The sequence below is a fragment of the Geomicrobium sp. JCM 19038 genome, assembly GCF_000698125.1.
Classification (GTDB): Bacteria; Bacillota; Bacilli; order Bacillales; family Marinococcaceae; genus Geomicrobium_A.
Map to the genome: position 1 here is coordinate 55,082 of NZ_BAXA01000006.1, position 56,972 is coordinate 112,053.

The window sequence follows — 56,972 nt, forward strand, 5'->3', positions numbered from 1 at the left end:
TATCCTTAACAATTATCAAATATCACAACTTTCAATCTTATGTTACGCTGACTACTAGCTTCAGAAACGATGCTTAATGTAAGAGAAAGGAGCGATACTTATGACGAATAAACGGGGTGGCGCATTTCAAACCCCAGCAGGAGTGTCGGCACTAACAGCAGGTTTGTGTTTCTAGTGCTAGGGTTTCCTTTCTTTTATTTAGTTGATCTCCCGTCACCGTACCATACAATTGTAACCGTCATAATTACTACACTTGGTGTTTTCACAGGGGTATTTGTATCTAACAAAGTATACCCCCGTAATAAATAGAAAAGCCCATAATAACTGGGCTTTTCTATTTATTACAATCAACCTGACTTCATATTCTCACGCTAAAACTCTTTAATTACCATTCGCTTTAAGGCGTTCACGATGCTCTTCAGCTAACTTGCGTCGTAATACTTTACCGACGTTTGTTTTCGGCAATTCTTTACGGAACTCAATCATTTTGGGAACTTTGTAGGCGGCAAGCCGTTCTTTACACCAAGCTCTTAACCCTTCTACTGTGAGTGCTGTTCCTTTTGTCAAGACGACAGATGCTGCTAACGTTTCACCGCGGTAACGGTCAGGTATACCGTACACACTAACTTCGAGAATGGACTCATGCGTGTACAGAACATCTTCGACTTCATTTGGATAAATGTTATAGCCACTACCAATGACCATTTCTTTCTTTCGTCCGACAATGTAGTAATAACCATCTTCATCGACGGTTGCAATATCACCGGTTGCGAGCCATCCATCTTGCAATTGCATCGCGGTTGACTCTACGTCTCGAAAGTAGCCTTTCATCACTTGAGGACCTTTGATAAGGAGTTCCCCTGCTTCATTTATTCCAAGATCCTCACCATGATCGACATGAATAATGCGACACTCAGTATCTGGTAGTGGAATGCCGATGCTACCGATTTTTCTTAGACCGATAAAAGGATTACGATGTGTCGTTGGAGACGACTCTGATAATCCATAGCCTTCTGAAATAACACCACCATCACTTAATCTCTCCATTTGACGAATGATTTCTACTGGCATAGGCGCACTGCCACTCGTCATCACTTTAAAACTCTTTAAATGGACGGGATGCTCTTTTGCATAGTCTAAAATACTAATATAGATCGTCGGAACCGCTGGAAAGTACGTCGCTCATACGTTTCAATTAAACGTAAGCCTTGTTCCACATTCCATTTTCTCATCGTTACGATCGTTGCACCCGCGTACAAACCTTGATTCATCACGCTCGACATACCGAGTACGTGATAAAACGGCGATACACCTAAAAACACTTCTTCGCCCCTTTCATACGTGCCATGTGCAAAGGCAAACGTCTGAACAACATTGGCCATTAAGTTGCGATGCGTTAACATCGCTCCCTTTGGAATGCCCGTTGTCCCACCAGTAAATTGAATGACAGCAACATCTTCACTTGCATTAACTGTCACTTCTGGTAAGCTGACACGTTCAAGATTTTCATTTGTACCTGTGCTTAGTTCTTCGTCAACGAATAAACACTGTAGCTTCAACGGTTCAACCTTCTCTTTATGAATCGACTCCCCAATCCATAAACAAGGCTCAGCAATCGAATACATATGACTTAACTCTTCGCGCTGATAACCTGGGTTCACTTGTACGACAATGGCACCGAGTCGAAGAATTGCATAATAAGAAAGGACATATTCGACGCAATTTGGGAGCATGAGCATCACGCGATCGCCTTGTTTCACGCCTCTAGCTGCAAGGAGCGTCGACAAATGTAGCGTCTGTTTGTAGAGCGTATCATAGGAGAATTCTCTGCCGTCATCAATAACCGCAATGCATCCCGATACGTTACGGCACTCTCTTCTAAAAACTGAAACAAAGAACCTTCTGGTATTTGATCGATGACGCTATTCTGTTTCGTTACGGATGGATTCATTTAGTTCGTAACCTTTGCTTGTTGTTTAAGTAACTGCTTTGCAATGATTACTCGTTGAATTTCATTCGTCCCTTCATAAATCTTCGTAATTCTTGCATCGCGATAGTAACGCTCTGCTGGGTACTCTGCCATGTAACCCATACCACCATGGATTTGAACTGCCTTATCAGCAACACGGTTATACACATCTGTTGCGAACAATTTCGCCATTGAGCATTCTTGAATCGCTTTTTCTCCTTGGTCAAGAAGCCAAGCACCACGATAAGTTAAAGAACGAGCAGCTTCTGTTTCCGTTTTCATATCAGCAAGCATAAATTGCACAGCTTGTTGGTCAGCAATCGGCTTTCCGAACTGCTTACGCTCAAGCGCATACTCTGTTGATAACTCGATCAGTTTGTCGCATGATCCGACGGAACGAGCGCCAAGGCCAACTCGACCTTCACCAAGAATTGTCAAAGCGCTAACATACCCCATGCCTACTTCACCGATTACATTTTCAGCTGGAACTTCACAGTTTTCAAAGACAACTTGTGCTGTTTTTGAACCTCTCAGTCCCATTTTCTTATCCGGCTTACCGATTGTAATTCCTGGAAAGTCACGTTCTACAACAAAGGCTGTAATGCCACCTTTGGCGCCTTTTTCACGATCAGTCAATGCAAAGACAGTGAAAACATCAGCAAACGGGGCGTTCGTTATGAAATGCTTTGTCCCATTTAAAATCCAGTGATCGCCTCTTTTTTCAGCTGTCGTTGAGAGGTTCGTCGCATCAGAACCTGCCCCTGGCTCACTCAAAGCAAAACAAGCGATTTTATTGCCTGATGCTAGGTCTGGTAAGTACTTTTCCTTGAGGTGTTCGTTTGCAAGGCGCACGATTCCCATACTTCCGATTCCAGTATGAGCTCCAATTAATGATACATAGGCGTTATGTGTTCTGCCTAGTTGCTCTAAGACCGTACATTTCCCGACAGTGTTTAAGCCGATTCCACCATACTCTTCAGGAATGCTTAAACCGAATAATCCTAGCTCTTTAGACTTTTCAAGAAGATGAGCGGGGATTTCTTCATTTTCTTCGATTTCATTCGCGTAAGGATCAACCTCTTTATCTACGAAATTACGAATCATCGTTTTCATTTGTAAGTTTTCTTCTGTTAATTTAAAGTCCATCAAAAATTCCTCCTCAAATAATCTGAATCTGATTAAATATAATGCAAAAACGATGCCACCCGAAGACAGCCATCGCTCTGCAAATAGAAAACGTCAGTCAAGTCAAAATTGAGTTAGTGGTTAAGTGATTGCTTACTCGCCTTAAGATCTGTCGAATTGCCTTTCTTCCATTGATAGACAAAGATTCCAATAACGAGTGCAATTCCAATCAAATCAGTATAAATCTCTTGGTATACGAGCAAGATCGCAGACACAAGAAGAATTAAGCGTTCGACGATGTTCACTCGTTTTAACACACAACCTTCAACAAAGGCAGCAAAGGCAACAAGTCCTAACGTTGCTGTGAAAATACCGAACACGATATCAAACGTACTTCCTTCTAACGAAAGTGCAGGATTATAGACAAGCATATACGGTAGAATAAATCCTGCCATCCCAATTCGTAACGAGTAAACAGAAGTTTTAAGTGGATTACTACCCGCAATCCCTGCCGTAATAAAGGAGGTAATTGCTACTGGTGGCGTAATTCCAGAAAAGATCCCAAAGTAGAACACAAAGAAATGTGCAACGATTACTGGAACATCGAGTTGTACGAGTGCACCTGCTGCTACTGTTGCTAAAATGACGTATGCAGACACCGTTGGCATACCCATTCCAAGAATGATACAGGCAATCATAATCATAAGAAGCATAGGAAGAAGCTGACCACCTGACAAGTCAATGGCGAATCTAGAGAAACTCATTCCTAGTCCGGTCATAATAACCGAGCCTGCAATTATCCCTGCACCTGCACAAGCCATCACAGTTGGAATTGCATTTTTTATTCCTGCCTCAAGTGCAGCTAAAACAGAGAGTAAATTCAATCGACTTTCTTTTCTGAATAGACTAAGTACAATCACTGAACCTAATGCCCAAAGCCCTGCTCTCATCGGGCTCGTTCCTAACACCATTAACACGATGATTAGCACGAGTGGAATAATTAAATACCCTTTTGTTAGCAGTATATGTTTCAAATTCGGTAGTTGCTTTCTTGGTATACCTTCTAATCCTAGTCTTCTTGCTTGGAAATAGATTACAGCACCTACTACAGTGAAAAACAACAACGCTGGTATTAATGCGTAAGCCGCAATCTCAATGTAAGGAATTCCTGTAAACTCTGCCATAACAAAGGCTGCTGCCCCCATAATTGGTGGCATAATTTGTCCACCTTGAGAAGATACAGCTTCTACACCAGCAGCAAATGTCCGATTATAGCCTACTTGCTTCATGAGCGGGATTGTAAATGGGCCTGTCATCGAAGCATTTGCTGCCCCGTTCCCAGTAATGGTCGCAAGCAATCCACTGGAAAGAACCGAAGCAAGTGCAGGGCCGCCACGAATACGACCTGTTAATGCAAAGGCAAACTCAATGAAAAACTGTCCGACTCCAGTACGCATCATAAATGCTGCAAAGATTAAGAAAATGATAAGTACAGTAGAAGCGACATAAATTGGGTCACTAAAGATCCCATTCGTTGTAATAAACAACGCATCCGTCATTCTTCCATAGCTAAACCCTTGATGACCGAGAATACCTGGGAAAAGCGGACCAATAAAAATATACGCCCAAAAGAAAAGTGCCAAAACCGCCATCGCATGACCAATCGTACGGCGAACACCTTCTATGATTAAGAAGATCATTAATGTTGCGACAATCTGATCAAACGTTGATGATGCTCCTGACGTAGTGCAATGTCGGGATAAGCTAAAAACGCATGAATCAATAAGAAAATCGATAATACTAAAGGCAATACATCAAAAAGTAAGTGACCTTGTTTTTTTCCCTTTTTATACGGAAAACAAGCAAAACAGAGAATTAATCCGATTGAGGTGAAGATGGCGCGATGTTGCCATGCAGGGAATCCACCATACGCTGCATAATAAAGAACGTATATCGCGAGTCCAATCGCAATCGCCGCAATAATGAACCGTCGAATTCTTCTCCAGCCTACTTCTCCATCAGGGTTATTAAACGCACGTTCGATGTCTGTATTATTCTTTTCTTCTGCAACTTTTAAATCTATTTTCCCATCTGGCGTTAGCTTTAGTTTATTCGTCACGACTCACTCCCCCTTCAAATGCACCAACCTCCTCATAATAACGAAGTGCACCAGGATGGAAATTTTCCTCTGGGTCATCAATCACACTCACTGCCATCTCAGGATCAAACCATGCACCACGACTCGGTTGTTCTTCTTGAACTCGTTCAACGTGTTCCCAGATTTGTTTCGTCATCTCATAAACGAGATCTTCGTTCATATCTTTATTGACGACCATCATCGCCCAACTAGCAACTGTATTTACATCTTCCGTCTGGTTCGAATACGTTCCAGCTGGAATGCTTAAATCGGTTGAATACCCGTAACCACCTTCTTCGAGCGCTTCAAGCGCTTCGTCAGGAATTTCTAACAATCTGAGCGGACGCATCGCATCAACTTCTGTTAACGCGGGCACTCCAGGCCCACCGCCCTGTACAGTAAGATCAATCAAACCGTCTCGAAGTTGATTCGCTGCATCTCCGTAACCACCATAACTAATGGCTACATCATGCTCTTCTTCTAGAACTTCATGATCGTAACCCATCGCTTCAAACACTCTACGAAACGTTGCTTCACTTGCATCACCAGGGTTGCCATTAATGGCGTCTGCCCCGTGCATGAGAACATCATCGAGTGACTCATACGGACTATTCTCAAGTACTGCGAAATTCCACATCGTCGGGTAAAAAGCACCGAGTGCTCGTACATTTTCTTGAGGTTCCCCTTCAAAAGCCCCTCGACCATTTAGTGCATCGATGAAATCTGAAGCAAACGCAAATCCCGATTGCACGTCTCGTGCTGTGTTAACTTCACGAATGTTACCGATTGCCCCGCCTTCAACAACCGTCACTTGCAGTTCATCAATTTCATCAAGCCATATATCAGAGAATAACGTCGACAGAGGGTACCACCCAGATCCTGTCGGTCCTGAAATGTGTGCATGTTGATAATCGCTACGTTCACCGCCTAACTGGCAAGAACTTAACAATAAACTACATGTAAGTAATCCTACTCCAAGTTTTATCCTACTCACCTTCATCCTCCTCCTTTCTATCTGCATTACAGTAGATGCAAAATCCATACCAAATGAAAGCGCTTACTATAAAGGCGTTATTGTTGGATTTATAACTCATTATTGAATCGATAATTCAAATGTGGGTTGCGATCCGCCTTTCATATCATTTGACAACCTTTTCACCCATTTCTCGATAAAATGTTGCATATCCTTTCTGCATTTACCTTTATGGGATGAGCATATGCTAAAAAAAATGAGGTGAACTCTATGAAAGCTGATGGCGTTTTTGAAGGTGGAGGCATTCGTGGGATTGCGTTTGCAGGTGCCCTTCAAGCAATGGAAGAACATGATGTTGAATGGGTCCGGTTAGCAGGCACTTCAGTCGGCTCAATTATCGCTGCGCTCCTTGCTGCTGGATACTCAAGTCAAGAAATTCGTAAGCTATTACTCGACTTTGACTACCACCAACTTAAAGGACGCACATGGCTCAATCGCATTCCGATTATTGGAAACGTAATTCATTTATTTGTTCATTTAGGATTCTATAACAACGATTACTTGGAGCGATGGATTCATGAACGTCTTTTATCTAAAGGTGTTCAAACCTTTGCAGACTTACCAGAAGAACGACTAAAAATCATTGCCTCAGATATTACAAACGGTCAAATGATTGTATTTCCTGATGACCTGGACCGTTATGGCATTGATATCGAGCAGTTCAACATTTCAAAAGCGGTTGCGATGAGTACGTCACTTCCATTCTTTTATCGTCCTGTCGTTTGGCGTACAAACAGCGCTAAAAAATCCTATATTATTGATGGAGGGATTTTGAGTAATTTTCCAATTTGGTTATTTGACCGTGAAAATCCTGAATTTCCAACGTTCGGTTTCCATTTCGTCAAAGATGAAGTTCATGTACAAGCAACGATTGCAACTCCCATTCACCTTGCCAAAAGCATCTTCAAAACGATGATGCAAGCTCATGATATGAAGTACTTTACCGCATCCACTTCAGATCGTACGATTAAAATTCCAACCGGCGATATTACTGCTACTGACTTTGATCTATCAGAAGACATGCTTGCCTTCCTTTACCAATCGGGCTACGATTCCGCTAAGAAATTCCTGTCAAAATGGGATTTTGAAGCGCATAAACGAAAACGTATATTGGAAAAGACTCAAGACGGCTCAACGTGAACGAGGACACCTATCGCTTCATGTTCTTCAATCATTCGTTTTTCGACAGCTGTTGAAATGTTATGCGCATCGACAATATCAAGTCTACGATCAACTGCAATGACGACTTCCACTGCACTACTACTTCCATAATAACGCGCTTTCACTTCTTTGACTTGTTCAACTTCACTGATTGACAAGATCGTATTTCGAAAAGCTTGTAACTCCTGCTCCTGAAAACCATCGGTTAAGTGATACGTTGCTTTACGAAAAATGTCAAAGGCCGTCTTACAAATAATTCCACCGACAATGACCGCCAACACAACATCTAACCATGGCAATCCAAACTGTGCACCTAAAATTCCTAACGTTGCTGCAGCACTAACGAGCGCATCAGATAGGTTGTCTTTTGCAACAGATTGGATTGCTTGGCTTTTGATTTGTTTTCCTAACTTGGCGTTGTAGCGATACACACCCATCATTACAATGAAACTCACGGTCCCGACCCAAGCTGCTGTTGAATCAGGCTTGACCACTTCTCCTGAAAACAAGTTCATCATTGCTTCAAATAGTACGTGCAAACCGATCAGCATGATAATAAATGATGCGACAAGTGATGCGACTGTTTCTGCGCGAAAATGACCGTACGGATGATTGTGATCTGGTGGTCTTTGCGCAATACGTAATCCAATTAAAACTGCGATTGAAACGATAATATCCGTTGCATTGTTTAGACCATCTGCTCGTAAAGCGGCTGAACTTGTGATGTAAGCAACCCAAATCTTTACAACAGCTAGTAAAATATAGGTGACTAAACTTAAATATGCCCCTCGCTCACCGCGCTTCAAATCAGAATAACGCTTTTGTTCCATCGCTACTCCCCACCCTCACAATCTTGTAATCGAAGCTTAGCAAAGCCAAATCAAGTGGGTCTACAGAAACCTTTTTCTCCAAAAGCAAACCTATGTTGCATCGTAAACAATGTTGGTCAGTAGAAACTCCTTATGTATCAAAGGGTTCTAGATTGCTCCTGAACAAGTCCAATCAACTAAATGATCGAAAAACCGTATGAAAAATATTTTTACACACAAAAGAAGGAGGGACATGTAGACTGTCTCTCCTTCCTTCTGCCTTTAGTTCAATAACCCATTAATTCGTTCTGCCGCTTCATCAAGAGCTTCTTGAGTAGTAACGTCTTCTTGAATGAGTGCAGAGGTAATTGCGTCTCTTAGAATGTTTTGTGCTTCTGAATAGTTAGCGTTTAATGGTCTTGGTCCAGCATATTCTAATTGGTCTACAGCAACTTTAAATTGTGGAACTTCCTCATACAAAGCTTGCATCTCATCACTTTCAATGGCAGATTGTCTCATTGGTAAATACCCTGTGTTTTGGCTAGCTGTGATCGTTTGCTCTGGCTCAGTCATCCATTTGATAAATTCCCAAGCAGCTGCTTTTTCTTCTTCAGGATGACTCGAGATCATAACGAGATTCGCGCCACCTGTAGGCGTGCCAAATTGTTCGTTCTTCGGCATAAATGCAGTATTTAATTCGAAGCCATTTTCTTCGGCAATGGACATGTAATTCGTTAGATCTGCTGTTGAACTAAACGCCATTGCAGATTGTTGATTTGAGAAGTCTTGCAATGCGATTTGACCTGCTTCATCACCTGTTGGTACTTTAATGCTCCCACTGTCATACATCCCTTTAATGTAGTCGACTGCTTCAACGCCAGGTGCTTCATTAAAGCTAGCTTCTGTCTCATCTTCATTTAAGACCGACCCACCGCTTTGCTTAACAAAAGCCTCATAGAACCAGACGTTAACTGGCAGTGTGATCCCCACTCGACCTTCATCATTAGATAGCGTTTCTGAGTATTGCTCAAATTCTTCCCACGTTTGTGGACCTTCAGGGTCCAACCCTTCCTCTTCTAATAACGTCTTGTTTAAGTAAAGAATCGGTGTACTTCTTAAATATGGTAATCCGTAAATGCCATCATTGACGTAGGAATTGCCCATCAACCTTCGACAAAGTCATCTAAGTCTACATCATCATTTTCAATGTAAGGTGTCAAATCCTCGGTCATTCCTGCCTCAGCAAACGCCCCCATCGATGCAATTTCATTTAACGTGACGTGAGGCGCATTCCCTGCAGCAACACTTGCTTGTGTCTGTGAGTGAAGATCAGCATAATCCCCTTGATAATGGGCATTAACGACGATCTCATCTTGAGAAGCATTAAACTCTTCAACAAGCGCCTCGTTGTTCTCACCAATTTTGTCACCAAACGCATACCAAAATTCAATCTCTACCGGACCGTCTCCAGATGGCGTTGACTGTGCAGCACTCTCCTCTGACTCATTTGTACAACCTCCAAGAATAAGTGCTGCTGATGAAGCAATTGCAAATGCTAGTGGATAATTTCGCATCAGATGATGCCTCCTTTTACTTTATTTCACACCGGTGTACACAAATGCACGAATAATATGACGTTGTGCAACAAAAAAGATAATTAGAATCGGTACAACGAGAATCATGTTGCCGGCCATCATAATGTGCCACGCAACACCACCTTCAACGTTCGTAAGCGCAGAAATTCCTACCGGCAACGTCCGGCTAGCGTCCGTTGTCGTCATAACGAGCGGCCAAAAATAATCATTCCAATGCGTAATAAAACTAAATAACAACAACGTAATGATCGTCGGCTTTGCCATCGGCACCATAATCATATACATAATTTTCCATTCGCTAGCTTGATCCAAGCGAGCGGCTTCCAACAACTCTTCCGGGACTTGCTTAAACGTCTGTCGAAGCATAAAAATCGCAAACGCATTAGCAGCAAACGGTAAGATTAACGCTAGATGTGTATCCAAAAGACCCCAAGAGCTAAATTGCAAATACACTGGAAGAAAGATTAGCTGAGTAGGGATCATTAACGTAATCATCGTGAGTGCAAACAACGCGCGGTCTGCAAAAAAACGATACCGTGCAAACGCGTAAGCCGCGGGTACAATCGTAAACAATTGCAACACAAGAATCGACAAGGTTACGATAAGGCTGTTCACAAAATACCTAAGGAACGGACCAGAGTCCCATGCGAGCGTGAAGTTCTCAAAACGAATCGTCTCAGGAATCCATACTGGCGGAAACGTAATCGTTTCACTTAACGATTTAACCGAGGTCACTGCCATCACACAAAGGGGGTAGCAAAGATCGCAATAACGATGAGCAAACCGAGTACATTTAATCCTTTTAATGCATAACGACTCGTTTTCATTGGTAATGCACCCTCTTACTCATGAGGAAGAAATAAAGAACCGTTAAAATCGATAGAACGATTAGTAAGATGACACCTGCTGATGACGCATAACCGAGTTGGAAGAAGCGAAACCCGTATTCATAAATGTAATAGACGAGTGTATTTGTAGATTGAAGTGGTCCACCTTGCGTCATAATGTCGATCGTTTCAAATACTTGAAAGCTCCCAATTAGATTCATAATAATTAAGAAAAACAACGTCGGTGAAATCATCGGAAACGTAATCTTCGCAAATGACGTAAACCGACTACTCTGATCTAATGCTGCTGCTTCATACAGATGAGGCGGAATGCTCTGTAAACCTGCAATAATGATCAGTGTATTGAACCCAATGCTTTTCCAAATTGCGACAAGAATAATGGAGTACAACGCGGTTTCAGGTGAAGCAAGCCATTGTGATTGAGGCAGACCAAACATTTCTAGGCCCCAGTTTAAAAGTCCGTATTGAGGGTCCATTAACCACATCCAAAGCATGGCAATGGATACGAGTGATATAATATGTGGACTAAAAACCGCACCTTGAACAAATCCATAGAACCTCGTCGGACGATTAATCCAAAGGGCCAGTAGAAGTGCTAAGACTGTCGTAATCCCCACACTAAAAAACGTAAACACAAACGTATTCTCTAGTGATTTCAGGAATTCGGGATGCTCACTTAATCCAGCGAAATTATCTAGCCCGACAAATTGTTTGTCCGGGCTAATAAAGTCCCATTCATGAAAACTTAAATAAATCATATAGCCAATCGGATAGATAAAAAACAAAACGAATACGATGATCGCAGGAGCGACCATTAAATACGGCCGAAAACGTTCCAACCAACGACTCATTACACTGTACTCCTCACTTTAATTGGAGTCTCTCGATTGAAGTATGGCGCGATGCAACGACCGTTTTCTTTAAAGTAATAAATATCTTCATTATTAACCGATACAAACAGTTGCTCATCGTCAACGACCGGTTCATTAAACGTCTTCGCATACAACTTCCCTGCGAACGTATCCAGTTGATAAATGATTTCTGAACCGAGGGTCTCCCGATTTAAAATCGTACACGGCATTGAAAACTGATCATTTCCCGGGAAATGTCGTAATTTTGCTTTTTCTGGTCGAAAACCAATCTGTTCGACAGCTTTTTCTCTAAAACCCGCAGATGGCAACTGATCGACGGACACAAGATTCATTGGTGGTGTACCGATGAACTGTGCTGTAAAGCGATTTGCTGGATAATTGTATAAATCAAGTGGCGGTGCCATCTGCATAATTTCCCCTTGATCTAATAGCACAATTTCATCCCCCATAGACATTGCTTCTACTTGATCATGGGTGACATACACGAACGTTGTTCCAAGTTTGGCATGGAGTTGAACGAGCTCGGAACGCATTTGTTGCCTTAATTTCGCATCAAGATTCGACAACGGCTCATCAAGGATAAAGACATCTGGTTTTTTCACCATCGCTCTAGCGAGTGCCACACGTTGACGCTGTCCTCCTGACAATTTTTGAGGCTTCTTATTTAAGTAAGGAGTTAGACCAACGATCTCTGCGACTTCTTCAATTAGCTTCTGTCGTTCTGCTTTTTGAACTTTACGGTTTTTCAATCCAAACTCAATATTGCCTTTCACGCTCATCGTTGGATATAGTGCGTAATTTTGGAATACCATTGATACGTTTCGTTTCCCAGGACTCACGTCATTTACGAGTCGATCACCAATGTAAATGTTTCCTTCCGTTTGTGTTTCAAGTCCTGCAATCATTCGAAGCGTCGTGGATTTCCCACAACCCGATGGACCTACAATGACCGTAAAAGAACCGTCTTTAATCGTCATGTTCATATCTGAGATAATCGTATCTTCACCATACGTCTTCTTTACGTTTTCAAAACGAATCTCTGCCATCTGCTCACCTCCTAAGATAAACTGAGCGTTCGTTTTTGATCTTCATAACGTCCAAGTGTATGGAATGGCGTTTCTTGTTTGTACACGTTGTGATGAATAAATTGAGCATCCTTAGCGAGTTGATCGTCCCCAATTTCATAAAGACTCGTATCGAGCCTTCCATTATGAATCGTTACCAACCTTGCAACTGGATGATCATACACCGCTGCTGTTTGAATATAGCTCCATTGATTTTGTTTGAAGATGGAATGTACGTGACAATGACCACAGAAATAATAGCCTCCACGTTTATGTGACGTAAGCAGTTGATGAACAGCATCCTCAGGAACAATTGAACCATTCCATTCAGCTGAACGAGTCGTCGTATTGTATAACGGATGATGGGCAAACACGAAGATCGGAAGGTCAGTATGTTCATGGACCAATTTCTCAAGCCACTCATACTGCTCAAAATCAATAATTCCACTCCAATCATCAGGTCGCCTTTCCCTTGTCGTATCAAGAAGTACAATCAACCCTTCTTCCGTCGTAAAGGCTTGGTAACGAGGTTGATTGATTAACACTTCAACTTCTTTCTTACGTAGTGAATACAGGTCGTGATTGCCAAGCACATGCTTCCAATTTGCTTCTGTTGAGGTAATTTCGTTATAGATTTGCTTAAATTCATCCTGTTTCCCATGGTGAGTCAAATCACCGATCGACAAATGATAATCAGCAGGAATACGTAAGAATTCATTCATAAACTTACTGAAGAATCGTTCTCTTGTCGTCTGAAACTCGATACTTTCATTTTCTATAACTGGATAATGCAAATCCCCTATTAACGCCAACGTCAACATAGTTGATCCCTCCATCAATATGATCAACGTTAGTGTAACGGTTGAATGTTGAGGTCATTTGAATTTGTGATAAATAAACCAATAATTGTATAAATTTTCTGTTAACAATGTAAATCACATTAAAAAACCTCCCCTTAGGGAGGTCTAGATACTCATCATTCACTTACTAGGTGTAGGCGTCTCTACCACAACAGCTATGAATACAAAAGCAATTCAAATGACCTCATGTCTGTTGGGATCTTGCCCTTAAATTGAAGATAAATCTTTAAGATCGTCACTTAAACGCTTGTATGTGGCGATTTTATATCTAAATTGAGGGGGGAACACGGAAATCTCATCAATTAAACCGTCAGCACTTATTCCACACTGTAAATAAACTTCTAATTCAGAAAGTCACCTTTACCATGGCCATAAATCTTTGATCCAATTAAAAAGAGAAAATGATGTGTCTTCACTTTCCTTATTCTCACTTTTAGCTTGAACCGTTTGTTCTTCAAATGGGGTTAACAACTCTTCTAAGACAACTTGGTCATCATTTTTCACAACGAGTAAGCCACCGTCTTGCACTTCTTTCGTTACGTCGTTCGCACGGGCAGTCGTATAAAACATCTCATCTGCTGCCTCGTAGGTTAACCCGTCTGTTCCTTGGAACTGCTCCCCTTCTGGTAATGTTTCAGTGGCGTAATTTTCAAATCCATAACGAAACAGCTCAAGTGTGTCACGATACGTATCATCAGCCGTTGGTGCGTTTAGCGTAATCGCCACCAACTCTGTGTCGTCCACTTCTGCAAATGTGGATAACGTAAAGCCTGACTGCGAGACAAAACCGTTTTTCACTCCGAGAATTTCTTCATGGTCGCGCACCAATTGATGATGGTTGATAATCGTCGTGTCCCAACTTTCACTCTGCCAATCAAGCGTTTCAATTGCTGCCATTTCCCGGAATTCTTCATTTTGCATCGCATATTGAGTGAGCGTCGCAAGATCATACGCCGTTGTTACATGGTTCTCATGAAATAACCCATGTGGATTCGTAAAATATGTATCTTCTAAGCCGACCGTGGTTTGTAAGTACTCATTAAACTCATCAACAAATGCTTCTTTAGAACCTGAAAGTTCCAAGGCAACTGCACTACTTGCATCATTTCCAGAATTAATGAGCATTCCTTTTACCAACTGTTCTAGTGGTAATTCCTCATCTTCCATCAAAAAAACCGTCGTCCCGACTACATCAATTGCTTCTTCTGTAATCCTCACGTTTGTATCTAAATCGCCTCGTTCTAAAGCCATAATCGTCGTAGCGATCTTCGTAAGGCTCGCCGGATACATCGGCGCATTCCCTTGTTTATCGTAAAGGACTTCCCCTGATTTGGCGTCCATTAATATTGCTGATTCACTAACTAATTGTGGTTGTTCACTCGCTTCTATTTGTTGAACCCCACCTACACATACAAAAGCAAGTACTCCCATTAACCCAACACGTTTCATTGAACCACCCTTGTCCATAAACTCCATTGGGTAAAATTGTACTGTAAAAAAGTTAGTTTGACGATTTACATTTTAGTTACAAAGATTAAAAATATAGTCCTAGATTTTGTTATATTAGACTCATTACTCGAATGGTACATATACTAGTAAAAACTGAAAGGGTGTGATTGTTTGTACCGTCATACCGTTCTTCCTGGGGAAACACTTACTACAATCGCTGCTAATTACAGACGTTCCCTTCCCTCAATCTTACAAGCGAATCCAAGTATTAATCCTAATCGAATTTACCCAGGCCAAATGATAATCATCCCTAACTTACCTGATCCTGCAAATATCCCTTACTCAATCCACATCTCAGTCAATTCTCGTACATTAACGCTGTACTACAACGGTCGCGTAATGAGAACCTTCCCGATTGCGGTCGGTCAAATGGTTACAGCAACACCCATTGGAAGCTTCGTCATTGTCGATCGCGAACCCAATCCAGGTGGGCCTTTCGGAACGATGTGGCTTTCTTTATCAAAACTACATTACGGAATCCACGGGACGAATGACCCCTCATCCATTGGTCATGCTGTTTCTCACGGATGCATTCGCATGCATAACGCAGATGTAGAAGAACTTGCAAAGCTCGTTCCAAATGGTACGTCAGTAACGATCTCACCATAGGGACTTAATCACACAAAAAACCACGCGTGCAGGGCGCGTGGTTTTTTTGCTGGTAAACTACTAACGAGGGTTTAATAGGATGGAGAATAACAAGATCTCCTACGCCATTAATTTACCATATCTGTTTGTTCAGTTGGTAAAATTAAGAAATTTGTAAACTCAAAGATCCCCTATTTTAAGCGATATACGTTCTACGCATCTTATGTACTAAAAACGACACCTTAGTCATTAGAATAAGCGTTTCGCAGATAAACTCTCCCACAAGTGTAAAAACGATGGCAAACTGTATCTAACAACCACTCAGGAGGTCATCACAATGACATTACCAACTGCTTTAGTAATCTGTACGGCTATTCTTTCATTCACATACTTCGTTACAAAGGTTGCTGTAAAGGCAATGAATGATCCTGAACAGTAGATGATAATTCCAATCGCCACTGTTCCTCTTCAAGCACTTTGCCTGACTTCTCTTCTGACCAAGACGCGATAAGAGTAAATCCGTTTTTACGATACAATTTTCTGGCAGCTAATAAGTTCGCATTTGTAATAAGATCAATCTGTACATATTCTTTATCGATACAAAAACGTATGGCAGTTTGCAACAACTGTTCTGCATAACCTTTGCCCCGAGCTATAGGCTCTACTAAGAATAATCCAAGCTTTGCAATCTTTCCCGAGGCTTCTTGTATCGCAATCGAACCGCGTTGTTGCCCTTGTTCGTCAACGATCCATACGTTCTCTCGGTGATAATTCCGCTTATGAAGCGATGTTATACTTTGCGTGATAAACATAACGAAGGATTCATCATATTCATATTCTTCTTTGTAAATCTTACGGTGGGCTTCAATGACATACGGAACATCTGAGGTGCAATAAGAACGAATCACTTTTCTACCTCCACTACATTTCACGTTTTGTTTTTCACAAATCGGGTATTCATCGATTTGGAGGGTAGTTGTTTACTACCTAATCAGGCTATAGACGATTGGCTGCCCTCCACTAATATAAAAAACCTCTTTGCTTCTACGATCCTTACTCCACTCAATCATAACCTTCCGACCTTTTCAATATAATGTCTATAACGTCAACGATTACGGGAGGGTTTCATGAGCGATCAATCGAAAAAGCATCCCCTTAAGAAAATACCGGTTCGTAACCCCGATCATAGTCATCCTAAATTTCCTTCAACACATACGAAGTGGGACAGCGATGCACCTGCAAAATTTCATTCTCAAACTGTAGGCAGAAATGGTCCAACTCTAGAACAAGATAGCATTGCACACGAAACAAACCAAGACCTTGTTTATGAAAAAATTCTTGAACGACCTGTTCATGTAAAAGGCTTTGGAGCTTTTGGGAAATTTGAAACGATGAGTTCTATGAGCAACTACACGAAGATCCCGTTTTTGCAAACACCAGGAACAATCGTTCCAATTGCGGTGAGGTTTTCACTCGCTGTTAGTACGAAAGGAACACCTGATACGTCCCGTAATGTTCGCGGTTTTGCGACGAAGTTTTATACAAAAGAGAGTATTCGATTTGGTGTTTAACCATATCCCTGTCTTTTCGGTTAGAGATGCCATCCGCTTTCCAGAAGCCATTCGTGCTTTCCTTCCTTCTCCAACAAACAACCTTATTGACCCGACACGCTTTTGGGAATTTGTCGCCCGCGCACCTGAGTCGATTCATTTTGTCGTTCGCCTCTATTCAGATGCGGGTACAGTAAAAAGCTTACGAAGAATTCCAGGGCATAGCGTTAATACGTATGTATGGCGAAACGCTCGCGGACAACGGCATTACATTAAATACACATGGATTCCATTTGCAGGAGAAGAGTACATCACAAGTGAAGAAGCCGAAAAATTAGCTTCGAGAAACCCTGATTACTCTGGCCAAGATTTATACGATACAATCGCCTCTGGTCAACCCGTAGAATACGGATTATACGTGCAAATTCTTGATCCTGAAGATGCTCATTTGTTACCTTTTGACCCTTTAGATGACACGAAAGTTTGGGATGAGGAACACATTCCACTCCATCCCGTCGGAAAGCTCACATTAAATGAAAACCCAACAAACTACATGGAACAAATTGAAAAGCTAGCTTTTTCACCGACGAATTTACTTGAAGGTGCGGAACTATCTGATGATAAAATGTTACAAGGCAGAGCGAACATTTATTTCGACTCACAACGTAGACGCCTCGGTCCAGAATTCCGGAAAGTTCCCGTCAATGCTCAAAAAAATTGGACACCTGACAACCTTGTGACAAGTGGTGAGGGACGGTTTGTCGAAGGTCATCTCACACGATCCACGATTAAGAAAACTGATGACTTCTCACAAGCAGGAAAGTACTATCATTCTCTTAACTCCAGTGAAAAAACAAACCTTGTCATGAATATATCGGTCGCCCTTGCAGGCATTGATCGCTCAGTCCAACAAACCGTCGTTAATTATCTGTGTTCAGCCTCAACATCATTAGGAAATCGAGTGTCAGAGCAGATCACTAAGCTATGAATAGATAGAGCTAATCCCTACTCAGGTTAGCTCTTTTTTGTTCTTGGATCTTTAGTAATAACAACACATTGAATAGAGTAGTCGTTTCATAGATAGTCATAAAGTACGCAATAACAGCAACATATCCCTAGAAAGGATTTTCTCAACATGATTTTAGACCTTCTCCTACAGATCCTATGACCCTATTGCATGTTCTATCTTTAGTCTTTTTAAGATATTTTGACATAGTCTCTTACTCATACTTTTGTCATTCATCCCTTCCGTTCTCAAGTACCAAATGGTTGATATGGTACGATTTAATTACTTAAAATTCTAATAATTATAAAAGAGGGAGTTGTTCTTTACATGAAAATGTTTTCACGTTTAGCGATGATCGTCATAGCCGGGGGTTTGATGACGACCACTCCTAGTTATGCAGCTGAAGATTCTCCGTATACCGCTTCAGAGCTCCAATCATTGATTACTGATTTAGAAGCTGAGGGTCATTTTGATTCTAGTCACGTATACCGTCAGCTCTCTGTGCATGCGACAACACTCTCACATTATGAAAACCAAGGGAGTAATAAAAAGCTTGTGCGTCACACCGGTGGCTTTCATAATCTGCTCCAGCATCAAAAAGATGCGATCTCTGACCATGCTTTCGAACTGCTTTTTCATCACGGTGAATCGTTAAGAGCAGCATACTTACCATTTGATGAAGATCTTGCACTGGACCATATCGAACACTTAAGTGTAGAAATCGGCCCTCGTGTCGCTGGTAGTATAGAAGAGGTAGAGGCCGCTGAATACATTGAAGATATTTTTATTGACCTTGGCTACGAAACGGCCATCGAATACTTCGATATCAGAAACGGTACTGAAGAATCACAAAATGTCATTGCCATTAAAGAAGCTGAGGGCGTTGAGGACCCAGAGATTGTCTATTTAACGGCTCATTATGATAGTGTTCCAAATGCCCTGGTGCAAATGACAACGGTTCCGGCACAGCAGCATTACTAGAACTCGCACGTGTCATGCAAGACATACCTGTTGATAAGGAAGTCCGATTTGTCGCTCTTGGCGCTGAGGAAATCGGTCTCGTCGGGGCCTATCGTTATGCAGAGACACTCACTGAAGAAGAAATCAATCGCAGCTTCGGAAACTTTAATATGGACATGGTCGCAACCAATTGGGAACCTGCAGACACACTGTATGTAAACGTCGTCGATGGACAAGCAAATAACGTGTGGTATCAGGCAAACGCTGCCTCAAACACGTTAAACAATGACATCTTGTTCCTATTCCAACGTGGTGCGTCCGATCACGTTGCCTTCCACCAAGTCGGCATCGATGCAGCCAACTTTATTTGGAGAGAACCAGGCACACATAGCCTAGAGCCGTGGTACCACACGCCAGAAGATACCATCGATAAAATCAGCACAGAAAAACTTAAAATGGTCGGCGACTTAATTTTTACGTCTGTGACAGAATTGGATTATTAGAGAGTCGTGCAGTATTCCTCTGAGTTAGTTAAGAAACACGTACTATTATGAGCAACGTTCTTAAGCGACAACCTTTATGTTTGATTGATAAGGGTTGTCTTTTTTCTTACTAAAACTTAAAAACCTAAAACCGAATTTCTACCAAACCATATGTATGTACACCTGTCCCAAAATGCGCCAAGTCTTTTTCACGCAAATCGCGAACAGCTTCATTCACGTCGTTCCAAATGTTATTTGGTATGCTCAAAGTGTTGTGTGAACCATATACGTTGTTAATGCTCGGAATACGAGAGGTGTACGCCAGCGAATCGAGCAGTTTCACTGGATCCGTCGTCGGATAAAACGCATATATCGGAGAGTCGATATACAATAAGTCGCCTGTAAATAATAACCCATTTGTCAGATCTTCAACGACTAGGTGACCTGGTGAATGGCCAGGCGTATGATGAACGACAAGCGTGCGACCGCCAAGATCAAGTCGATCTTTGTGTTCTAGAAGTCCTGTCGGTTTGCCAGTAAAGGGCGTGTACGTGTCTGGATTGAAAGATTGTGGTGGACTCTTTGTTAAATCTCGTCCAATATCTTTTCGAATTTGATCGAGTGTTAAGCCTTTAATTCCTTTTTCCAACCAATCTGCTTCTTCTGAATGGACGTACAATCGTTCGAACTCCCCATGACCTCCAATGTGATCAACGTGAACATGCGTGGTGATTACATCGATTGGCAAATCTGTTAATTGTTCTGTCATTCGTTTAATCGAATCGATGCCAAGACCCGTATCAATTAATGCTGCTCGCTTCTCTCCAATTAGTAAAAAAGAATGCACCTTTTCCCAATGTCCGTATTCACTTATGGCATATGTATTCGGATGAAGTTCCTGAACGGAAAACCATAGATCGTGCATCGTAAAACCTCCTCAGTAGCTAAACAACTCACCTGAGTTCTTTCTTTACTACGATGCAAAATCCTTTATTTTTTATTAATTTCTCTCGATTAACAGACTTACTTGTTTTGCAATGGAATCCGTAGATTCATACAGTAATTCTATCTAAATAATAGTAGGCGCTTAACTTTTTATGGTCCCTGAAATGGAGGGTTCTGACATGGGCTGCAAATTCTTCTTTGTACGGTGCGTTCTCCTGAAGAAGTTCTTCTGCTGCACGTTCCACATCATATTCTGTCATTCGCAATTCGATCTCTTTTGAATTTATACATAACCAGCAAGCGCCTCGTGATCGACTCTGAAGGCCTACACTCCCTGTATTAATGATGTTTTTCGAAGCGATCATTCGCTTAAATTGGATGTGAGTATGACCGCACACAATCGTCGATTGCTTCGTATTACTTATCATCTTTTCGATTTCTTTAGCAGGTGTGTCGATTCTTATCGCTTCTACATCGCTTCTCGGCGAACCGTGTACAAACAGGACGTCTTCTTCAACATGAGAAAATCTAAAGGAACCTAACCACTCCAATTGCTCATCCGATAATTGCTCAATACACCATTGATTAACTTCTTCTGCCATCGTATGAATAGCTTGAGGAGGTAGTTTGTATTGCTCATATATCTCTCGATCACTATTTCCCATTACAAAATGGTACTCATCTTTCTTGGCATAAAGCCGTTCCACTACTTGCTTCGGCTGTGGGCCCCATGCTATGTCTCCTCCTACAATCACTTTATCGACTTTCTCTTTCTCGATTGCTTGTAAGACGGCCTCTAGCGCCCGAAAATTCCCATGAATATCATAGATCGCAGCAATTTTCATTTGGTTGCCCTCCTAATCACTTCAACAATCATAGACTAAGACATTTACCAGCGGCTGATTTTTGTGAGCAGCGCTAAACAGCGAGCACCTATTTATTAACAACTACTTCGCATTCCATGCTGAAATGACCTCTAGTTCTCTTTCTTTACTCATTCCTGCCTTAAGGTTGGAAAGTGTCATATTTTCAACGGTACTTAACCAATCGTGCGTATCTTGAATGGTCTTATTTAAAGGTGAAAATGACAACCCTTTGTTGATCGCTTTCACCTTATTCACTGAAGCTGCGCCGCTTAATGACGATGGCAGCCAAAAGGGCAGCTCTTCCCACGGCAATACGTCTTTATCGATCAGAAATTCATCATCGATCCAGACAATATTTGCGTTGTTGTTGCATACGCGGTTGCATGCCTTTAATACGTCTTCCATCGTCATCACATGTGATGGGCCGGTAACATTATAGACCCCAGTAACATGCTGCTCTACGCTACTGACGGTCCACCTTGCCAAGTCTCTAACGTCGATAAACTGCACTTGTTGCTTTGGATTTCCCGGCGCAATCACATCGCCACCTTGTTTTATTCTCAGAAGCCAATAAGGCAATCGGTCGCTATAATCAATCGGCCCAACGACTAAGCCAGATCGAATGATTAGTGTACGGCCTGGCATATTCCTTGTTGCTACGATCTCACCCGCTGCTTTTAATCCCCCATAGTGCGGTCCGTAAATGGGGCCTGCCGTTCCTTTTGTTAACTCTGTGATTTTATCCTCCGAAAGTTGCTTTGTTGCATCTTCTTCTGTTAAGCCCACCTTTGAGAAGTCCTCATAAACGGAAATACTAGAAATGTACGTGTAATGAGCAACAACATGAGCTAAACGTGCACTTGCTTTATCAACCGTCCTCGGAATATAACCAGAAACATCAATCGCGGCATCCCACGTTCTATTCTTTAGAGCGTCTAAATCACCGTCTCGATCACCAATTAATTGCTCAACATTAGAAGATGTATACGAATGATTTCCGCGATTCAAGACGGTAACGGCATGACCTTCATGAAGCAATCGATCAACGATGTGTTTTCCTATAAACCTTGACCCTCCGAGTACTAATACGTTCATGACAAATCATCTCCTTCAATTATTTAGCCTTTGCTATTTGCTATAACGAAAGGAACGTTCATAAAGATACGCCCTTCACCAAAAAAGGCGTACCTTGATTAACAAGGAACGCCTTTTTAGACTTACATGATTAAAGTACGGTTACGAAAAAGACCGTTAACACGTTGACTAAGTTAATAAACACATGAAACAACAACGGTGCATAGATGCTTTGATAACGGTAATAAAGGAAACCAAGAAAGAAACCAAATAAAAAGTAGGCTGGAGCTAATACAATTAATAACGCATGAATTAATACAAAAATACAGGCACCTAGTAAAATCGCAACGTTTTTTCCATATCGCCTCGTTAATGTCTCTTGCAAAGCGCCTCTTAAGAAAACCTCTTCAAAAAGAGGCGCAAAGATGACAATCAAAAAGAAGACGATTGGAAAATTGATGCATCTACATGTAGTGAATTCGTTGTTCCTTCCAAGTTTGTCAGCGAGATTGGAAAAAATGCATGATAAATCACCATGATCATTCCCTGTGCTAATAGGCTAAACAGATAAAAAACTGGAATTTGCCATAATAAATGGCTTGATTTTCTTAGTGAAATCTTTCGAAAACCTAATGCCTGCCAACCTTGGTTGTTTCTTCGTAACATAATTCGATCAATAAAAATGTAAGAGAAAATCAAGGTGATGAATGCAATAACTCCTACTGTCATAACTGCAGTACGTTCAGATTGACCGAAGAGTATACTAGTCAAACTTGCACTTATAATCACTAAAAATGTTAAGGTTGTTGCAATAAGTAGCAACGTAATGATGACGTCTTTTGGTTTAAATCTCATGTTTTGCCCTCCTATAAAACCAATGAAGTCTTAGTAACTTCAACTATAGAAGAGCGGGATAACGAGAAGATTAATACGAACTCTCCGACAAATTAAACCTCAAATTCTTGTCTCATACTTCGAAGTATCACTTTTACTCAAAGCTTTCATCTAATCGCTTTGTAAGAAGGATTTCATCATGAACTGGAATGCCATTCTCCCGAATAAAGGGATTTCAGGTTTTCTCTCTCTTGCAATCCTTACAGCGCCTGGATAAACCTCTGTTAAGTAATACCCCCGTTTTTGATAAAAACCTAATGCATGTAAATTGTCGTTTGTTGTAATCAGCTTGATTTTTTTGCATCGACTTTCCTTAGCTACCTGTTCAACTCTTCTAAGCAAGGAAGACCCGATGCCTTTCCCTTCTTCCAAGCTGTCAATAGAAATGAGTTCGCATTCTTTTTTATCAAGGACATATGTACAATAAGCGAGAATTTGATTACTAGCATTGACGACTGCAAACCCGTCTAACGTCGTACAATCAAATATACCAGTTGATAGCACCATCTCTTTGCTACCCCATTGTTCAATAAAAAACTCCTCAACTTTACCACTAGGCAATTGATTCGCGGATACGATTCGCACGTTTTCCTAAGCTCCTTTCGCTCATCTGTTGACGACTGCATTTGCGATTTTATCTTTATCAAATTACATGATTTACTGCCTTACCTAAGTTGCTACAATCTGTTCCATCTGCTACACTACACGTATAATGAATCGAGAATTCGCATAATTAAAAGCACTCCTGGATGCTGATACATCCAAGAGTGCTACAGAACAAGTCCCTTTTGGGGCGATGTTCACCAGTGACGGTGACTACCCGCTAGTTTGGAAGCCAGGGGTGGTCACTTTTTTGTGTTGTTCGCGTCTTTTGCGATCATATATACGAAGGTTGCCACAAGTACGATTAACGTGGCAGCTTCGTAAGTGAGATACATCAACGCCTCACCCCCTCCCAGTCGTCAGCACCGACGAATAAACCTTAGACGTGACGAGAGGAATAAAGGTGAACTCCACCCCTGAAACTTATTCTGTTCGTTTCACTATATCATATTGAAACTTCAAACTTATCTGCCATTTGCACTAAGACGATTCAATGAACACCCCCCTCCAATATGATTAGAGGGGGGGTTCGACATTAAAGGGCTTTAACTAAGCCACCATCAACGAGCAATGATTGTCCAGTAACATACGTGTTGGCACCTGAACAGAGGAAGACCGCTTGTTTTGCGAATTCTTCTGGTTGACCGTAGCGACCCATTGGGATGCTTTTCTCGGAGTTCTCTTTCACTTGATCATAAGATAAGCCAACTTTATCTGCTTTAATCTTGTCTAAACTCTCAACTCGACCTGTAGCGATCCGTCCTGGACCAAGTGTATTAATTAAAATGTTGTCTTCCGCTAATTCTTGAGAAAGACTCTTTGCAAGTCCGACGATGCCTGCTCTGAATGTGTTGGACAGCAATAGATTATCGAGCGTTTGTTTAATGGAGGAAGATGCGAAATTAAGAATATGTCCGCCGCCTTGTTTACGCATGTGCGGTAACACTTCTCGGATCGCTCGAACAAAACTTAATAAGTTCAGTTCAAATGCACGTTGCCACTCTTCGTCTGAAAATTTATCAAACCCGCCAGCTGGAGGTCCGCCAGCATTATTAATGAGCACGTCAACCGTGCCGTACTGATCGGCCGCTGACTGAACGAGGTTTTTAATGTCGTCGCCTTTGGTGATGTCACAAACTTTATACATGACACTTGCAGATGGTGCTGCTTCATGAATGTGGTCAACGGCACGTTGCAATTCTTCTTCGTTGCGACTTGAAATGACAACGTTAGCGCCTTCTTTTGCGAATTCTAATGCTGTTGCTTTACCTAATCCTTGGCTTGCAGCCATAACGATCACTGTTTTGTTTGTTAAATTCAAATCCATCGGTTCCACCTCTTATGCATGAGTTTTAATTTTCAAATCTTGACACTTATTTTTCAACGATGCGAAACCGTTAATCTGGCATTCGACTTCATCACCTTCATGAATGTGTACCGCACCTGGCGTACCTGTTGAAATAAGATCTCCAGGTAAAAGAGACATGACTTTGGAGTGAAACGACACGAGGTTAAACGGTGTAAACGTCATATGATCAACGGTGTTCTTACGGTGTAGCTTCCCGTTAATCACTGTGCTAACTTCTAGTTTCATCACGTCTTCGACTTCATCTTTCGTAACGAACTGTGGTCCGAAACTAAAGAACGTATCAAAGCTTTTAGAACGAGTTAAGTACCGTGGGTTTTTTTCCAAAATATCTTCTGCGGTCATATCGATAATTGTCGTGTACCCTGCAATATAATCAAGGACATCCGCTTCTTCGACATCTTTACACGGCTTTCCAATAATCACACCAAGTTCCGCTTCAGCTGTCGTACGTTCTGATTGCAAAGGGATCTGAATCGTATCCCCACTGCCGATGATTGTCGTATCAGGCTTCATAAAACTCGCAGGTTCTGTATTCGGAGCTACTTCACTTAAATCAGCTGCGTGTTCCACATAGTTTAGACCAATGCCCCAAATCTTGCTCGGATGACGGTATAGTGGCTTTACGACATAATCCGTCACAAAAGTATACTCTCCATGCTCAATGGCCGCTAAGCCCGTCTCATTGTACCAAGTCGTTAACGCTTCGAGCTTACCACTTCGTAGTAGTTCGAGCAATTCTGTTGCATAAGCTACCCCGACTTTTTCATTCACTTCTTCGACGAGGACTAGACCTTTCTCTGTTACGATGGCGAGTGTTTCATTCTCATTCAATGCAATGGTTGATAAACGCATGACAATCACCTCTTTAATAAATTTAGAAGTTCGCTTGTACTAGATTAATCATGTCTTTCAAAGCAGCTCCCGCTGCTCCAACAGGGCTTGATGCACCGCCTGTAACGGCTACTCTCCCCATTTCTTCTGTGTAAAAGCAAATCCCTTTTTCTTTTGGAGCAAGATTTGCGAGCGGATGAGCCGTTGGTATGGATGTCGGTTGAACGTTCATATGAATCGTTTGCTTGTCCAAAACGGCAGATGCTAACAGAACAATTTTATGATTTGACGCTTTTGCATCAGCGATTTGTTCTTTTGTGACAGCCATAATACCTGTCACATCAACGTCTTGAATGTGGTTATTCAGGCTAAAAAAACGATTCGCTAGTAAGAGGAGTTTATTCGCACTATCTTTCCCACTAACGTCCATAGCTGGGTCTTTTTCTGCAATACCAGCTTCTTGAGCACGTTGCAAAGACACTGAAAAGTCCACTTCCTGTTCATGCATATCGTCAAGGATATAACTCGTTGTTCCATTTAATACCCCTTCAAAACGAGTAAGTGTCATGCCTGCAAGACTATATTCTCCAACATCCAGTGTTGGTAACGCCGCAGCTGTCGCTCCACTAAATTTAATTCTTCGATTAACAGATTCACTTAACTTCATAAGTTCTTCGTAATGATGAACGAGCGCACCTTTTGAGATTGAAACGACATCCATGTGCGACGTTAACGCTTGCTTGATATACGAGTAAGCAGGCTCCCCGTCATTTGCATTCGTAGAAGTCGCTTCGACCAGCACATGACCGCTCATCTGATCAATTGGTTGAATTGGGTATTGGGAATCTTTCGCATAATCTTTAACCGCCATCGTCCCAACACCATAGTGAAGTAATCGCGGAAGATCTAAGCCACCTTCACTTTGAACGATCCCTTCTCGGATAATAATTCCTTTGATTTTCGGTTTGATCGTATACCGAGATTCAATCGTTTCTGCTTTATTGTGGATTAGTTGCACAAATTCTTTTGCGACAACACCGTAACCACTTATGTAGATGTCCAACTGATCCACTCCTTACTTTGCTTTCATCTTCTGAACAGGCAAATCTTGAACCGTTGCCATTTGCCAAGGCTCGACGACACCGTTCGCTTTGTTTGTTAAAACGAGAGGAATTAGCCCCGTTACAACGAGCGATGTCGCTTCATAATCTGATGTAACAGTCAGCTGCCGTTCTGACTTGGTCCGTTTTTGATTGCGCAATCCTGTTAGTTCTACAAAGAGTGTCGCTTCTTCTGTTTGGTCGGGGCGATGCTTTGCAAATCGCACAAATGAATGACGGTACTTCGGCAAAGCCCGAAGTGCAATTAACGTCGAAACGAGCTTATTAAATGGTGCTATATCCCAAGACGTCCAATAGTGACTCTTCGCCTTATTAAATACGTTCTTCATAACGGCTTGCTCCGAATGATTAATCTCTCGGAGTGTTATAGACGTTCTCCCGCTAGTGAATACTCTTTTTTTCTTAAATCCTCGATGCCCATTCGAAAGTTTCAAAGAAACTATCTCGAGCATGTCCGCTGCACCTTGTGCACCTGCCAAAGCATTCGCGCTTTGTAAAAACCCTACGTGTACTTCGTCTACGATGCTTAATCCTTTAGCGGCTTCAATTGCAAGATGACAGATAAACCAGGAAGTAATCCTGCCATCATTACATTCGTCGTACCCTGTGGATTGTCTAATTCCCTCACTCGCTCGGCAAAAGCATTAAATGCATTCACGTCAATGGTCGGAACATTGACTTTCATACAGATATTCTGAATGAAGGGTTCGCGTTGTGAAACAGCAATGATTACAAGATCCGCATGTAATACGACATTGGCAATGTCATCTTCACTCGTAACATCTAGTTTCATAAATTCGCAATGAAGTCCTTGACTCTTCCATCGCTCAGCAACCCGTTTCCCCCGTCCTACTTTATAGTCTGTAACAATATAATTGAACGTTTTATTATACGTAGACATCACATGGTGACAAACGAGTTGACCGAGTGTTCCAGTTGCCCCAATAATAGCAATCGTCGGCTGATTCATTCGCTCGGGGCAAATGCTTCAGCGTCAATTTCCACTTTAAATTGTGGTGCCGCAAGTGCAGCAACATAGAGTAATGTCGTACACGGCAAATCATCTCCTACATAACCTTGAATCACATCGCGACGTTCTGACAATGGAAATTCACCTACTAGGTAGAACGTTAACTTTGTAAGGTGAGAGCGATTCATATTCGCTTCTTGTAAATTATAATCGATGTTTTGTAATGCAATCTGCAATTGCTCCATCGGCTGTTCTGGGACTTCTCCGTTTTGTTTCATACCGAGTTGTCCTGAAAGAATTAATCGCCGTCCAGGTTCATTCACTTCAATTTGATGAACATAAGGTGCGACCGGTTGATGAACAAGCTCTGGGTTTCTTTTCTCCACGTCACCTCCACCTTTCTAAAAAGAGGGAATTTACGAACAGTTCATTTCTCTTTTAGTTTAGCATATCAGTGAGAATCTAGAAAAAGAGAATACTTGACTCTCTTATGTAACGTTGCTATTATAGACTCACATTATCTCTAATAGGTGATTCGCAATGAAACTTTCGAAATCTACACATTATGCACTACACACAATGCTTCATTTAACAATAAGCCATGCTGAGGGGCATACGAGTGTTTCAAAACTTGCAGGTCATCAACAAGTGTCAACGACATACTTATCCAAAATCTTAACAAAGTTAGTTAAGGCTGGATTAATTGTCTCCGTTCCCGGTGCAAACGGTGGTTACAAGTTGAAGGCAAATTGGCAAGAGACGACATTACTTGATGTAATTCAAGCTGTCGAAGGCCTTCCTCCGATCTTTGATTACTGCGAAGACCATAATCCAAGTTGCATTATTCAACAATCCATCCAAAAAGCTGAAAAGAATTTTCTTGAAGAATTAGGCACAATGAAGATTGCTGATCTTGCAGAGGACGCAAGAAACGTACCACATCATTAATTGTGGTGCTTCTCTTCACACCAATTATAGATATAAAGAATCCATGATAGAGATAAAAGGAGACGATACGATGAATTATGATGTGATTGTTATTGGTGGGGGAGCTGCAGGGTTGCAAGCAACCCTTACACTTGCCCGTTCACGCCAACAAGTAGCCTTGTTTGATAATGAAACAAACAGAAATCGTGTGACTGAGGAATCACACAATTTCATTACGCGAGATGGAACTTCTCCAGCGAAATTTAGAGCGATCGCAAATGAAGATCTCTCTCGTTATCCGTATGTCACGAAAAAAGCAGAGACCATTGCAACAATTGAAGAGACTGGTGAATTCTTTACTGTAACGACAGAGGGAGGCTCTATGTATACGAGTCGTCGCATTCTGTTAGCTACTGGAATTCAGGAGCGCTTTTCTTATGAACCAATACGCAACTATTACGGTATAAGCGTGTTCCATTGTCCGTTTTGTGATGGCTATGAATTACGTGACAAGGCGCTTGCCATCTTCGCCTCTGATGAACAAGCCATCTTACATTTAACGAAATTGCTGTACAATTGGTCAACGGATCTTGCCATCTTTACGAATGGCGTCAAACTAGACCAAGAGTTAATACAGCCAATCTTAGATAAAAATATCCCGATTTATAGTGACAGCATTAAGAACCTTCACGGAGATTCCGGACGACTCTCGGCAGTTGAATTAGCAGATGGTTCGTTCGCTTCCCGTAACGGCGGCTTCGTTGTCCCAGAATATGTTCGTAACAATACGTTAATTGAGCAACTTCGTTTGGAAGTAGATGAACAAAATGGAATTACAACGGACGGTTTCGGACGGACGAGTCATCCACGCGTTTACGTCGCTGGAGAGATGGTTAAAAACGCTTCATCATCCCTTCTCGTAGCCAGTACAGAAGGAACAATGACAGCCTCCATGATTGTATTCGATCGTGCAAACGAACAATTTCATGCTTAAGTGATAATAAGAAGGCTGAAGGTACCGACGACAAGAAAAGCAGCGATCGGTGTCATCACCCTTCTTTCTTTTGTACTTTTTGAGAGCAGGTTTGCAATCGTATTGAGTATGAAAAAGATTGCGATTCCCCATAACAACGGTGTTGTAGGTAGCCATTGAATTGGAATCCATTGTACATGACTCAAGTACACCACAATAATTAGAAGTACTACGACACTACTCAAAGCGCTGACGAAGCGGAGTGGCAATGGCAAAACAGTATAATATCCACCTAACGTGTACGCTCCTAAAGGCTTTCCTATTGCAAGTAATAGTTGAAACATAGCCACCAATAACAACACAAACGTCATGGTACTAACGAGTACACTTATCATTTTTTGTCATCCTCCTTATGTATCTTAATCATAAATCCATACGTTACGTTCGTTTCAATCGTTTATTTTAATTTTATCAAAACAAAAAACCCTAGGCGTTAGTGACTCCTAACGTCTAGGGTTCTGAGTAATAACTCGTATTCACGATTTGTTGATGGTTACAATTATCTTATACCATCAATTTTGTCGAGTGCGGTGATGAGATCATATGCAGCTGCACTGTTCTCAAAGCCTGTAAAAATTAGAAGCGTAAGGAATGAAAGCACTAAAAACTTCTTCATGATATCGTCACCCCCTTTCTACGTTCGATCGTTTCCGATTGATTGGCTTTCATTAAATACTCGTATGCAATCTTATAGTCACCCTTGGCTTGATAATGCTCTGACACGTGTTCACAGATTTCTTTTATTTCAAAATTCAAGTTATTCGTTTCGAGATGCTGAATTGCCATCTCTACAAGAGCAAGATCTTCCATCGTGTAGAGACCCCTAAGAACCATACACCTTGCAATATATTCCTCAAGTCCATGCTCACACGCTAACGCTTGAGCTTCTTCTAGGTAATAGATTCCTTCATTATTGTTGTTCATCTTGAAACATACGTGAGCTAGATTCGTCATCGTCTTAATACTAACCGCCCGATTTCCGTGATCTCTTAAGGCTTCTAAGAAATAAGATTTCGCTTCTGGATAATTTCGTTGACGCAAGCGATTTAACCCAATGGCTCGAATTAGCAACGAGAGTTGATAACGATCTCTCATTTTCGGAAGTATCTCTTGATAAACCTCTTCTGCCTCGTCATAAAAATGCAACTCTGTATGAATGGCTCCAATAAATGAAAGGCTATTCAACTTCCGAGCTTCTAGATTGGCTTCTTCGTATAAAATAACTGCTTTCTTTAAATACCAGAGTGCAAACGTATACTCATTCATTCGATATAGCGTCTCACCTAAATTATGAAATAACTCCCCTTTATCTTCATTTCTAATTGAAAACGCATATTCTTCCGCCTTGCGGTAATAATCTAGCGCATAACTAAAACGTGAATTAACAAACTCAAATTGTCCCTCCATAAAGTAGTGAAGGTAATTTAGCATTTGATCGGTCTTCTTTAGTGAATCTTGTTTAATCTGTTGACCAATCTTAGGATTCTTCATAAAATCTTCGGTAAGGATACTATGTCTAAAATCGACTAATCGATAGTATTTAGAGAGCTGTTCGTCATCTGCGCTAATGTGACGAAGCAACATATCAACTTCTTCTTTGTATGCAATTGCTTCTTCTGTATCATACTTTAATATGGAGTGATACCACTGGCTTATTAAACTTTTCAATTGTTGAATGTGTTCTGCCATATGCATATCTCCAATCCATCGTCTCTATTAAAATTATAACTCTATTGAGAATATTTAACTAGTAATTTATAGTTATTTTTTGAATTAATTGAAAAAAACTCGGTATAAATTCATACACTAATAACTTTTAAACTGGTTATATCCTATTTAAATGGATTTTGCTTGGTACATACTCAAAATCTTGGTATATTGGAATGACGGAATTTCTTAAGACCGATATCTTTGGAGGAACTTTGTATGCAAAAGAAAGACTCTCAAAACGACGAGATTAAGCGAGAGCAAGAAGAATCTAAAAAAGAGCTTTTAAAAATGATTCGTAATGAACAATACGTTCAACGTCTTAAACGAATCCGAACACCACTATTATCGTTGATTTTTGTTGTATTCCTTACAGGAATTTTTGCCGTCCTTGGCTATGTAGATTATCTTGTCATGAATGTACTAAATCTCATCTTACTATCACTCAGTTTATATTTGATGTTTGCATTTATGAAAACAAAACCGAAAGGAAAAATGTTCGCCTTTGGAATCGTAGCCATCGTTTTTAATATTCTTGTGTTGTTAGCAACCATATTAAGCATCTATATTAATGTTATCGGCTACTTATAGTCTCTCGTACAGAAGTACGAGAGATTTTTTCATTTTGAAATAAAAAACCGCGCCCAGTAGACGCGGTTTTTGTTTAACGATAATAGTCTAAAAATCCTTGATGTAATGCTTCACCCGCTCTTGCTGGGTAACCCGGTTGTCTCATAATTGCAGCGTCTCCACTGTTTGTGACAAAACCTAGTTCAACGAGCGTTGCTGGCATTGTCGTTTGTCGAAGTACAGCAAAGTTCTCACCAGCAACACGGCGATAGCTCATGCCTGTATCACTAACGAGACGATCTTGCATCACATTTGCTAACCGCACACTGTTTGCATTTGCAGATGTGTGATGGAACGTTTCCGCTCCTCTAGCAGATGAATTAAATGCATTCGCGTGAATGCTAATAAATAAATCTGCGTTGGCACGGTTTGCAATGTTCGCTCGCTCTGACAAACTAATGAACGTATCATTCGTACGTGTCATGATCACTTCTGCGCCACTACCTTCAAGGCGCTGCGCGAGCTCACGAGCCACTTGCAAGTTTAGCGTTTTTTCAACAAGTCCATTTCCTTGTGCCCCTGGATCATGGCCACCATGTCCAGCGTCAACAACGATAAGTCGACCAGCTAGAGGACCAGTATTACCAGAGTGAAGGTTCAAATGATCAAGGTGAGTGTAACCACTCTTACCGTTGTAGTTTACTTCTACCCACGGTCCACCATTAACAAATTTAATAATCTCAACGCGATCTCCTGTTGTGAGTCGGTCAATGGTGTCATGGCTTGCACCTGGGCCACTACGTACAGACAGTCGATGATGTGTAACGGTTGCTGTGTCAATCACTTCGCCCATCTGTGTCACATTCAAATAATCACTATGCGTGTAGGCTACTTGTCCTTCATAATCAATTTTAACCCACGGTCCACCGTTCATATATTCATAGATCTGAACAATATCTCCGTTTTGTAAATGACCAAGAGATTCACTAGAGCCGCTTGGTGTTGTACGGACTGCCAATCGACCATGATGGTCAACAATCCCCGTCGCAATCACGTCACCAAGCTCCCCATCAGAAGGAGGCTCTGGAGTTGGTTCAGGAGGTGTATTGTCTACGACATCGATATGGTCAATATGCGTATATGCAATCCCACCTTTAAATGTAAATGAAACCCATGGACCCCGTTCACATAGTCGTGAATTTGAATGTCCGTACCTTCCGTAAGCGTACCAATTCGTTCAGCTGAACCGCTAGGATTCTGGCGAACCGCTAACGCACGATGAGTGACTGTTCCCTCGTCAACGACAGGTAAGTCAGCTGATGCCGGTTCGATCTCTACAAAGTAATCACTATGTGTATACGCAATGTTTCCATCATAACGAATACTAACCCACGGACCACCGTTCACTGTTTCAATAATTTCGAGTGCATCGCCCTCAGTGGCGCCACCAACACGAGCGCTTGAACCACTTGCTCGCTCACGGATTGCCAAGTTGTGGTGAGTGACAATTCCAATCGCAGAAACTGAGGCGTTACTTGCCGATTTTGTTTCGACGGTTTCTTCTTGTGAAGGTTCAGTTTCTTCCTGTTCTTCTTCCTCTTCTTGAGTTGCTTCTGTTAAGTAATCGGTATGCGTATACGCAAATTGTTCTTCATACTTAATGAGAACCCAAGGAGCATGATCAAGGTTGTAGATGTCAACTTCGTCGCCATCATGCAATGTCCCTAATCGTTCAGACGTGCCTGATGCTTCAGCACGTACCGCTAAAGAATGGTGGTTTACAACGAGTGTCTCAATAACTTCTAGTTCTTCATTTGCTGCGTCGTCGACTGCTTCTTCATTTGCTTCGTCTATTAGTGAAATATAAGAGTTATGTACAAACCCTGTTTCTTCGTCATAAGTAATTTCATACCATTCATCTTCGTATTCATTGACTACGGTTACGCTATGACCTTCTTCAAGCTGACCGATTGTATCATATGTCGTATCAGGACCTGTTCGAACATTTAAATTGCCCGAAGATTCCACGATTCCCTCGCGCTCCTCTTCAGCAGCTTGCACATTCTGATCTACGATCCCGACGCTCAATACCATCGCAAATGCTACGATTGCGGGCTTGATTTTGGTTTTGCGTAAACCTTGGTTAACGATGAACTTGTCTTTGTTGCGGATAACGATCGTCACTCCTCCCTGCTAGATTGTGTGAAATTTCAGCAAAAAAATGTACTTAGCTAAAATTTCCCATGAAAAAAAGCACATAAATGATGTACTCTCTGTCCTGAAATTAACATATTTACTATAAAATGCAAATCCATGTCATCGTTTTGTAATAATATTGAAAAATATGTATAAATCGATCGAATTGATAACAAGTCTGTCAACGAACCACGAAAATTGACGAAAAACAGTCCTACGATCATAATCTAGACTAACGAAAACGAATGGAGATGAGCATGAATGACCCCTGATATTTTTCGTGACTGTCTTCAAAAAGGAGACTATGAGCAACTCTATCAAAAAACGAGTAACAGTTTTAAAAAGAAAGTGTCGAATCAAGAATTCCACACGATCTTAACTACATTTTTCGAAAAACAACCGACGCTTACACTGCAATCAAGTTTCATTTATGATCAAGAAACAGAGTATTCCTGGATTGATGAATCAAAAACTCGAGGTGTCGTCGCATCATTCCAAGATGATGGCACAATTTCCGGCATGTACGTCCTTCCTCTAGCCAAAGAAGTCACACTTGCTCAACCTTGGACAAAAAATAACTACAGCCTTCCTTTTACTGACGAATGGTTTACCTATTGGGGTGGCGATCATGAGCTCGTCAATTATCACTATACGTACCCACATCAACGTCATGCCTACGACTTCATCAAACACAATGGTCGCAAGTCGTACGATGGACCTGTAGCTAAAAACCGCTCCTACCTTGCATTTGGAGAACCGGTAATCGCTTCTGCAGCCGGACGTGTCGTTGATGCGGTTACTCACATCTCCGATAATGAACCTGTCGGTAAGATGAATGAGCAGCAACCATTAGGTAATTACGTTGTGATTGAGCATGAGCATGGCGAATATAGTTTCACTGCCCATTTGCAACAATTCTCTGTTCTAGTACGCGTTGGCGAATCGGTTAAAGCAGGTCAAAAAATCGGAAACTGCGGTAATTCCGGCAATTCAAGTGAGGCACACATCCACTTTCAAGTGAGCAATGGACCTGAGTTTCAATCCAGCTCTTCATTACGCATTCAGTTTCAACCTGCCATCGCGCCGATTCGCGGTCAATTTATTTATTCTAATCAATACCCTCTAACTTAGCTAATTCTACAGCTGTACAATCAACCAATGCCCGTTGTGATAAAAGCTTGGACGTCGCTTCACCTACGTTCCCAGTACGTACAACATGAGCATCTTCGAATTTCGCACCGATCTCTGGGAATCGTTCTTCATCATAATCAAGCTCTTGAAAGTCTTTCCAGACCTTTTGGCCGTTTTCCATCATTGGACTCATTCGTTCAATGATTTTTTGTTGTGTGCCTGCTCGGTGTTCTCCTAAATGCATCGATGTGTTCGTTTCATAGTCCGTCCCAATCATCAGCACAGACCCGTTTTGATCATAAATGTAAGACAAAGGTGATACCTCACCTAAACCGTGATTCAAAGCGTGATTTTTAATGACCTCTGCGCTGTTCTTGCCCCACACTGAAAAGGAATGCATCGGATGATGGCTTCGCATTACGTGTGGAGATGTTCGAAACGCCTCCGGAATTGCGCCCATCATAAACGTAGGTGTACGTAAAGGATCGAACGCTGGCATTTCGATCATCACTTCTTCAATCCACTCTTTTGGAATAGAAGGATTTTGCCAATCACGAGGATCTGATACGTCAGCGCTATGAGCTGGCATTATTAACGTGCCCTCTTCTGTCAGCACTTCTTGCAACGCTGCTACAACTGTAACTGCGCCCCCAACAACCCAGCCAATCGATTTAAGTGATGAATGAACGATGAGTGTCATCCCACTCGAAACACCTAGCGATCGTAAATCACGAACGAGTGATGTTTTCGTTTGTGGCATCTTACTTTGTTTCATAACGTCAAATTGCCCCATAATTTTCCTCTCCTCTAGGAAATTCTATCATACATATACTAGTCATAATTCTGTTTTTTATAATCTAATAATAGCTTTTTTAAGAAAGGATATAGCAATAAGATAAACGCTACATTTCCGATGGCGTGATACGTATCAAAAGGCAATCCTGCAAGGTAGTACGCCCAAAAATAGTCGGTCACGACCAAGATATTCAATGAGACGATTAGACCGTACAAATAACCGAACAACGCGCCAAAGATTGCAATCACAATGATTTTCATATTCGGAAAGGCTTTTCCTAACAAGCCACTTACAATCCCAATGAACGCCCACGCTAGGATTTGGAACACCGTCCAAATGCCTGTCCCTAAAAAAAGATTCGTTAAGATCGCGCTTCCAGCTGCCAAAATAATGCCAAACGCTGGCCCCATAAAAAATGAACTAATAATAATGATGGCACTAACAGGTTGAACGTTTGGAATGTAAACAAAAATGAGGCGGCCGACAACACACAAAGCCATAAGTACAGCAAGTAACGTAATCTTCTTCGTTTTCATCGTTTACTTCTTACCATTTTGAAACGTGACCACCTTTATAACGTTCCATCTTATAAAGCAGTTCCTCAGCATCGGAAGAAACGAGAATCATCTCTTTGTATTCTTGTCTCATAAACTCTTGCTCTACTGTATGATCAATCATCTCTAACAACGGATCATAAAAATGGTTAACATTCAAGAGACCGAAAGGCTTCTCATGGTAGCCGATTTGCGCCCATGTAAACACTTCAAACCACTCTTCAAGTGTTCCTGCTCCTCCTGGCAACGCAACAAATCCGTCAGATAACGCCGCCATCTTTGCTTTACGTTCGTGCATCGTCTCTACGACATGTAGTTCATCTAATCCACGATGAGCAATTTCTACAGATGTTAATTTTTCAGGGATCACGCCAATTGCCTTTCCACCACAAGCTTTCACTTCATCAGCAATAGCACCCATACATCCTACTTGTGCGCCACCATAAATGAGCGTTTTATGTTGAGATGCTAGCACGTTGCCGAAATTTCTTGCTGCCTCCGCGTACACATCCGTTTTGCCATTACTTGAACCACAGAATACCGCTAACGACTGGATCATTGTTCAATTCCCCCTCTTCTATCACTTCATTTAGTGTAATAGAAAAGACACAGAATGTCTTCTGTGTCTCATAGTTAGAGTGACATCGCTTGTGGGCGAAATCCTTCGTAATAACGTTGGTCTTTAGGGATCCCGATTTCCTCCAAAGATTGAGAAATTGTACGTAAAAATTGTGTTGATCCGCAAACGTACACATCGCTATTATGATATTGAATCATGTTCCTAAGCCTACTAGAATCAATCGCACCTTCATATACAAACGGCTCAGCATCTTGAGCAGCCGTTTCTGTATAGAAATATGCTTTGTTGCCTGTTCTGATTCAAAAAGAATTGATTCTATTTCCTCTTTTAGAATGTGGGTGTCACAACTTTTTGTTGCATGAATCCATGTGACCGCTTGACTATTGGCAATTTGTGATTGAAGCATACTGACTAGTGGCGTTAACCCAATTCCTTCACTTATGAATACAACTGGTCTTTCAGCGTTCACGACCGAAAATGCTCCAGCTGGTGCTGCCAACTGTAACTGACTTCCTTTAACGATATTGTTATGGATATGAGAGGATACAGCTCCAGGTTCATGTTGAATCGTTATTCGAAATTCATTCTCATCAGAAACCTTAGAGAGACTGTAATGCCGTTTATGAACATTTGACGCTTCGTCAATCTCCATTTCAAGTGTCACATATTGACCAGGCAAAAATGGAGGAAGTGGTTCGTGATCCACTGGCTTCATATATAGAGAGATCACTTCAGCTGTCTCTTGAACTCGATTGGTTACGTAAAATGCACGATTCCCTGTCCAACCGCCTCTAGCTTCTGCAACTTGTTCATACGACTGTCGCTCTGCCTCAATAAAAAGGGCTGCAATACTCGCATAAGCTTTTCCCCAGCTCTCGAGTACGTCGCCTGTCACATTCGTGCCGAGTACATCACGAACCGTTTGCAAAAGAATGGTACCGACAACTTCATAATGTTCAGGTTGCACACCTAACGCTCGGTGCTTCTCTGCAACGTGTGTAATCATTGGTCCTAGTGATTCTAATTCATCGATGTGAATACCCGCTTTGTACACACTGTCCATAAGTGCTCTTTGTTGAATGCCTCGTTTTTGATTCGCTTCATTAAAAAAGTTATGCAGTTCTGGATGTTGTTCAAACAGCGTTTCATAGAAACGCTCACCAATTTCTCTTCCATACTCTTTAAATACAAAAGCCGTCTCTTTTACATTCTTGATGTCTTGTTCTTGAAGCATATGTACCCCCTTCTTTATGACCAACTCAACCATAGCGTACGCATTCACACAACACAATTCGACACCGATGAAAGTAGAGGATTACGTCAGTTCGAACTAGGAATGAATGCCTATCTAGCATCTATATTTGGACAGTAGCGCGAGTTCAACTTATACTTGTTTTATTAACAAAAAATTCTGACGAGGTGACACGATGATTATTCAAGAAATTCCTTTCGATGTCGTAGACTGGGCTTCCATTACTGAGGAGACCATTCAAGGTACCAAAGGCACGGCACACGTAAAGACATTCAATTAAACAAAATTACCTTAGCCAAGGTGACCTATTCCAAAGGCTACATCGCTGATCACTGGTGTGAAAAAGGACATATTATTCATGTTCTTGAAGGAACTTATATTATGGAAACAAAAGACGGCAAACGCCGAGAGGTAGAAGCTGGTCAGACGCTTCATGTGAGTGATGAACAAAACTCTCATCGTTCAGTAACTGACACCGGCGTCTCATTATTTATTATTGAGTAATAATAAAAGCCATTCTCATGGGCTTTTATTACATCTTTTTAAGAATGAATTTGTTCACTAAACGATTGACGACCGCGATGACAACCGTTGTGACGACTGAGGCAAAAATTCTACGAAACATATGAATCATTCCTTTCATTAGTTCTATTCCCGTTCTTGCATCTTGTCATTCATTATTCTTTTATTTACAAGTAAAAAGGACGAATTCAAAGAATTCGTCCTTACAGTCCTTACAATCCGATCAATTGTAAAAAGCGTTGCCACATGCTCGGCTCTTGTTCAACTGCCTCTTCTTGTTCATCATCAGGAATGTGTAAACTCTCTGTTTGCACAACAAATTGAACGCTATTGATGTACTCGTTGTTCTGCTCTGAACTAAAAGAAATGGCCTCGTAATCCGATTTATCATATTGAGAGATCATCTCATCGATTTCTTCTTGCATTTGCTCTGGAATTTCTTCGGTCGCATTCGTTAACTCTGTCATGCCATTGGATAAGCTTTCCGTACCGGTTGCAAGTTCCTTAGCACCCGAAGAAGATTCGGCTATTCCGCTGTTCAACTCACCATACGCACTCGATAATTGTTCAACACCACTCGTATAATCACTAAGCCTTCGTGGAACATTCCATACTGATTTGCCAATTGATCAATCCCATCAGTTAGCGATTGTAGCCCGTCTCCTACATCGATGTTTCCAAGCTCACTTGAAGCAGCCTTTGCGAATTGTCGCAGTCCTGACTCCACGTCTTCAACAGATCTTTCAAGTTCTTGAAGCGCTTGTGAGGTCGAAGAAAGTCCAGATTCAATTTCCGCATAAGTTCCCTTTACACGTTGGGCACCTTCGTAGAATTGAACCAATTGCCCAAGCGCTTGTGAATCAGGGTTCTCTTGCATTAATTGACCAAGCTCCTCTTCTGGAATTCCCTCGTCTGGAATCGACTGAACTGCGGTGTTAAGTGCATCATTCATGCCATCATAACCCGTACGTACAGTTGAAAGCGCCCCATTAATTTCTGACAACCCGTCCGCTAGTTCTTCTAACGCTCCAAACATATTCCCATCAATATCGATTTCTAGATCTGATTGCCCCGAGAGTCCGCTTTGTAGCGTTTGAAGTCCATCATTAATTTCTGAAGACGCCGCTCTCAACTCTGAGCCAGCATTTGCTGTTTCTTGAATTCCCGAAGCATACTCACTTGAACCCGATTCCAGTTGATTTAATCCGTCTGTAAATTCAACAAGCCCAGAATGTACATCACCAATCCCGTCGTTCAACTGCACTAACGCACCCGTTAACGATTCGAACTCTCCAGTTAGCTCCTCTGTGTCAGGCGGATCAATGGCAACGGATGAAGGCATACCACTCATTTGAATGCCTTCTAATTCAAATTGTGACGTTGTTGCTTGAACCGTAACTGTTTCTTCTGTTTCAGGCATCACGGTAAACACCACTTGTTTATCTTGCCCCGCATTAGCAATGGTCGCCCCTTCTGCTTGAATATCGCTAAACTGGGCATTAGAAAACGGAACGGTAATTTGCATCATGTAGTTTTCAAAGAACTCAGGCTCTACATCTTCATTTTGTTTTACATCGATTTGAATCTTTACGTCTCCACTTTTTCCAATGAGCGATTGACCGTCAATCGGTTGATCATTCAATGTATACGTGATCTCAAACTCCCAAGGTAGAGCAACGTTTTGCTTTAAATTGCCTTGATAATAAAACGTCTCGTCTGTGGCCTCAATCTGGATCGTTTCGTTTGCAAGTTGTTGGATGGTACTCGTATCCGTTAAGTTGATTAATTCATCATACGCCCCATAATCAGTTACCTCACCCGGTGTCTCGAGATGCAAGGCATTAACGATATACAGTTCCTGAGCTACGCCGTCTGCACGAAGATTTGCGTAGACAACTTCATCTTTTTGCTCAATAACGCCTTCACTGGAAACAGTTGACGTAACACCTTCGTCAATACTGCTTGCTGACATAATAATGGTGGATGCATGACAAGCACGGTTGCAAGTGACACAGCTAGCATTCGTTTCATTCTTTTTCCCCCTCATAAAAGTTCGCTCGGTACGTTGTCTTTTTTATAAAGCGATCACTTAACAATGTGATGGCTGGCAAGAAGAAAATCACGAGTAAAAATGCAATGGCAGCCCCGCGTCCGAGTAATAAGCCAATTGAAGCGACCGTTGGATTTGAGGAAACGAACCACAGCACAAACCCAACACTTGATAAAATCCCTGCTGAAATGGTGACTGGAAACACCTTTTCATCTAATGACTTCTTCATCGCTGGTACTTTCGGCATTGTCGTCCGGTGATGTTTGTACGTCTCCATAATTAAGATTGCATAGTCAATCGTTGCCGCGAGTTGAACCGTACTTACAATCAAATATCCGATAAATACGAGCGAATCGTTCGTAAAATACGGAATCGATAAATTGATCCATACCGATGCTTGAATCGTTACGAGAAGTACGATCGGGATAGAAAAAGATCGAAAGGCGATCATTAAAATTAGTGCGATCGTTGCCACTGTCATCGTCATTACAATCGTGTTGTCGTCTGTTACAACATCTTTCATGTCGTAGAGCGCGACACTTTCCCCAAGCGTATGAACATTGTCACCGTAATAGGCAGTAGCAAGTTCTCTCGTTTGTTCAACGAGCTCAAATGCCGCTTCCCCTTCAACACCTGCATTGGTGAACACCATGATCCGACTGTAATTTTCCGAGAAGAAATCACTTGTCACTTGTTCACTAAGAAATTCAGACGGGATTAAGCTTCCAACGGCTGTTGCATACGACATGACGGAATCCACATGGGGCAACTGTTCCAATGACTTCGCAAGGGCTTCCTCTTTTGCAATATCATCGTTTGGCACGAGCACAACCATCGGTGTCGACTCTCCAAACGTTTCCTCGATTTGTTTTGCATCCGCACCTGCACGGGTATCAAGAGGCAATTCACCTAATCCATACGTAAATGATGTGCTACTTTGTGCAAGGAAGCTTGGTACGATTAACGCTAAAACGAGGATAAGAGCAGGGATTCTAAGCTTCAGAATTTTAGCGCCGATTCCTTCAAAGCTCGGCACGAAGTTACGATGCTCCGTCTTCTTCATCCACCGGTAACCGATTAACGTTAATGCTGGTAAGAACACAATGACTGCTAAGTAACTAAAGGCAATTCCTTTTACTAAATTAAAACCGAGGTCTGAACCAATTTCAAAATCCATCAGCATTAACGTCATAAACCCGAAGAACGTCGTTAGTGCGCTCATCGTAATGACTGGGAACGATGATTTCATTGCTTTTGACATCGCCGTCTCCGGCTTATGACCGCGCTTTAATTCATCAGAGAAATTGTGGAGTAAAAAGATCGCATAATCTAAAGACACAGCAAGTTGTAAAATGGGAGCTACGGACTGGGTTACGTACGAGATTTCACCGATAAAAATGTTCGTACCAAGATTCATTAGGACTGAGACACCAATCGCAGTTAAGAAAAAGACCGGTTCAATCCATGATTTGGTCGACACAATGAGAAACAGCAAAATAATTGGAATTAGAAATGACGCAGCAAATACCGTCTCAGTCGTTGCCATCGTTTGAGACGTTGCGGTATTGGCCGCCTCACCTGATACGGCGTTTCCCTCTCCAATCACCTCATAAATCTCTTCGATTGCATCGACTTCATAACCAAGCTCAATCGTTAGTGAGTAAAGCGCATCGTGATTTTTATAATACGTCTCCACGATACTGTCATCAATAAATTCAAGAGGAATGACAACGTCTAAAACGTCATCTAACCACATGACGTCGGTGACCCCTTCAATGGTATGTAAACGCTCTTTATAGTGAAGTGCTTCTTGTAACGTTACATCTTGCACGAGTACGTTCGTATTAGGGATTGAGGCCGTGAATTCTTCTTCCATTACTTCTTGGCTCTTTGTTGATGGCGCTTCGTCTGGCATGTAATCTGCCATATTGTAATTAACCGACACAAAAAATTGTGCGATTACTGACAATACAGTTAGAATCGCAAACACAATGACGATCGCCCGACGATGTTGTATAATCTTCTCGTTAAACATCCCATCCACCTTATTTCTGTTGACGTTACAAAAAATATCTTTATCATTATATAAACACGGTGTTGGGAAAACAACACACAGTTGCTTACTATTTGTTAGTTTTTCAACAATTATAGCTATCGTGTTGGTTAACGATTTAATAAGGAGAACAGAAAATGGATCGACGAAAGAAATATACGCAATCGACGTTAAAAGGATGTTTAGTTGAACTACTCAAACAAAAACCGATTACTTCGATTACTGTCAAAGAATTGTGTGAGGCGGCGGATGTAAATCGGTCGACGTTTTATAGTCATTATGACAACCACTTCGACTTACTTGAGAAAATCGGTGAGGATATCATCTTTGACATGGAGCATACACTAACAGAGTTTAATTTCGGGACTGAACGAGAATCGCTGCAAATGACAGAGCGGGCTTTGCAGTACATTGAAGAGAAATTCGATGTGTGTGAGGTTTTATTGAGCTCGCATGGGGATATGAATTTTAAAAAGCGTGTGATGGATTTACTATTGCCTGTTATATTAGATAAATTTAATGACGAACTTCACCTAAAAGGGCAACTATCAGAGTACATCCCACTGCTCGTAATTAGCGGGAGTATCGCTGTCATTGAACGTTGGCTTGAGAACGGCAGACAAGAAACACCAGAACAAATCGCCGCCCTCATCCACCAATTCACAAACCACGGCCTCATCGGGGACAGTCCCCCACTGCGTTAGAGCGCCAGGGGACTGTCCCCCGTCACGATAGTGCACGAAAGCCGTTAACGAGCAAGTAGATCGCTACACTCCAAATGAACAGTGCAGACAGTTTATAAATGATATGTAATGCTTTCCCGCTTTGATCGAGTCGTCTTAGCAACCGTCCCGCAACAGCTAAGGCAAAAAATGCAACCCAAGAGACGAGTACGCAAGAAAACCAAAAAGCCCAACGCTCAGATGATAATTCGTAAACAACCGCATTCGTTCCAATCACACCTACAGTGTCCATAATGGCGTGAGGATTTAATAACGATACTGAAATGGCAAAGGTGATTTGTTTACGCTTGGATAACGCCTTCACTTCTTGATCTTTCACACGTGGAGTACGCCAGATCGATCTTCCAATTAGAAGTAGAAAGACAAACCCTACGAGATACAATAATCCTTGTAAAATCGGAATAGCCATAATCATCACAGATATTCCTATGATCGCTAGACTAATTAAAATTAAGTCACAAATCCCAGCGGTTACAACGACAGGTATGGCTTGTTTAAATCGAGGTTGATTTGCACCTTGGCTAAATATAAATAAATTTTGTGGACCCATCGGCAAGATCAATCCAATTGATAATATAAGTCCGTGCAGAAACGCTTGTAGCAACTCATGCCACCCCCTTTTGACTTAACAGTAACTTGTTCCTACCATGAACTGTAGGACCAATTCCAAGTGTATTTTAGCCAACCAATTCTTTTGAGGAGATAACGATGAGCGATAAGATATCAAAACATTCAAGTAAAACTCTTGTTGAACAATTGATGGCTTGGATTCTAAGAAAAATAGATCAGAATGAATGGCCAGCAGGTACAAAACTGCCCTCACAACGGGCACTCGCAGAATTGCTTCATGTTAACCGATCGACCGTAGTCGAAGCTCTTGATGAATTGAAAGCTGAAGACGTATTAGAAAGTCGTCAAGGAAGTGGCGTTTTTGTAAAGCAACCGTTTTCGACCATTTATCACAACCGACCAGTGGATTGGCGTGGTCGCATGACAAATTCGCATGTAGAAGCCAATGTACATACGATTCAACTCATTAACGAGTATGAATCAAAGAAACATGTCATCCGTCTTGGTACAGGGGAATTGTCACCTGAACTAATTCCCACAGCACGATTGCAACGACTGATGCATACATCTTACTTAACAAACATTGACTTCGGCTATTCAGAACCAAAAGGAAATGAAGCATTGCGTGAAACGATCGTTCAGAGGTTAAAAAAGCGTGGGATTGTAACGTCTAAAGATGGGGTTTTAATTGTTTCTGGAGCGCTGCAAGCATTACAGCTCATTTCATTAGGATTGTTAGAACAAGGCTCTCATCTTTATTTTGGTGCCCCTTCTTACATTCCTTCAATTCCGTCGCTGCAGGCAACACCTTTAGAAACCCCTATAAATCGGTTAAAGAATGGGATTTTATACACAATTCCAACGTTAAATAATCCTACTGGGCAAACGATGAATGAACATGAACGCATACAACTTCTTCAAGATGCAAGCAAACGAGGAATTCCGATCATTGAAGACGATGTGTATCATGACCTTTCATTTGAACCGTCTCCAAAAGCATTAAAATCCATGGACACTACAGGCCAAGTTATCTACATAAGTAGTATTTCAAAGACTATAAGCCCAGGATTACGCATCGGCTGGGTAGTTGCACCAACACCAGTTATCGAGCGTCTCGCTGATGTGAAGATGCAGCTTGATTATGGTAGCAACGCACTTTCACAACACATCGTAACAAGACTGCTTTCATCAGATGACTATGACGATCATATTCAACAACTACGCAACCAACTAAGTAAGAGAGCCGCTTATACAGAACAATTATTGAAGACCTATTTATCAAATGATGCCCAGTGGAAAAGTCCAAAAGGAGGATTCTATATTTGGGTAACATTTAAAGAGCCAATCGTGACTAAATCGCTTTTTCTTAGATTGCTCAAACGTAACGTCCTAATCAATCCTGGTTACGTGTACAGTCCTCGAGATACTATAGTTTACGAATTTCATTCGCTTACTGTACCAACGATCAACTACGATCAGGGCTTCAAATACTTTCGGAGGAAATCTCAGGGGACAGTCCCCCACTGCGTTAAAGTGCCGGGGGACTGTCCCCTTCTGGAATTGCTTTTGTTAACGTTACCTTAGAATATAATGCGTAGATGAAGAATGCGGAAACGATTCCTACAACCGCATTTGGTATAAACGGATAAAACTGGAGTGAAAGTAATGACAATACCGCTCCAGCACCTGCAGAACTTAATGCAGCGACATTGACTCCAGAACGCATTGGATTGTATGAACCAGTTAATCGTGAATTTAAATAATACTCTGCAATAATTACAGCACCAATTGGCGGGACGATGATCCCTAATAAATCCATCCATGCTTGCAAATTAGATATAACACCCGTAGCAGCAACAAACGCCCCTAGTACTCCACCGAAAATCACAGAATGCTTCCATTTTATTTTGCTACTCAAATTCGCATACCCCATTGTCGCATTATACAGACAACTATCAGACGTCGACCAGTTACTCAGACATACTGCAATTACAACCGGAACTCCACCAAGTATCGCTGTCATACCGAAATACGTATCAATTCCAGGGGCTGCAGAACTTGCGAGCGCTCCTAAAGATAAAGCACCACAATTCCCTAAGAAAAACGCAATACATGTAACTATAATTGCATGTCGACTATTTTTAGCATAACGAACAATATCACCTGTCATCGTTCCACTAACAATAAACAACCCTAGAGCTATACTCATTCCAACACTAAATGGTTGTTCTACTGCTGGTGTACTCGTCCAAGCATCCGCTCCAGCAGGTACAACAATGACAAAAATTAAGTAAAGCGCAAGCAATGCAATTGCCGGTAAAGCTAAATAACGCAGATACAACATAAGTCGATAAGACAAGGCCGATAATAAGAATAATAATCCAAATATAAGCCCCCATATAAAAGTAATACCATTCCAAAGCACTCCAATAAGATCTGCCATTAACCAAGGCTGATATGCAAACCAGCCGTTTACGATTAGCGCCATAATTAATATTGGAATCCATGCCCCTTTAACTCCGAAAGTTGCTTTTACCATCATAGGAAAAGAAAAACCTGTCCGGGCTGCAATAACTGCAATAAAACCAGAAAAAATGACTAGCACAATGCTTCCTGCAAGAATAGCAAAAAGTGCATTCGGCATCCCTAAGGCTTGTTCAATTTCTCCTCCAACCCAAAAACTCATGAAACTTACAGCAAAGCCTAGCCATATGAGTGACGGTTTGTACAGAGGTTCACGTTGGTCTTTCGGAACTGCTTGATCATGTCTTTCTTCTGCTTTTTCAGCCATTGTAGCCTCCTATTTTGTGATCACAATTTATGAGACTGACTATAGCATCTTCGTTAATTCTTCTGTTTAATTGTGTAAGTTTGTCTAACAGTTTTTTTATCATACTATTGATCAGACTACAAACTATCACCAAAAATCCATGTTAGAGAATGTCACAAATCAATTGAGAACCTGTAAAACTGACTATAAACTAACTTAAAATGTGATCACAAAAGGAGTGGGCATGGAAAAGATAAGCAAAAGAAAGTCCGACGAAATTTATTCGAAGCTTAAAGAAGATATTATCACCGGTGTCTTAACACCTGGAGAAAAACTTTCATTTCGAAAGGTTGCGCATAACTACAATGTAAGTATGATGCCTGTACGTGAAGCGATGACACGCTTACACGTTCAAGACCTTATCACTATCAATAAAAAAACAATCCGTATTAAAAAATTAACAGCTTCAGAAGTTGAGGACATTTTTCAAATGCGATTCAAGCTTGAAGCTATGGCTGTAGAAAAAGCCATGTTCAATATTGGTGATCAGGAGAAAGATGAATTGCTAAATACTATTGCAGCCATGGATCGTATGCGTCAACAACCTACAGAATGGCAAAAGCTTAACAAACAATTTCACTTACAATTATATCGATATGCAAATTCGAAAATCTTACAGTCAACTTTAGAGAATTTATGGTCATCAGTTGAAGCCTACATGCACCTTTATGTTGTTTCACGTTCTACTGACCATACTCTGGATATTTCTCATAAGGAACACCTCGAGTTAATTTATTTAGTCTACCGTAAAGAAGCAGCGCAATCTGTTGACTTGTTATACCAACATTTAATGAATACAAAACAAGTTATTTTACAAGAACTAACACAATTAGGAGGATGAACATGACCATCGACGCTCAACCTTACAATTGGCCGTATCATGGTCAATTATCATTCGAAGAAACGGCTCTCATTATTATTGATATGCAAATTGATTTTTGTGGAGAAGGTGGTTATGTTGACCGTATGGGCTATGATCTTTCTCTTACAAGAAAAGCAATTCAACCAATTAAAAGCTTGCTATCTGCTTATCGAGAACAAGACTTAACGATTATTCACACTCGTGAAGGTCACCGCCCAGATTTATCTGACTTACCCGACAATAAACGTTGGAGAAGCAAAAACATTGGAGCAGAAATTGGAAGTCATGGACCGGCAGGAAAGATTCTCGTTCGAGGTGAGAAAGGCTGGGGAATTATCCCTGAACTTGAACCTCTACAAGGCGAAATAATTATCGATAAACCTGGTAAAGGAAGCTTTTATGCTACAGACCTTGATTTAGTGTTACGTACCCGTGGCATAAAAAATTTAATATTAACAGGAATTACGACAGATGTTTGTGTCCACACAACGATGCGCGAAGCCAATGATCGAGGGTTTGAGTGTCTCATTTTAGAAGATTGCACAGGTGCTACCAAAAAATCCAATCATGATGCGGCTATTGATATGGTCAAAATGCAAGGTGGGGTATTTGGCAGTATAAGTCATTCTGATCATGTCATAAAAGTATTAAATTCCAATAAACAGGAGGCAATAAGTCTATGAAACAAGCATCAGTAAACACTTATGAATCACTAGAGTGGAACAAATTCACAGAACATATCGACGTGTACAATCAAGAAATTTTTTCTGCAGAAGAAGCAAACAACATTCAAGTCAATGTTAGTTCTATTTTACGAGAACATTTAAAGCCCGGCGGACAAGTTGTTCCGCATTATCACAGTGTTGCAGAAGTGATTCATATTACAACAGGTGAAGTTGAGCTTCTAAAAAATGGTGAATGGGTGCCTTATAAAGCAGGAGACACCTTTATTATTCCAAAAGAAGTTGTTCATTCAGTTAGAAACGTTGGAAATAAACCATCAGAACAAATAAGCGTTTTTCTGCCTGTAGAAGACAACACGACAGATAACTCTTTCTTTGATACCGTACTTGTGGAGTCTGAAACGAGTGTCTGAAATTGTTGTAAAGAAAAGCGAGCCCCACTCAATCCAGTTTGAGTTTGAAAAGTCTGCACTACTAATCATCGATATGCAAAATGAGTTTTTGTTGCCCGGAGGTTTTGGAGAAAGGTTGGGGAACTCTCTAGCAAATATCCAGTCTTGTATCGAACCCATTCAAGCAATCTTACAAAGCTACAGAAGACTAAATGGAATGGTAATCCACACCAAAGAAGGACATTCTACTGATCTTTCTGACTGTAACAAATCTAAACTAGAGCGTAGTCGTTTACAAGGTGCCGAAATAGGGGGTGAGGGTCCTTTAGGTCGTCTTCTCATCGCTGGAGAGTATGGGAACGAGATCATCGACAAACTCAAGCCTATTGAATCTGAATGGGTGATACAAAAGCCTGGTAAAGGTGCCTTCTATAATACAAACCTTGAAGAAACCCTAAGAGAAAATAACATAACTCACCTTATAGTAACCGGAGTGACAACCCATGTATGCGTGCATTCTACCGTTAGAGAAGCCAATGATCGAGGGTTTAATTGTCTCATTATTACTGATGGTACAGCTGCATTCGACCTCCAAGATCATCACTCTGCATTGCATATGATTACACAACAAGGTGGAATTTTCGGTTGGACAACCTCTGCCAACCAACTCATTCAAGCAATGCCCTCATAAGCACTGGAGACAGACCCCAACTGCAATAAAGCACTGGGGGTCTATCCTTCAAAATGATGGCTTTGATTGATGACATTCCTTATATAAATCATTGTTTCATGCTTCGCTTCTTCTGCTGTCATCTTCGTACGTTGATTTAAGATATTCATGAGCATTCCTTGCCAGATTAGCGTCGTCATTTGAGTCATTGCTTCGATATGATCTTTATGAATATGCCCTTCTTTGGCAGCAGCCTCAAGTAGAACCTCTCCTCTTGTTGCTACGTTCCTCTCGTAAAGAGCTGGTTTCAACGTTTCAGGGAAATCTATGATATCTGCTTCGTAAAGGTCATAATATTGTTCAAATAAATCTTGAGGTTCTCTTCCAATATTCATCATAAAAACCGTATGAAACAACCTCGGCTCACGGTAAGAATAATCACAAAAACACTCCCACCCAAGTAAATATTGCCCAATTGCTGTATCATCTTTTTTGATTGCTTCTAGAAATGACGTCGTGTACGGCTTCATAAATCGCATTGAAGCAAAAAAGATCAGATGGGACAATTCGGAAAAATAATTGTAAATCGTTGCACTATTATATCCCGCTTTATCAGCAATCTTACGAATTGTTATATTGTCATAACCTTCATCTTCAATAATTTCAGCAGTTGCTTCAATGAAATATTTCCACATTCTTCTTCGTTTAATATTTTTCTTATCCATATGCAAAACCCCTTACTGAAGTCATCACTACCTCTAGTTTAATCGAAACTTACGAAGCTTGTCAGTTGACCAGCTAGATCAGCACATATATAATCATGGTCATATAATAATCATGATTAAATTATAATCATGATAACATTAATCGATATAATGACTCTATTATTTTTCCTTGAAAGGGTGTTTAGATGAATCGAAGTAAAATTGATCCATTAATTTTTTGGTCATCAATTGTAGTAATCGTTCTCGCCTCACTACTTCTTGTGTTAAACCAAGACGTAGCCGAACCTTTCTTAAATGAAGTAATGGACGGTATTACAACACGTATGGATTGGGTTTTCCAGTTTATAACTTTCGGATTATTCATAGTTTTAGGGTGGCTTGCTTTCGGACCTTATGGAAGTGTAAAGCTTGGTGAAGGAAAACCCGAGTTTTCTACGTTTAGTTGGGGGGCAATGCTTTTTTGTTCGGGGATGGGAACAAGCATTATGTTTTGGTCTGTATTAGAACCCATTTACTATTACACAGGTCCTCCATTTGGAATCACTCCAGAAAGTACTGAAGCGGCAGACTGGGCTGTTACATATGGTCTCTTTCATTGGGGGTTATCCGCCTGGGCACTTTATGCATTACCGACTGTTGCCATTGCTTACTCCTTCTATGTTTCAAAAAGACCTTCATTGAAAATTAGCACATCCCTCGAAGGAGTCCTTGGCAAACATTCATATGGTTTGCTCGGAAAAATCATTGATATTCTCGTGATTTGGAGTCTTGTAGGAGGTCTAGGTACTTCACTTGGACTTGGGGTACCGATGGTATCCGCGGTAATCGGTGATTTATTAGGCATCGAGCAATCACTAGGATTGAGCATTTTAATCATTGTATTTTGGACCATTATATTTACAGCCAGCGCCTACTCGGGTTATACAAAGGCATTCGAAAATTAAGCGATATCAATGTATACCTAGCATTAGCTCTCGCCATTTTCATATTAATAGCGGGTCCAACATTATTTATTCTTTCAAATTTCACAAATAGTCTTGGTCTCATGTTCCAGAATTTTATCCACATGAGTTTTTATACTGATCCAAATGGCGGAAGTGGTTTTCCACAAATGTGGACGGTATTCTATTGGGCATGGTTTGCGGCAACTGCACCGTTTATTGGCTTGTTCGTGGCACGGATTTCTAGAGGACGTTCCATAAGACAGCTCATCCTATCGATTCTTTTATGGGGTACCGTTGGAAGTTGGATTTACTTTGCTGTGTTTGGTGGCTATGCCATTCACCTTGAAACGAACAATGTCTTATCACTTACAAACATACTAGCGAATGACGGTGAACAAGCCGTTATCGTAGAACTCTTGCGATCACTTCCTATAAGTACAATCGTTATGATTTTCTTTGTAGTGCTAGCTTTTATTTTCTTGGCAACTTCTTTGGACTCAGCAAGCTACGTCCTCGCTTCAATCGCAACCAAAGAACTTAAAGACGAGGAAGAACCTGCAAGATGGCATCGTGTAGTGTGGGGATTCATTCTTTCTATACTTGCAATCTCATTAATTAGTGTCGGTGCGCTTCGTGTCGTACAAACTTCAGCTGTTATTGTAGCTGTTCCAGTCGTCGTACTTTATCTATTGTTTACAATTTCACTCATTCGCTCATTAAAAAAAGATTTCCCTAAAGGAGGCTAATCATGGTATTTAACGTAAGAGATTCTAAGCTTACGATCAGAGAAAACTATCCACATGAAGTTGAGGTAATCGAGCACATTTGGATTCCTATGAAAGATGGCATTAGACTATCAGCAAAAATCTGGTTGCCTAAAGATGCTTACGATCAACCTGTCCCAGCAGTCCTTGAATACCTCCCGTATCGCAAGAATGACTTTACCGCTATACGTGACTCAATTCGACATCCATACTTCGCAGGTCATGGGTATGCCAGTATTCGTGTTGATATTCGTGGGACTGGTGACTCAGAAGGTATACTCTATGACGAATATTTACCACAAGAACAAGAAGATGCGATTGAGATTTTGAATTGGCTTGAACAGCAGACTTGGTGTACAGGCAACGTAGGAATGATTGGGAAGTCATGGGGTGGCTTTAATGGATTACAAGTTGCAAAACACCAGCCTAAGCAATTAAAAGCGGTTATTTCACTTTGTTCGACAGATGATCGTTATGCAGATGATGTTCATTACATGGGAGGCAATATTTTAGCTTCCGACATGTTGTGGTGGTCATCGACAATGTTTGCTTACAATGCTAGACCTCAAGACCCTTCTGTTGTAGGAGATTCATGGTTTGAACAATGGCTTGAGCGTCTTGAAAAGACTCCTCCTTATGTCGAAACTTGGCTTACTCACCAACATCGGACTGACTATTGGAAGCAAGGCTCTGTAAATGAAAGTTACGAGTCTATGACTGTTCCTGTTTTTGCAGTTGGTGGTTGGGCTGATGGTTACACCAATGCCATCTTCCGAATACTTGAGCACTTCACTGGGCCCAAAAAAGGACTGATCGGTCCATGGGTTCATGAATATCCTGAAGTCGCGATTCCAGGTCCTTCAATTGGTTTTTTACAAAAATGTGTGCGTTGGTGGGATCATTGGTTAAAAGGTGTCGATACTGGCATGATGGATGAACCGATGCTTACTGCTTGGCTACAAGAAAGTGTTGAACCCGCCGTTCACTACGAAGAGCGCCCTGGGAAATGGGTCTTTGAAGATTCTTGGAACCATAACAGTACAAATACGAAGCACCTCTCATTGACGAAAAGCGGCCATTTGACAAGAGAGAACACTCAAGAAGCTCCCATTGCCTTGACTAGCGTTCAGCAGCATGGATTGTACAGTGGTGTTTGGTGTCCATTCGGACAACCAGGAGATATGCCTTCAGATCAACGGATGGAGAATGGCTTGAGTACTACTTTTACTACTGATATTCTTACTAAACCAATGTCATTATTAGGCTTACCAAGTGTAGATGTGCGATTTTCATGCACAAAGCCAGATGCACTTCTTGCAGCACGGCTTTGTGATGTTGCTCCAGATGGTTCCTCTACGTTGATTAGTTTTGGCATGCTTAATTTAAATCATGTTAACGACCACGAACATCCAGTAGCACTTGAACCTGCAAAAGAGTATCAAGTTAACCTTCAATTGAATGCAATAGGGATTACGATTCCTAAAGGTCACCGTCTACAACTCTCGCTTGCGCCAACGTATTGGCCTCATGCTTGGCCGTCAAAAGAAGAAGCCGTTGTGACGATTCACACAGGAAAAGGAACGCAACTACATTTACCTGTGCGGTCAGAGGCGCTCATAAAGCCGATGGTGACTGGCCTTTTGATAAGCCTGAAGCAGCTCCTGTATTACCTAAAGAAATTCTTCGAGAAGAATCACGCGATCGTCGTGTTGATTACAACCTCCTAGAGGAGCGTTGGACATTGGACGATTTCTCTGATGAAGGAAAACGAAAATTGCCCACGAATGGTCTTGAGTACGGGAGCACGAACCGAAATGTCTACACGATACGTGAAGGTGACCCACAATCTGCGAGTGCACATTGTACATGGGCATTAACACTTGGTCGAGAAAATTGGCAAACAGAAATTCATACAGACAGCAGCATGACTTGTGATGATCAATACTTTTATTTAATAAATACGCTGAAAGCATTTTTGAACGACGACTTAGTTTTCGAAAAAACATGGAAAAAAGAAATACCAAGGCACTATCAATAATTGACGGGGACAGTCCCCCACTGCGTTAAAGCACTGGGGGACTGTCCCCATAATTTTGTCTTGAACTTACATTCCGAAGATGCTAATATGAGCATATGCTCATATAAAGGGAGTGGATTTATGGATCATTCATACATAGACCTTGATGAGGAAACACTATTTATCGTATCTCAAACGTTCAAAGCACTCGGCGATCCGACGAGAATAAGGATTTTGCATTTATTAGCGGAAAAAGAATGCTCAGTCGGCGAAATAGTGGAACATCTATCTCTCGGTCAATCTACGGTTTCTCATCAACTGCGCTTTCTAAAAAACCTTCGGCTCGTGAAATCCAGACGGGCAGGAACATCAATTTATTACTCGCCAGAAGATGAACATGTATTAAAAATTCTCGAGAAAACAATTCAGCATGCGACGCACGACTAAGCTCTTTTCCTCTGCGTCGTTTCACAATACCCATTACATGCACACATGATCATATAATACACTAAGAAAGGAGCTACACTTATGGGACACCATCATCACCATCACGGTCACGGACATCACCACCATCATCATCATGCCACCGGTGAGGCAAATAAGAAAAACTTAGTCTTTGCCATGATCATTATAGGTAGTTGGATGATCATTCAACTCTTTGGAGGTCTTTGGACGGGAAGCTTGGCTTTACTTGCTGATGCCGTGCACATGTTCAACGATTTCTCCAATTTACTTATCAGCTTCTTTGCGATCGTACTTGCCAGTAAAGCGGCAACGGCAACACGAACATTTGGTAACCATCGTTATGAAGTGCTCTCCTCTCTCTTCAATAGCGTCATGCTTCTCGTTATTGCATTTTTTATAATCCGTGAAGCAATACAACGATTTATTGAACCACAAGCCGTCATGGGTGGCGCAATGATTGTGATTGCCTTTATCGGACTTATTGCAAACATTGCTGCGTTGTTTGTTTTAATGCGTGGAGATGTGAAAAACAATTTAAATATGCGCGGCGCTTACTTACATGTGTTGTCTGATACACTCGGATCGGTCGCTGCAGTCGTAGCCGGAATTATTATTTTAACGACAGGGTGGTACTTCGCAGACCCAATCTTAAGTATTGTTATAGCACTGATGATTTCTCTATCAGCATTTCGATTATTAAAAGATACCGTTCACGTTTTACTTGAAGGAACGCCAGCTCACCTTGATGTCGGCGAGATTAAGAATGAATTGCTTTCGATTGAAGGGGTTGCAACTGTCAGTGATCTGCACATTTGGACGATTACTTCTGGAATCGAGAAATTAACTGTCCATTTAAAAATCAACTCAGATCAACCCTCAACTCACGACGACGTCCTCCATAAAGCAAAAACGTACGTTCACGATTCTCTACACATTGCTAAAAGTACAATTCAAATCGAGAGAGACCCACATTAAGGTCTCTCTCGATGTTTTGCGTTTTTAATGATTTTTACGATAATGCGAGATAGTAAGCCGAGCATAAAAAATGCGATGAATGGTAAAAGTGCTACGTCTGGATATGCCAACAACAGAAAGAAAAAATACACACTTAATAAAAGACAACACCAACTAATGATTTGTAACAGTGTAGCTAAAATCATAATTCCCCCGAATCGGGATCACCCTCATGTAACGAACGTTTTCTAAAGACAGAATGAAAATCGGTTTGCTCAATGTATTTTGTAAATAATTGATTCATGATGTTCAACTCTTCTTCTGTGTAAATTGATTGAATGTGTTTATACAACCGGTCTTCAATCTGTTTTACTGCTGTGCATTTTTGTCTTCCTTGATTGCTAAGACGATATCTTCTTGCCCTTTTATCTTGTTCATCGGTCTTGCCTTCAACGAGCCCGTTTTTCACTAACGTATTTACCAATCGTGAAGGACTGCCCGTTTCACAAATTAAATGTTGTCCAATTTCTTTTAGTGTAAGCATTGAGCGTTCATTTAACACAGTCAATACTTCTGCTTGAGATGGTGTTAAATCTAACTCTTTCAATTGAACGGTTAGTTCACGATTGCCCGCCCGTTGCATCGCTAAAATCTGATAGCGAAATTGTTCTTCTTGTTGATAATGCACCGAATTCCTCACTTTCGTTACAACGTTATCGTCATCGGCTTTATAGTAGTGTC

General features: G+C 41.3%; 62 protein-coding genes and 4 pseudogenes (1 of these 66 cut by a window edge). 21 read left to right on the forward strand and 45 right to left on the reverse strand.

The window, feature by feature from the left end; genetic code table 11:
• Positions 1-381 precede the first annotated feature (381 nt).
• The 7 genes from JCM19038_RS24400 to JCM19038_RS09285 form a co-directional block, all read right to left on the reverse strand.
• Positions 382-1,155 (reverse strand): AMP-binding protein, encoded by a 774-nt coding sequence (locus JCM19038_RS24400; RefSeq protein ID WP_307190002.1) that lies wholly within the window; start codon positions 1,153-1,155, stop codon positions 382-384.
• Positions 1,137-1,850 (reverse strand): class I adenylate-forming enzyme family protein, encoded by a 714-nt coding sequence (locus JCM19038_RS24405; RefSeq protein WP_081831719.1) that lies wholly within the window; start codon positions 1,848-1,850, stop codon positions 1,137-1,139. The genes JCM19038_RS24400 and JCM19038_RS24405 overlap by 19 nt, the downstream gene beginning before the upstream one ends.
• Positions 1,757-1,951: a hypothetical protein gene (locus JCM19038_RS22270; protein ID WP_052361340.1), complete on the reverse strand. Its 195-nt coding sequence runs from the start codon at positions 1,949-1,951 to the stop codon at positions 1,757-1,759. The genes JCM19038_RS24405 and JCM19038_RS22270 overlap by 94 nt, the downstream gene beginning before the upstream one ends.
• Complete coding sequence (locus JCM19038_RS09275; RefSeq protein WP_042417114.1) at positions 1,952-3,115, reverse strand: acyl-CoA dehydrogenase family protein; 1,164 nt, start codon at positions 3,113-3,115, stop codon at positions 1,952-1,954.
• 113 nt (positions 3,116-3,228) lie between these two features.
• Positions 3,229-4,794, reverse strand: a complete 1,566-nt coding sequence (locus JCM19038_RS09280) for a TRAP transporter fused permease subunit (protein ID WP_081831720.1) — start codon at positions 4,792-4,794, stop codon at positions 3,229-3,231.
• Entirely contained in the window at positions 4,794-5,213 is a 420-nt protein-coding gene (locus JCM19038_RS20695) for a hypothetical protein (protein ID WP_052361344.1), read from the reverse strand. The genes JCM19038_RS09280 and JCM19038_RS20695 overlap by 1 nt, the downstream gene beginning before the upstream one ends.
• A complete protein-coding gene (locus tag JCM19038_RS09285) occupies positions 5,203-6,225 on the reverse strand; it encodes a TAXI family TRAP transporter solute-binding subunit (RefSeq protein ID WP_042417117.1) in 1,023 nt (340 codons plus the stop codon). The genes JCM19038_RS20695 and JCM19038_RS09285 overlap by 11 nt, the downstream gene beginning before the upstream one ends.
• A 249-nt stretch (positions 6,226-6,474) precedes the next feature.
• On the opposite strand from JCM19038_RS09285, the gene JCM19038_RS09290 reads away from it, so the two are divergent.
• Positions 6,475-7,404: a patatin-like phospholipase family protein gene (locus JCM19038_RS09290; protein WP_042417120.1), complete on the forward strand. Its 930-nt coding sequence runs from the start codon at positions 6,475-6,477 to the stop codon at positions 7,402-7,404.
• On the opposite strand, the gene JCM19038_RS09295 is transcribed toward JCM19038_RS09290, so the two are convergent.
• From JCM19038_RS09295 to JCM19038_RS09325, 8 genes and pseudogenes are all read right to left on the reverse strand, one after another.
• Positions 7,386-8,255 carry a cation diffusion facilitator family transporter gene (locus tag JCM19038_RS09295; RefSeq protein ID WP_042417123.1) on the reverse strand — a complete coding sequence of 290 codons (870 nt, stop codon included), beginning with the start codon at positions 8,253-8,255 and terminating at the stop codon, positions 7,386-7,388. The two genes, JCM19038_RS09290 and JCM19038_RS09295, sit on opposite strands and share 19 nt — an antisense overlap.
• 261 nt (positions 8,256-8,516) lie before the next feature.
• Positions 8,517-9,398, reverse strand: a complete 882-nt coding sequence (locus JCM19038_RS09300; RefSeq protein WP_052361346.1) for an ABC transporter substrate-binding protein — start codon at positions 9,396-9,398, stop codon at positions 8,517-8,519.
• Positions 9,398-9,808 carry an extracellular solute-binding protein gene (locus JCM19038_RS24410; RefSeq protein WP_052361347.1) on the reverse strand — a complete coding sequence of 137 codons (411 nt, stop codon included), beginning with the start codon at positions 9,806-9,808 and terminating at the stop codon, positions 9,398-9,400. The genes JCM19038_RS09300 and JCM19038_RS24410 overlap by 1 nt, the downstream gene beginning before the upstream one ends.
• Positions 9,809-9,829: 21 nt before the next feature.
• Positions 9,830-10,656 (reverse strand): annotated as a pseudogene (locus tag JCM19038_RS09305) (carbohydrate ABC transporter permease).
• Complete coding sequence (locus JCM19038_RS09310) at positions 10,653-11,528, reverse strand: carbohydrate ABC transporter permease (protein ID WP_042417126.1); 876 nt, start codon at positions 11,526-11,528, stop codon at positions 10,653-10,655. The pseudogene JCM19038_RS09305 and the gene JCM19038_RS09310 overlap by 4 nt, the downstream one beginning before the upstream one ends.
• Positions 11,528-12,595, reverse strand: a complete 1,068-nt coding sequence (locus JCM19038_RS09315; protein WP_042417129.1) for an ABC transporter ATP-binding protein — start codon at positions 12,593-12,595, stop codon at positions 11,528-11,530. The genes JCM19038_RS09310 and JCM19038_RS09315 overlap by 1 nt, the downstream gene beginning before the upstream one ends.
• A gap of 11 nt (positions 12,596-12,606) precedes the next feature.
• Positions 12,607-13,434, reverse strand: coding sequence for a metallophosphoesterase (locus JCM19038_RS09320; RefSeq protein WP_052361349.1), 828 nt, complete (start codon positions 13,432-13,434; stop codon positions 12,607-12,609).
• Positions 13,435-13,833: 399 nt separating this feature from the next.
• On the reverse strand, positions 13,834-14,922 hold the full coding sequence (locus JCM19038_RS09325; RefSeq protein ID WP_042417428.1) for a D-alanyl-D-alanine carboxypeptidase family protein: 1,089 nt from the start codon (positions 14,920-14,922) through the stop codon (positions 13,834-13,836).
• Between the two features lie 171 nt (positions 14,923-15,093).
• On the opposite strand from JCM19038_RS09325, the gene JCM19038_RS09330 reads away from it, so the two are divergent.
• The gene (locus JCM19038_RS09330) at positions 15,094-15,591 is read left to right on the forward strand and encodes a L,D-transpeptidase family protein (protein ID WP_042417132.1); all 498 of its coding nucleotides are present in this window, start codon (positions 15,094-15,096) and stop codon (positions 15,589-15,591) included.
• A gap of 374 nt (positions 15,592-15,965) precedes the next feature.
• Here JCM19038_RS09330 and JCM19038_RS09335 read toward each other — a convergent pair whose 3' ends face one another.
• Positions 15,966-16,478: a GNAT family N-acetyltransferase gene (locus JCM19038_RS09335; protein ID WP_042417135.1), complete on the reverse strand. Its 513-nt coding sequence runs from the start codon at positions 16,476-16,478 to the stop codon at positions 15,966-15,968.
• A gap of 219 nt (positions 16,479-16,697) precedes the next feature.
• Between JCM19038_RS09335 and JCM19038_RS09340 the strand changes: the two are divergent.
• The 3 genes and pseudogenes from JCM19038_RS09340 to JCM19038_RS09345 all read left to right on the forward strand — a co-directional run bounded on the left by JCM19038_RS09340 (position 16,698) and on the right by JCM19038_RS09345 (position 19,589).
• A pseudogene (locus JCM19038_RS09340) lies at positions 16,698-18,108 on the forward strand (catalase).
• A 345-nt stretch (positions 18,109-18,453) separates the two neighbouring features.
• Positions 18,454-19,107 carry a hypothetical protein gene (locus JCM19038_RS20705; RefSeq protein WP_052361353.1) on the forward strand — a complete coding sequence of 218 codons (654 nt, stop codon included), beginning with the start codon at positions 18,454-18,456 and terminating at the stop codon, positions 19,105-19,107.
• A gap of 14 nt (positions 19,108-19,121) precedes the next feature.
• Positions 19,122-19,589 (forward strand): M28 family peptidase, encoded by a 468-nt coding sequence (locus tag JCM19038_RS09345; protein ID WP_052361355.1) that lies wholly within the window; start codon positions 19,122-19,124, stop codon positions 19,587-19,589.
• A gap of 124 nt (positions 19,590-19,713) precedes the next feature.
• Here the strand turns inward: JCM19038_RS09345 and JCM19038_RS09350 are convergent, their stop codons facing one another.
• The 12 genes and pseudogenes from JCM19038_RS09350 to JCM19038_RS09405 form a co-directional block, all read right to left on the reverse strand.
• A complete protein-coding gene (locus JCM19038_RS09350) occupies positions 19,714-20,493 on the reverse strand; it encodes an MBL fold metallo-hydrolase (RefSeq protein ID WP_042417138.1) in 780 nt (259 codons plus the stop codon).
• A 127-nt stretch (positions 20,494-20,620) separates the two neighbouring features.
• Positions 20,621-21,358, reverse strand: coding sequence for a metallophosphoesterase (locus JCM19038_RS09355; protein WP_238554359.1), 738 nt, complete (start codon positions 21,356-21,358; stop codon positions 20,621-20,623).
• A 102-nt stretch (positions 21,359-21,460) separates the two neighbouring features.
• Positions 21,461-22,474, reverse strand: a complete 1,014-nt coding sequence (locus JCM19038_RS09360) for an NAD-dependent epimerase/dehydratase family protein (protein WP_042417142.1) — start codon at positions 22,472-22,474, stop codon at positions 21,461-21,463.
• Between the two features lie 130 nt (positions 22,475-22,604).
• The gene (locus tag JCM19038_RS09365; protein ID WP_052361357.1) at positions 22,605-22,889 is read right to left on the reverse strand and encodes a CPBP family intramembrane glutamic endopeptidase; all 285 of its coding nucleotides are present in this window, start codon (positions 22,887-22,889) and stop codon (positions 22,605-22,607) included.
• A complete protein-coding gene (locus JCM19038_RS22800; protein ID WP_042417144.1) occupies positions 22,886-23,308 on the reverse strand; it encodes a hypothetical protein in 423 nt (140 codons plus the stop codon). The genes JCM19038_RS09365 and JCM19038_RS22800 overlap by 4 nt, the downstream gene beginning before the upstream one ends.
• A 133-nt stretch (positions 23,309-23,441) precedes the next feature.
• Positions 23,442-23,932 (reverse strand): annotated as a pseudogene (locus tag JCM19038_RS09375) (GNAT family N-acetyltransferase).
• A 553-nt stretch (positions 23,933-24,485) separates the two neighbouring features.
• Positions 24,486-25,277, reverse strand: a complete 792-nt coding sequence (locus tag JCM19038_RS09380) for an SDR family oxidoreductase (protein WP_042417146.1) — start codon at positions 25,275-25,277, stop codon at positions 24,486-24,488.
• 12 nt (positions 25,278-25,289) lie between these two features.
• On the reverse strand, positions 25,290-26,171 hold the full coding sequence (locus JCM19038_RS09385) for a fumarylacetoacetate hydrolase family protein (protein ID WP_042417148.1): 882 nt from the start codon (positions 26,169-26,171) through the stop codon (positions 25,290-25,292).
• A gap of 22 nt (positions 26,172-26,193) precedes the next feature.
• Positions 26,194-27,213, reverse strand: a complete 1,020-nt coding sequence (locus JCM19038_RS09390; protein WP_052361359.1) for a homoserine dehydrogenase — start codon at positions 27,211-27,213, stop codon at positions 26,194-26,196.
• Positions 27,214-27,225: 12 nt separating this feature from the next.
• Positions 27,226-27,600, reverse strand: coding sequence for a hypothetical protein (locus tag JCM19038_RS09395; protein ID WP_152549391.1), 375 nt, complete (start codon positions 27,598-27,600; stop codon positions 27,226-27,228).
• Between the two features lie 197 nt (positions 27,601-27,797).
• On the reverse strand, positions 27,798-28,241 hold the full coding sequence (locus JCM19038_RS09400; protein WP_042417158.1) for a KR domain-containing protein: 444 nt from the start codon (positions 28,239-28,241) through the stop codon (positions 27,798-27,800).
• Positions 28,238-28,627 carry a RidA family protein gene (locus JCM19038_RS09405; protein ID WP_042417159.1) on the reverse strand — a complete coding sequence of 130 codons (390 nt, stop codon included), beginning with the start codon at positions 28,625-28,627 and terminating at the stop codon, positions 28,238-28,240. The genes JCM19038_RS09400 and JCM19038_RS09405 overlap by 4 nt, the downstream gene beginning before the upstream one ends.
• Positions 28,628-28,781: 154 nt before the next feature.
• Between JCM19038_RS09405 and JCM19038_RS09410 the strand changes: the two genes are divergently transcribed.
• Together JCM19038_RS09410 and JCM19038_RS09415 are read left to right on the forward strand one after the other, a co-directional pair.
• Positions 28,782-29,189, forward strand: coding sequence for an Rrf2 family transcriptional regulator (locus JCM19038_RS09410; RefSeq protein WP_042417160.1), 408 nt, complete (start codon positions 28,782-28,784; stop codon positions 29,187-29,189).
• 70 nt (positions 29,190-29,259) lie between these two features.
• Positions 29,260-30,162 (forward strand): NAD(P)/FAD-dependent oxidoreductase, encoded by a 903-nt coding sequence (locus JCM19038_RS09415; RefSeq protein WP_042417161.1) that lies wholly within the window; start codon positions 29,260-29,262, stop codon positions 30,160-30,162.
• On the opposite strand, the gene JCM19038_RS09420 is transcribed toward JCM19038_RS09415, so the two are convergent.
• Entirely contained in the window at positions 30,159-30,536 is a 378-nt protein-coding gene (locus tag JCM19038_RS09420) for a hypothetical protein (RefSeq protein ID WP_042417162.1), read from the reverse strand. The two genes, JCM19038_RS09415 and JCM19038_RS09420, sit on opposite strands and share 4 nt — an antisense overlap.
• 277 nt (positions 30,537-30,813) lie before the next feature.
• Positions 30,814-31,890, reverse strand: coding sequence for a hypothetical protein (locus JCM19038_RS09425; protein ID WP_042417164.1), 1,077 nt, complete (start codon positions 31,888-31,890; stop codon positions 30,814-30,816).
• Between the two features lie 237 nt (positions 31,891-32,127).
• On the opposite strand from JCM19038_RS09425, the gene JCM19038_RS09430 reads away from it, so the two are divergent.
• Positions 32,128-32,499: a hypothetical protein gene (locus tag JCM19038_RS09430; protein ID WP_042417166.1), complete on the forward strand. Its 372-nt coding sequence runs from the start codon at positions 32,128-32,130 to the stop codon at positions 32,497-32,499.
• A 73-nt stretch (positions 32,500-32,572) separates the two neighbouring features.
• Here JCM19038_RS09430 and JCM19038_RS09435 read toward each other — a convergent pair whose 3' ends face one another.
• Together JCM19038_RS09435 and JCM19038_RS09440 are read right to left on the reverse strand one after the other, a co-directional pair.
• The gene (locus JCM19038_RS09435; RefSeq protein ID WP_052361360.1) at positions 32,573-33,532 is read right to left on the reverse strand and encodes an N-acetylmuramoyl-L-alanine amidase; all 960 of its coding nucleotides are present in this window, start codon (positions 33,530-33,532) and stop codon (positions 32,573-32,575) included.
• Positions 33,533-33,588: 56 nt separating this feature from the next.
• Positions 33,589-34,662, reverse strand: coding sequence for an SH3 domain-containing protein (locus JCM19038_RS09440; protein ID WP_042417167.1), 1,074 nt, complete (start codon positions 34,660-34,662; stop codon positions 33,589-33,591).
• Positions 34,663-34,935: 273 nt separating this feature from the next.
• On the opposite strand from JCM19038_RS09440, the gene JCM19038_RS09445 reads away from it, so the two are divergent.
• Positions 34,936-35,805 (forward strand): M23 family metallopeptidase, encoded by an 870-nt coding sequence (locus JCM19038_RS09445; RefSeq protein ID WP_042417169.1) that lies wholly within the window; start codon positions 34,936-34,938, stop codon positions 35,803-35,805.
• Here the strand turns inward: JCM19038_RS09445 and JCM19038_RS09450 are convergent.
• From JCM19038_RS09450 to JCM19038_RS09465, 5 genes are all read right to left on the reverse strand, one after another.
• Positions 35,783-36,598, reverse strand: coding sequence for an aminoglycoside N(3)-acetyltransferase (locus tag JCM19038_RS09450; RefSeq protein ID WP_042417170.1), 816 nt, complete (start codon positions 36,596-36,598; stop codon positions 35,783-35,785). The genes JCM19038_RS09445 and JCM19038_RS09450 overlap by 23 nt on opposite strands.
• Before the next feature lie 38 nt (positions 36,599-36,636).
• Entirely contained in the window at positions 36,637-37,137 is a 501-nt protein-coding gene (locus JCM19038_RS09455) for an ECF transporter S component (RefSeq protein WP_042417172.1), read from the reverse strand.
• Between the two features lie 10 nt (positions 37,138-37,147).
• A complete protein-coding gene (locus JCM19038_RS09460) occupies positions 37,148-37,711 on the reverse strand; it encodes a TIGR00730 family Rossman fold protein (RefSeq protein ID WP_042417435.1) in 564 nt (187 codons plus the stop codon).
• 77 nt (positions 37,712-37,788) lie between these two features.
• A complete protein-coding gene (locus JCM19038_RS22805; RefSeq protein WP_193745098.1) occupies positions 37,789-37,932 on the reverse strand; it encodes a hypothetical protein in 144 nt (47 codons plus the stop codon).
• Positions 37,929-38,969 carry a globin domain-containing protein gene (locus tag JCM19038_RS09465; protein WP_052361361.1) on the reverse strand — a complete coding sequence of 347 codons (1,041 nt, stop codon included), beginning with the start codon at positions 38,967-38,969 and terminating at the stop codon, positions 37,929-37,931. The genes JCM19038_RS22805 and JCM19038_RS09465 overlap by 4 nt, the downstream gene beginning before the upstream one ends.
• A gap of 318 nt (positions 38,970-39,287) precedes the next feature.
• Between JCM19038_RS09465 and JCM19038_RS22810 the strand changes: the two genes are divergently transcribed.
• A complete protein-coding gene (locus tag JCM19038_RS22810; protein ID WP_238554360.1) occupies positions 39,288-39,491 on the forward strand; it encodes a DHCW motif cupin fold protein in 204 nt (67 codons plus the stop codon).
• A gap of 230 nt (positions 39,492-39,721) precedes the next feature.
• Here the strand turns inward: JCM19038_RS22810 and JCM19038_RS20710 are convergent, their stop codons facing one another.
• Genes JCM19038_RS20710 through JCM19038_RS09475 form a run of 3 tightly spaced genes read right to left on the reverse strand, consistent with a single transcriptional unit; the run spans position 39,722 to position 43,594 of the window.
• Complete coding sequence (locus JCM19038_RS20710; RefSeq protein WP_052361362.1) at positions 39,722-40,051, reverse strand: hypothetical protein; 330 nt, start codon at positions 40,049-40,051, stop codon at positions 39,722-39,724.
• Complete coding sequence (locus tag JCM19038_RS09470) at positions 40,048-41,556, reverse strand: hypothetical protein (protein WP_052361363.1); 1,509 nt, start codon at positions 41,554-41,556, stop codon at positions 40,048-40,050. Before JCM19038_RS09470 ends, JCM19038_RS20710 begins: the two co-directional genes overlap by 4 nt.
• Positions 41,537-43,594, reverse strand: a complete 2,058-nt coding sequence (locus JCM19038_RS09475) for an RND family transporter (protein ID WP_042417175.1) — start codon at positions 43,592-43,594, stop codon at positions 41,537-41,539. Before JCM19038_RS09475 ends, JCM19038_RS09470 begins: the two co-directional genes overlap by 20 nt.
• A gap of 155 nt (positions 43,595-43,749) precedes the next feature.
• On the opposite strand from JCM19038_RS09475, the gene JCM19038_RS09480 reads away from it, so the two are divergent.
• Positions 43,750-44,316, forward strand: coding sequence for a TetR/AcrR family transcriptional regulator (locus JCM19038_RS09480; protein WP_042417178.1), 567 nt, complete (start codon positions 43,750-43,752; stop codon positions 44,314-44,316).
• 22 nt (positions 44,317-44,338) lie between these two features.
• On the opposite strand, the gene JCM19038_RS09485 is transcribed toward JCM19038_RS09480, so the two are convergent.
• Positions 44,339-44,959, reverse strand: a complete 621-nt coding sequence (locus JCM19038_RS09485) for a LysE/ArgO family amino acid transporter (protein WP_152549392.1) — start codon at positions 44,957-44,959, stop codon at positions 44,339-44,341.
• A 104-nt stretch (positions 44,960-45,063) separates the two neighbouring features.
• On the opposite strand from JCM19038_RS09485, the gene JCM19038_RS09490 reads away from it, so the two are divergent.
• A complete protein-coding gene (locus JCM19038_RS09490; protein ID WP_052361369.1) occupies positions 45,064-46,509 on the forward strand; it encodes a PLP-dependent aminotransferase family protein in 1,446 nt (481 codons plus the stop codon).
• Here JCM19038_RS09490 and JCM19038_RS09495 read toward each other — a convergent pair.
• Positions 46,454-47,716 carry a cytosine permease gene (locus tag JCM19038_RS09495; protein WP_042417180.1) on the reverse strand — a complete coding sequence of 421 codons (1,263 nt, stop codon included), beginning with the start codon at positions 47,714-47,716 and terminating at the stop codon, positions 46,454-46,456. The genes JCM19038_RS09490 and JCM19038_RS09495 overlap by 56 nt on opposite strands.
• A gap of 223 nt (positions 47,717-47,939) precedes the next feature.
• On the opposite strand from JCM19038_RS09495, the gene JCM19038_RS09500 reads away from it, so the two are divergent.
• From JCM19038_RS09500 to JCM19038_RS09515, 4 genes are read left to right on the forward strand one after another with little or no spacing between them, the layout of a single operon-like run.
• A complete protein-coding gene (locus JCM19038_RS09500; protein WP_042417183.1) occupies positions 47,940-48,596 on the forward strand; it encodes a GntR family transcriptional regulator in 657 nt (218 codons plus the stop codon).
• 2 nt (positions 48,597-48,598) lie between these two features.
• Positions 48,599-49,300: a cysteine hydrolase family protein gene (locus JCM19038_RS09505; protein ID WP_042417186.1), complete on the forward strand. Its 702-nt coding sequence runs from the start codon at positions 48,599-48,601 to the stop codon at positions 49,298-49,300.
• Positions 49,297-49,713, forward strand: a complete 417-nt coding sequence (locus JCM19038_RS09510; RefSeq protein ID WP_042417189.1) for a cupin domain-containing protein — start codon at positions 49,297-49,299, stop codon at positions 49,711-49,713. The genes JCM19038_RS09505 and JCM19038_RS09510 overlap by 4 nt, the downstream gene beginning before the upstream one ends.
• Positions 49,706-50,383, forward strand: coding sequence for a cysteine hydrolase family protein (locus tag JCM19038_RS09515; RefSeq protein ID WP_042417192.1), 678 nt, complete (start codon positions 49,706-49,708; stop codon positions 50,381-50,383). Before JCM19038_RS09510 ends, JCM19038_RS09515 begins: the two co-directional genes overlap by 8 nt.
• A 41-nt stretch (positions 50,384-50,424) precedes the next feature.
• On the opposite strand, the gene JCM19038_RS09520 is transcribed toward JCM19038_RS09515, so the two are convergent.
• The gene (locus JCM19038_RS09520) at positions 50,425-51,087 is read right to left on the reverse strand and encodes a TetR/AcrR family transcriptional regulator (protein WP_042417195.1); all 663 of its coding nucleotides are present in this window, start codon (positions 51,085-51,087) and stop codon (positions 50,425-50,427) included.
• Between the two features lie 185 nt (positions 51,088-51,272).
• Between JCM19038_RS09520 and JCM19038_RS09525 the strand changes: the two are divergent.
• From JCM19038_RS09525 to JCM19038_RS09540, 5 genes and pseudogenes are all read left to right on the forward strand, one after another.
• Positions 51,273-52,777, forward strand: a pseudogene (locus JCM19038_RS09525) (BCCT family transporter).
• Positions 52,778-52,779: 2 nt separating this feature from the next.
• The gene (locus JCM19038_RS09530; protein WP_238554361.1) at positions 52,780-54,522 is read left to right on the forward strand and encodes a CocE/NonD family hydrolase; all 1,743 of its coding nucleotides are present in this window, start codon (positions 52,780-52,782) and stop codon (positions 54,520-54,522) included.
• A gap of 14 nt (positions 54,523-54,536) precedes the next feature.
• Entirely contained in the window at positions 54,537-54,833 is a 297-nt protein-coding gene (locus JCM19038_RS23575) for a hypothetical protein (RefSeq protein WP_238554362.1), read from the forward strand.
• Positions 54,834-54,953: 120 nt separating this feature from the next.
• Positions 54,954-55,259 (forward strand): metalloregulator ArsR/SmtB family transcription factor, encoded by a 306-nt coding sequence (locus JCM19038_RS09535; RefSeq protein ID WP_042417198.1) that lies wholly within the window; start codon positions 54,954-54,956, stop codon positions 55,257-55,259.
• An 81-nt stretch (positions 55,260-55,340) separates the two neighbouring features.
• Positions 55,341-56,252, forward strand: a complete 912-nt coding sequence (locus JCM19038_RS09540) for a cation diffusion facilitator family transporter (RefSeq protein WP_042417201.1) — start codon at positions 55,341-55,343, stop codon at positions 56,250-56,252.
• Between the two features lie 181 nt (positions 56,253-56,433).
• Here JCM19038_RS09540 and JCM19038_RS20715 read toward each other — a convergent pair whose 3' ends face one another.
• Together JCM19038_RS20715 and JCM19038_RS09555 are read right to left on the reverse strand one after the other, a co-directional pair.
• Positions 56,434-56,919, reverse strand: a complete 486-nt coding sequence (locus JCM19038_RS20715; protein WP_052361372.1) for a MarR family winged helix-turn-helix transcriptional regulator — start codon at positions 56,917-56,919, stop codon at positions 56,434-56,436.
• 17 nt (positions 56,920-56,936) lie between these two features.
• Positions 56,937-56,972 carry the 3' portion of an N-acyl homoserine lactonase family protein gene (locus tag JCM19038_RS09555; protein ID WP_052361375.1) on the reverse strand. 762 nt of this gene lie beyond the right edge of the window, so 36 of the gene's 798 nt are visible here — the last part of the coding sequence; the start codon falls outside the window, past its right edge; the stop codon is at positions 56,937-56,939.

What these genes read in the sequence shown, in the direction of transcription:
- JCM19038_RS09295 (WP_042417123.1), bottom strand. Translation starts at nt 8,255, where the DNA reads ATGGAACAAAAGCGTTATTCTGATTTGAAGCGCGGTGAGCGAGGGGCA.
- JCM19038_RS09465 (WP_052361361.1), bottom strand. Translation starts at nt 38,969, where the DNA reads ATGCTTCAAGAACAAGACATCAAGAATGTAAAAGAGACGGCTTTTGTA.
- JCM19038_RS09420 (WP_042417162.1), bottom strand. Translation starts at nt 30,536, where the DNA reads ATGATAAGTGTACTCGTTAGTACCATGACGTTTGTGTTGTTATTGGTG.
- JCM19038_RS09470 (WP_052361363.1), bottom strand. Translation starts at nt 41,556, where the DNA reads ATGAGGGGGAAAAAGAATGAAACGAATGCTAGCTGTGTCACTTGCAAC.
- JCM19038_RS09530 (WP_238554361.1), top strand. Translation starts at nt 52,780, where the DNA reads ATGGTATTTAACGTAAGAGATTCTAAGCTTACGATCAGAGAAAACTAT.
- JCM19038_RS09280 (WP_081831720.1), bottom strand. Translation starts at nt 4,794, where the DNA reads ATGATCTTCTTAATCATAGAAGGTGTTCGCCGTACGATTGGTCATGCG.
- JCM19038_RS09495 (WP_042417180.1), bottom strand. Translation starts at nt 47,716, where the DNA reads ATGGCTGAAAAAGCAGAAGAAAGACATGATCAAGCAGTTCCGAAAGAC.
- JCM19038_RS09535 (WP_042417198.1), top strand. Translation starts at nt 54,954, where the DNA reads ATGGATCATTCATACATAGACCTTGATGAGGAAACACTATTTATCGTA.
- JCM19038_RS09355 (WP_238554359.1), bottom strand. Translation starts at nt 21,358, where the DNA reads ATGAAAATTGCTGCGATCTATGATATTCATGGGAATTTTCGGGCGCTA.
- JCM19038_RS09315 (WP_042417129.1), bottom strand. Translation starts at nt 12,595, where the DNA reads ATGGCAGAGATTCGTTTTGAAAACGTAAAGAAGACGTATGGTGAAGAT.
- JCM19038_RS24410 (WP_052361347.1), bottom strand. Translation starts at nt 9,808, where the DNA reads ATGCGAAATTATCCACTAGCATTTGCAATTGCTTCATCAGCAGCACTT.
- JCM19038_RS09320 (WP_052361349.1), bottom strand. Translation starts at nt 13,434, where the DNA reads ATGTTGACGTTGGCGTTAATAGGGGATTTGCATTATCCAGTTATAGAA.
- JCM19038_RS22800 (WP_042417144.1), bottom strand. Translation starts at nt 23,308, where the DNA reads ATGAGATTTAAACCAAAAGACGTCATCATTACGTTGCTACTTATTGCA.
- JCM19038_RS09400 (WP_042417158.1), bottom strand. Translation starts at nt 28,241, where the DNA reads ATGAATCAGCCGACGATTGCTATTATTGGGGCAACTGGAACACTCGGT.
- JCM19038_RS09475 (WP_042417175.1), bottom strand. Translation starts at nt 43,594, where the DNA reads ATGTTTAACGAGAAGATTATACAACATCGTCGGGCGATCGTCATTGTG.
- JCM19038_RS09425 (WP_042417164.1), bottom strand. Translation starts at nt 31,890, where the DNA reads ATGGCAGAACACATTCAACAATTGAAAAGTTTAATAAGCCAGTGGTAT.
- JCM19038_RS09275 (WP_042417114.1), bottom strand. Translation starts at nt 3,115, where the DNA reads ATGGACTTTAAATTAACAGAAGAAAACTTACAAATGAAAACGATGATT.
- JCM19038_RS09500 (WP_042417183.1), top strand. Translation starts at nt 47,940, where the DNA reads ATGGAAAAGATAAGCAAAAGAAAGTCCGACGAAATTTATTCGAAGCTT.
- JCM19038_RS09490 (WP_052361369.1), top strand. Translation starts at nt 45,064, where the DNA reads ATGAGCGATAAGATATCAAAACATTCAAGTAAAACTCTTGTTGAACAA.
- JCM19038_RS09540 (WP_042417201.1), top strand. Translation starts at nt 55,341, where the DNA reads ATGGGACACCATCATCACCATCACGGTCACGGACATCACCACCATCAT.
- JCM19038_RS09410 (WP_042417160.1), top strand. Translation starts at nt 28,782, where the DNA reads ATGAAACTTTCGAAATCTACACATTATGCACTACACACAATGCTTCAT.
- JCM19038_RS09325 (WP_042417428.1), bottom strand. Translation starts at nt 14,922, where the DNA reads ATGAAACGTGTTGGGTTAATGGGAGTACTTGCTTTTGTATGTGTAGGT.
- JCM19038_RS09520 (WP_042417195.1), bottom strand. Translation starts at nt 51,087, where the DNA reads ATGGATAAGAAAAATATTAAACGAAGAAGAATGTGGAAATATTTCATT.
- JCM19038_RS09350 (WP_042417138.1), bottom strand. Translation starts at nt 20,493, where the DNA reads ATGCACGATCTATGGTTTTCCGTTCAGGAACTTCATCCGAATACATAT.
- JCM19038_RS22270 (WP_052361340.1), bottom strand. Translation starts at nt 1,951, where the DNA reads ATGAATCCATCCGTAACGAAACAGAATAGCGTCATCGATCAAATACCA.
- JCM19038_RS09445 (WP_042417169.1), top strand. Translation starts at nt 34,936, where the DNA reads ATGACCCCTGATATTTTTCGTGACTGTCTTCAAAAAGGAGACTATGAG.
- JCM19038_RS09300 (WP_052361346.1), bottom strand. Translation starts at nt 9,398, where the DNA reads ATGGGCAATTCCTACGTCAATGATGGCATTTACGGATTACCATATTTA.
- JCM19038_RS09345 (WP_052361355.1), top strand. Translation starts at nt 19,122, where the DNA reads ATGCAAGACATACCTGTTGATAAGGAAGTCCGATTTGTCGCTCTTGGC.
- JCM19038_RS22805 (WP_193745098.1), bottom strand. Translation starts at nt 37,932, where the DNA reads ATGATTCAATATCATAATAGCGATGTGTACGTTTGCGGATCAACACAA.
- JCM19038_RS09310 (WP_042417126.1), bottom strand. Translation starts at nt 11,528, where the DNA reads ATGAGTCGTTGGTTGGAACGTTTTCGGCCGTATTTAATGGTCGCTCCT.
- JCM19038_RS09480 (WP_042417178.1), top strand. Translation starts at nt 43,750, where the DNA reads ATGGATCGACGAAAGAAATATACGCAATCGACGTTAAAAGGATGTTTA.
- JCM19038_RS09385 (WP_042417148.1), bottom strand. Translation starts at nt 26,171, where the DNA reads ATGCGTTTATCAACCATTGCATTGAATGAGAATGAAACACTCGCCATC.
- JCM19038_RS09455 (WP_042417172.1), bottom strand. Translation starts at nt 37,137, where the DNA reads ATGAAAACGAAGAAGATTACGTTACTTGCTGTACTTATGGCTTTGTGT.
- JCM19038_RS09380 (WP_042417146.1), bottom strand. Translation starts at nt 25,277, where the DNA reads ATGGATTTGAATTTAACAAACAAAACAGTGATCGTTATGGCTGCAAGC.
- JCM19038_RS09450 (WP_042417170.1), bottom strand. Translation starts at nt 36,598, where the DNA reads ATGGGGCAATTTGACGTTATGAAACAAAGTAAGATGCCACAAACGAAA.
- JCM19038_RS09395 (WP_152549391.1), bottom strand. Translation starts at nt 27,600, where the DNA reads ATGAAGAACGTATTTAATAAGGCGAAGAGTCACTATTGGACGTCTTGG.
- JCM19038_RS09290 (WP_042417120.1), top strand. Translation starts at nt 6,475, where the DNA reads ATGAAAGCTGATGGCGTTTTTGAAGGTGGAGGCATTCGTGGGATTGCG.
- JCM19038_RS09430 (WP_042417166.1), top strand. Translation starts at nt 32,128, where the DNA reads ATGCAAAAGAAAGACTCTCAAAACGACGAGATTAAGCGAGAGCAAGAA.
- JCM19038_RS20705 (WP_052361353.1), top strand. Translation starts at nt 18,454, where the DNA reads ATGAAAATGTTTTCACGTTTAGCGATGATCGTCATAGCCGGGGGTTTG.
- JCM19038_RS09415 (WP_042417161.1), top strand. Translation starts at nt 29,260, where the DNA reads ATGAATTATGATGTGATTGTTATTGGTGGGGGAGCTGCAGGGTTGCAA.
- JCM19038_RS09360 (WP_042417142.1), bottom strand. Translation starts at nt 22,474, where the DNA reads ATGAACGTATTAGTACTCGGAGGGTCAAGGTTTATAGGAAAACACATC.
- JCM19038_RS09505 (WP_042417186.1), top strand. Translation starts at nt 48,599, where the DNA reads ATGACCATCGACGCTCAACCTTACAATTGGCCGTATCATGGTCAATTA.
- JCM19038_RS09510 (WP_042417189.1), top strand. Translation starts at nt 49,297, where the DNA reads ATGAAACAAGCATCAGTAAACACTTATGAATCACTAGAGTGGAACAAA.